This is a genomic window from Pseudomonas sp. GW821-FHT04C07, from assembly GCF_059420325.1.
Genome location: NZ_JBWKTM010000014.1, coordinates 1 through 55151 on the forward strand (window position 1 = coordinate 1; position 55151 = coordinate 55151).

55 protein-coding genes, 6 tRNA genes and 1 pseudogene (1 of these 62 running past the window's edge) are annotated in these 55151 nt (G+C 58.0%); 48 read left to right on the plus strand and 14 right to left on the minus strand.

Features of this window, described 5'->3' with window-relative positions:
• The first annotated feature begins 1 nt into the window (after position 1).
• From AC07UI_RS23015 to AC07UI_RS23040, 6 genes are all read left to right on the plus strand, one after another.
• Positions 2–77, plus strand: a tRNA-Glu gene (locus AC07UI_RS23015).
• Positions 78–279: 202 nt separating this feature from the next.
• A complete protein-coding gene (locus AC07UI_RS23020) occupies positions 280–819 on the plus strand; it encodes a TetR/AcrR family transcriptional regulator (RefSeq protein ID WP_494994676.1) in 540 nt (179 codons plus the stop codon).
• 29 nt (positions 820–848) lie between these two features.
• Positions 849–1682, plus strand: a complete 834-nt coding sequence (locus AC07UI_RS23025; protein WP_494994677.1) for an alpha/beta fold hydrolase — start codon at positions 849–851, stop codon at positions 1680–1682.
• Positions 1683–1729: 47 nt separating this feature from the next.
• Complete coding sequence (locus tag AC07UI_RS23030) at positions 1730–2167, plus strand: acyl-CoA thioesterase (protein WP_494994678.1); 438 nt, start codon at positions 1730–1732, stop codon at positions 2165–2167.
• Positions 2168–2288: 121 nt separating this feature from the next.
• Positions 2289–3248 (plus strand): tRNA dihydrouridine synthase, encoded by a 960-nt coding sequence (locus tag AC07UI_RS23035; protein WP_494994679.1) that lies wholly within the window; start codon positions 2289–2291, stop codon positions 3246–3248.
• Positions 3249–3361: 113 nt separating this feature from the next.
• Complete coding sequence (locus AC07UI_RS23040; protein WP_494994680.1) at positions 3362–3808, plus strand: Hsp20 family protein; 447 nt, start codon at positions 3362–3364, stop codon at positions 3806–3808.
• A gap of 61 nt (positions 3809–3869) precedes the next feature.
• Here AC07UI_RS23040 and AC07UI_RS23045 read toward each other — a convergent pair whose 3' ends face one another.
• Positions 3870–7160 (minus strand): PAS domain S-box protein, encoded by a 3291-nt coding sequence (locus AC07UI_RS23045; RefSeq protein ID WP_494994681.1) that lies wholly within the window; start codon positions 7158–7160, stop codon positions 3870–3872.
• Between the two features lie 69 nt (positions 7161–7229).
• A complete protein-coding gene (locus tag AC07UI_RS23050) occupies positions 7230–8120 on the minus strand; it encodes a LysR family transcriptional regulator (protein WP_494994682.1) in 891 nt (296 codons plus the stop codon).
• A 147-nt stretch (positions 8121–8267) separates the two neighbouring features.
• Here AC07UI_RS23050 and leuC point away from each other — a divergent pair, with 147 nt between their 5' ends.
• From leuC to AC07UI_RS23085, 7 genes are all read left to right on the plus strand, one after another.
• Entirely contained in the window at positions 8268–9698 is a 1431-nt protein-coding gene (leuC, locus tag AC07UI_RS23055) for a 3-isopropylmalate dehydratase large subunit (protein ID WP_494994683.1), read from the plus strand.
• Between the two features lie 2 nt (positions 9699–9700).
• The gene (gene leuD, locus AC07UI_RS23060; protein ID WP_494994684.1) at positions 9701–10345 is read left to right on the plus strand and encodes a 3-isopropylmalate dehydratase small subunit; all 645 of its coding nucleotides are present in this window, start codon (positions 9701–9703) and stop codon (positions 10343–10345) included.
• Positions 10346–10489: 144 nt separating this feature from the next.
• Positions 10490–11254 (plus strand): class I SAM-dependent methyltransferase, encoded by a 765-nt coding sequence (locus AC07UI_RS23065; protein WP_494994685.1) that lies wholly within the window; start codon positions 10490–10492, stop codon positions 11252–11254.
• Between the two features lie 60 nt (positions 11255–11314).
• On the plus strand, positions 11315–12397 hold the full coding sequence (gene leuB, locus AC07UI_RS23070; RefSeq protein ID WP_494994686.1) for a 3-isopropylmalate dehydrogenase: 1083 nt from the start codon (positions 11315–11317) through the stop codon (positions 12395–12397).
• A gap of 69 nt (positions 12398–12466) precedes the next feature.
• Complete coding sequence (gene asd, locus AC07UI_RS23075; protein ID WP_494994687.1) at positions 12467–13579, plus strand: aspartate-semialdehyde dehydrogenase; 1113 nt, start codon at positions 12467–12469, stop codon at positions 13577–13579.
• A 247-nt stretch (positions 13580–13826) separates the two neighbouring features.
• Entirely contained in the window at positions 13827–14837 is a 1011-nt protein-coding gene (locus AC07UI_RS23080) for an aspartate-semialdehyde dehydrogenase (RefSeq protein ID WP_494994688.1), read from the plus strand.
• Positions 14838–15046: 209 nt separating this feature from the next.
• Positions 15047–17635 carry a FimV/HubP family polar landmark protein gene (locus tag AC07UI_RS23085; protein WP_494994689.1) on the plus strand — a complete coding sequence of 863 codons (2589 nt, stop codon included), beginning with the start codon at positions 15047–15049 and terminating at the stop codon, positions 17633–17635.
• 97 nt (positions 17636–17732) lie between these two features.
• Here AC07UI_RS23085 and AC07UI_RS23090 read toward each other — a convergent pair whose 3' ends face one another.
• Positions 17733–18392 carry a M24 family metallopeptidase gene (locus AC07UI_RS23090; RefSeq protein WP_494994690.1) on the minus strand — a complete coding sequence of 220 codons (660 nt, stop codon included), beginning with the start codon at positions 18390–18392 and terminating at the stop codon, positions 17733–17735.
• A gap of 230 nt (positions 18393–18622) precedes the next feature.
• Here AC07UI_RS23090 and truA point away from each other — a divergent pair, with 230 nt between their 5' ends.
• From truA to AC07UI_RS23150, 12 genes are all read left to right on the plus strand, one after another.
• The gene (truA, locus tag AC07UI_RS23095) at positions 18623–19447 is read left to right on the plus strand and encodes a tRNA pseudouridine(38-40) synthase TruA (RefSeq protein ID WP_494994839.1); all 825 of its coding nucleotides are present in this window, start codon (positions 18623–18625) and stop codon (positions 19445–19447) included.
• A 63-nt stretch (positions 19448–19510) separates the two neighbouring features.
• On the plus strand, positions 19511–20134 hold the full coding sequence (locus AC07UI_RS23100; RefSeq protein ID WP_494994691.1) for a phosphoribosylanthranilate isomerase: 624 nt from the start codon (positions 19511–19513) through the stop codon (positions 20132–20134).
• Positions 20135–20404: 270 nt separating this feature from the next.
• A complete protein-coding gene (gene accD, locus AC07UI_RS23105; protein WP_494994692.1) occupies positions 20405–21325 on the plus strand; it encodes an acetyl-CoA carboxylase, carboxyltransferase subunit beta in 921 nt (306 codons plus the stop codon).
• Positions 21322–22629: a bifunctional tetrahydrofolate synthase/dihydrofolate synthase gene (gene folC / locus AC07UI_RS23110; protein WP_494994693.1), complete on the plus strand. Its 1308-nt coding sequence runs from the start codon at positions 21322–21324 to the stop codon at positions 22627–22629. The genes accD and folC overlap by 4 nt, the downstream gene beginning before the upstream one ends.
• On the plus strand, positions 22613–23263 hold the full coding sequence (locus tag AC07UI_RS23115) for an SPOR domain-containing protein (RefSeq protein WP_494994694.1): 651 nt from the start codon (positions 22613–22615) through the stop codon (positions 23261–23263). The genes folC and AC07UI_RS23115 overlap by 17 nt, the downstream gene beginning before the upstream one ends.
• A gap of 254 nt (positions 23264–23517) precedes the next feature.
• Positions 23518–24078: a CvpA family protein gene (locus AC07UI_RS23120; protein WP_494994695.1), complete on the plus strand. Its 561-nt coding sequence runs from the start codon at positions 23518–23520 to the stop codon at positions 24076–24078.
• Positions 24079–24119: 41 nt separating this feature from the next.
• Complete coding sequence (purF, locus tag AC07UI_RS23125) at positions 24120–25625, plus strand: amidophosphoribosyltransferase (protein WP_494994696.1); 1506 nt, start codon at positions 24120–24122, stop codon at positions 25623–25625.
• Between the two features lie 30 nt (positions 25626–25655).
• Complete coding sequence (locus AC07UI_RS23130; RefSeq protein ID WP_494994697.1) at positions 25656–26867, plus strand: O-succinylhomoserine sulfhydrylase; 1212 nt, start codon at positions 25656–25658, stop codon at positions 26865–26867.
• Positions 26868–26878: 11 nt separating this feature from the next.
• Positions 26879–27637 carry an SDR family oxidoreductase gene (locus AC07UI_RS23135; protein WP_494994840.1) on the plus strand — a complete coding sequence of 253 codons (759 nt, stop codon included), beginning with the start codon at positions 26879–26881 and terminating at the stop codon, positions 27635–27637.
• Between the two features lie 160 nt (positions 27638–27797).
• A tRNA-Val gene (locus AC07UI_RS23140) sits at positions 27798–27873 on the plus strand.
• 56 nt (positions 27874–27929) lie between these two features.
• Positions 27930–28006 (plus strand) — tRNA-Asp (locus AC07UI_RS23145).
• A 100-nt stretch (positions 28007–28106) separates the two neighbouring features.
• Positions 28107–28183: transfer RNA gene (locus AC07UI_RS23150), tRNA-Asp, on the plus strand.
• A gap of 430 nt (positions 28184–28613) precedes the next feature.
• Here AC07UI_RS23150 and AC07UI_RS23155 read toward each other — a convergent pair.
• Entirely contained in the window at positions 28614–29897 is a 1284-nt protein-coding gene (locus AC07UI_RS23155; RefSeq protein ID WP_494994698.1) for an NAD(P)/FAD-dependent oxidoreductase, read from the minus strand.
• A 183-nt stretch (positions 29898–30080) separates the two neighbouring features.
• Between AC07UI_RS23155 and AC07UI_RS23160 the strand changes: the two genes are divergently transcribed.
• Together AC07UI_RS23160 and AC07UI_RS23165 are read left to right on the plus strand one after the other, a co-directional pair.
• Positions 30081–30157, plus strand: a tRNA-Val gene (locus AC07UI_RS23160).
• A gap of 256 nt (positions 30158–30413) precedes the next feature.
• Positions 30414–30629, plus strand: coding sequence for a hypothetical protein (locus AC07UI_RS23165; protein ID WP_494994699.1), 216 nt, complete (start codon positions 30414–30416; stop codon positions 30627–30629).
• Positions 30630–30720: 91 nt separating this feature from the next.
• Here the strand turns inward: AC07UI_RS23165 and AC07UI_RS23170 are convergent, their stop codons facing one another.
• Positions 30721–30843, minus strand: a complete 123-nt coding sequence (locus AC07UI_RS23170; protein ID WP_494994700.1) for a hypothetical protein — start codon at positions 30841–30843, stop codon at positions 30721–30723.
• Between the two features lie 484 nt (positions 30844–31327).
• Positions 31328–31906 carry a DUF4337 domain-containing protein gene (locus tag AC07UI_RS23175; RefSeq protein ID WP_494994701.1) on the minus strand — a complete coding sequence of 193 codons (579 nt, stop codon included), beginning with the start codon at positions 31904–31906 and terminating at the stop codon, positions 31328–31330.
• A gap of 296 nt (positions 31907–32202) precedes the next feature.
• On the opposite strand from AC07UI_RS23175, the gene AC07UI_RS23180 reads away from it, so the two are divergent.
• Positions 32203–32658 (plus strand): DUF2214 family protein, encoded by a 456-nt coding sequence (locus tag AC07UI_RS23180; protein WP_494994702.1) that lies wholly within the window; start codon positions 32203–32205, stop codon positions 32656–32658.
• 185 nt (positions 32659–32843) lie between these two features.
• A pseudogene (locus AC07UI_RS23185) lies at positions 32844–33538 on the plus strand (YoaK family protein).
• Between the two features lie 70 nt (positions 33539–33608).
• Here AC07UI_RS23185 and csrA read toward each other — a convergent pair.
• Complete coding sequence (gene csrA / locus AC07UI_RS23190; RefSeq protein WP_007920550.1) at positions 33609–33803, minus strand: carbon storage regulator CsrA; 195 nt, start codon at positions 33801–33803, stop codon at positions 33609–33611.
• 247 nt (positions 33804–34050) lie between these two features.
• Here csrA and AC07UI_RS23195 point away from each other — a divergent pair, with 247 nt between their 5' ends.
• Positions 34051–34422: an SPOR domain-containing protein gene (locus AC07UI_RS23195; RefSeq protein ID WP_494994703.1), complete on the plus strand. Its 372-nt coding sequence runs from the start codon at positions 34051–34053 to the stop codon at positions 34420–34422.
• A 132-nt stretch (positions 34423–34554) separates the two neighbouring features.
• Here the strand turns inward: AC07UI_RS23195 and AC07UI_RS23200 are convergent, their stop codons facing one another.
• Both AC07UI_RS23200 and AC07UI_RS23205 read right to left on the minus strand, forming a co-directional pair.
• Positions 34555–34833 (minus strand): DUF1654 domain-containing protein, encoded by a 279-nt coding sequence (locus tag AC07UI_RS23200; RefSeq protein ID WP_494994704.1) that lies wholly within the window; start codon positions 34831–34833, stop codon positions 34555–34557.
• A 215-nt stretch (positions 34834–35048) separates the two neighbouring features.
• Positions 35049–36137 (minus strand): asparaginase, encoded by a 1089-nt coding sequence (locus AC07UI_RS23205; protein ID WP_494994705.1) that lies wholly within the window; start codon positions 36135–36137, stop codon positions 35049–35051.
• 567 nt (positions 36138–36704) lie between these two features.
• Between AC07UI_RS23205 and AC07UI_RS23210 the strand changes: the two genes are divergently transcribed.
• The 7 genes from AC07UI_RS23210 to AC07UI_RS23240 are packed head-to-tail and all read left to right on the plus strand — an operon-like array spanning position 36705 to position 43683.
• Complete coding sequence (locus tag AC07UI_RS23210; protein WP_494994706.1) at positions 36705–37661, plus strand: sugar ABC transporter substrate-binding protein; 957 nt, start codon at positions 36705–36707, stop codon at positions 37659–37661.
• Between the two features lie 57 nt (positions 37662–37718).
• Positions 37719–39272 (plus strand): sugar ABC transporter ATP-binding protein, encoded by a 1554-nt coding sequence (locus AC07UI_RS23215; protein ID WP_494994707.1) that lies wholly within the window; start codon positions 37719–37721, stop codon positions 39270–39272.
• A complete protein-coding gene (locus AC07UI_RS23220) occupies positions 39269–40246 on the plus strand; it encodes an ABC transporter permease (protein ID WP_494994708.1) in 978 nt (325 codons plus the stop codon). The genes AC07UI_RS23215 and AC07UI_RS23220 overlap by 4 nt, the downstream gene beginning before the upstream one ends.
• A gap of 3 nt (positions 40247–40249) precedes the next feature.
• Positions 40250–41269, plus strand: coding sequence for a LacI family DNA-binding transcriptional regulator (locus AC07UI_RS23225; RefSeq protein WP_494994709.1), 1020 nt, complete (start codon positions 40250–40252; stop codon positions 41267–41269).
• Between the two features lie 23 nt (positions 41270–41292).
• On the plus strand, positions 41293–42210 hold the full coding sequence (gene rbsK / locus AC07UI_RS23230) for a ribokinase (protein WP_494994710.1): 918 nt from the start codon (positions 41293–41295) through the stop codon (positions 42208–42210).
• Positions 42207–42611 carry a D-ribose pyranase gene (gene rbsD, locus AC07UI_RS23235; RefSeq protein ID WP_494994711.1) on the plus strand — a complete coding sequence of 135 codons (405 nt, stop codon included), beginning with the start codon at positions 42207–42209 and terminating at the stop codon, positions 42609–42611. Before rbsK ends, rbsD begins: the two co-directional genes overlap by 4 nt.
• Before the next feature lie 43 nt (positions 42612–42654).
• Positions 42655–43683, plus strand: coding sequence for a nucleoside hydrolase (locus AC07UI_RS23240; protein ID WP_494994712.1), 1029 nt, complete (start codon positions 42655–42657; stop codon positions 43681–43683).
• A 34-nt stretch (positions 43684–43717) separates the two neighbouring features.
• Here the strand turns inward: AC07UI_RS23240 and AC07UI_RS23245 are convergent, their stop codons facing one another.
• Positions 43718–43930: a hypothetical protein gene (locus tag AC07UI_RS23245; protein WP_494994713.1), complete on the minus strand. Its 213-nt coding sequence runs from the start codon at positions 43928–43930 to the stop codon at positions 43718–43720.
• Between the two features lie 164 nt (positions 43931–44094).
• On the opposite strand from AC07UI_RS23245, the gene AC07UI_RS23250 reads away from it, so the two are divergent.
• Positions 44095–44400: a hypothetical protein gene (locus tag AC07UI_RS23250; protein WP_494994841.1), complete on the plus strand. Its 306-nt coding sequence runs from the start codon at positions 44095–44097 to the stop codon at positions 44398–44400.
• Between the two features lie 292 nt (positions 44401–44692).
• Positions 44693–45004 carry an I78 family peptidase inhibitor gene (locus AC07UI_RS23255; protein WP_494994714.1) on the plus strand — a complete coding sequence of 104 codons (312 nt, stop codon included), beginning with the start codon at positions 44693–44695 and terminating at the stop codon, positions 45002–45004.
• 72 nt (positions 45005–45076) lie between these two features.
• Here the strand turns inward: AC07UI_RS23255 and AC07UI_RS23260 are convergent, their stop codons facing one another.
• Together AC07UI_RS23260 and AC07UI_RS23265 are read right to left on the minus strand one after the other, a co-directional pair.
• Positions 45077–45289 carry a cold-shock protein gene (locus AC07UI_RS23260; RefSeq protein WP_003179963.1) on the minus strand — a complete coding sequence of 71 codons (213 nt, stop codon included), beginning with the start codon at positions 45287–45289 and terminating at the stop codon, positions 45077–45079.
• A gap of 292 nt (positions 45290–45581) precedes the next feature.
• Complete coding sequence (locus tag AC07UI_RS23265; protein ID WP_494994715.1) at positions 45582–45881, minus strand: hypothetical protein; 300 nt, start codon at positions 45879–45881, stop codon at positions 45582–45584.
• A 385-nt stretch (positions 45882–46266) separates the two neighbouring features.
• Between AC07UI_RS23265 and thrS the strand changes: the two genes are divergently transcribed.
• The 9 genes from thrS (at position 46267) to AC07UI_RS23310 (ending at position 53721) form a co-directional block, all read left to right on the plus strand.
• On the plus strand, positions 46267–48189 hold the full coding sequence (gene thrS, locus AC07UI_RS23270; protein ID WP_494994716.1) for a threonine--tRNA ligase: 1923 nt from the start codon (positions 46267–46269) through the stop codon (positions 48187–48189).
• Complete coding sequence (gene infC, locus AC07UI_RS23275; protein WP_170929410.1) at positions 48189–48740, plus strand: translation initiation factor IF-3; 552 nt, start codon at positions 48189–48191, stop codon at positions 48738–48740. The genes thrS and infC overlap by 1 nt, the downstream gene beginning before the upstream one ends.
• A 60-nt stretch (positions 48741–48800) precedes the next feature.
• Positions 48801–48995, plus strand: a complete 195-nt coding sequence (gene rpmI, locus AC07UI_RS23280; RefSeq protein WP_002553160.1) for a 50S ribosomal protein L35 — start codon at positions 48801–48803, stop codon at positions 48993–48995.
• A gap of 29 nt (positions 48996–49024) precedes the next feature.
• The gene (rplT, locus tag AC07UI_RS23285) at positions 49025–49381 is read left to right on the plus strand and encodes a 50S ribosomal protein L20 (protein WP_007905879.1); all 357 of its coding nucleotides are present in this window, start codon (positions 49025–49027) and stop codon (positions 49379–49381) included.
• 109 nt (positions 49382–49490) lie between these two features.
• Positions 49491–50507 (plus strand): phenylalanine--tRNA ligase subunit alpha, encoded by a 1017-nt coding sequence (pheS, locus tag AC07UI_RS23290; RefSeq protein ID WP_007905876.1) that lies wholly within the window; start codon positions 49491–49493, stop codon positions 50505–50507.
• A gap of 26 nt (positions 50508–50533) precedes the next feature.
• A complete protein-coding gene (gene pheT / locus AC07UI_RS23295) occupies positions 50534–52912 on the plus strand; it encodes a phenylalanine--tRNA ligase subunit beta (protein ID WP_494994717.1) in 2379 nt (792 codons plus the stop codon).
• A gap of 3 nt (positions 52913–52915) precedes the next feature.
• Positions 52916–53218, plus strand: a complete 303-nt coding sequence (gene ihfA, locus AC07UI_RS23300; RefSeq protein WP_002553164.1) for an integration host factor subunit alpha — start codon at positions 52916–52918, stop codon at positions 53216–53218.
• Positions 53199–53555 (plus strand): MerR family transcriptional regulator, encoded by a 357-nt coding sequence (locus AC07UI_RS23305; RefSeq protein ID WP_003179985.1) that lies wholly within the window; start codon positions 53199–53201, stop codon positions 53553–53555. Before ihfA ends, AC07UI_RS23305 begins: the two co-directional genes overlap by 20 nt.
• An 89-nt stretch (positions 53556–53644) precedes the next feature.
• A tRNA-Pro gene (locus AC07UI_RS23310) sits at positions 53645–53721 on the plus strand.
• 69 nt (positions 53722–53790) lie between these two features.
• On the opposite strand, the gene AC07UI_RS23315 is transcribed toward AC07UI_RS23310, so the two are convergent.
• The gene (locus AC07UI_RS23315) at positions 53791–54909 is read right to left on the minus strand and encodes a tyrosine-type recombinase/integrase (protein ID WP_494994842.1); all 1119 of its coding nucleotides are present in this window, start codon (positions 54907–54909) and stop codon (positions 53791–53793) included.
• Positions 54840–55151 carry the 3' portion of a hypothetical protein gene (locus tag AC07UI_RS23320; protein WP_494994718.1) on the minus strand. The gene runs 102 nt beyond the window's last position, so only the last 312 of its 414 coding nucleotides appear in the window; its start codon lies beyond the right edge, outside the window; its stop codon occupies positions 54840–54842. Before AC07UI_RS23320 ends, AC07UI_RS23315 begins: the two co-directional genes overlap by 70 nt.

Here is a 55151-nt window from a genome sequence, read left to right on the forward strand (position 1 = left end):
CGTCCCCTTCGTCTAGTGGCCTAGGACACCGCCCTTTCACGGCGGTAACAGGGGTTCGAGTCCCCTAGGGGACGCCACGATTACCCGCTCTGCGGGATTTATAGGGTCATTCAATTATTGAATGGCCCTTTTGTTTGTCTGGCATTCGCCAATTCTCTTATTTCTCTGTCTTCAGCTTTCTGTTCTCAAAGAATGGCTCTTCTGACCAACGGTCACATCAACGACTTGCGAAAATTTATTATGAGAATAATATTTTAATCGTAATATTCGGAGGCAACGATGAACGATAAAAAAGCTCAAACCCGCGAACGTATCTTGAAGGCCGCAAGCGCAGCGCTGATTCAGCGTGGTCCGGCCGAGCCGAGCGTGGGGGAGGTAATGGGTGCCGCCGGGCTTACGGTGGGTGGCTTCTATGCGCACTTTGAAAGCAAGGATGCGCTGATGCTGGAGGCGTTCAGGCAACTGCTCGCTCAGCGCCGTGGCTTGATCGCGCAAATGGATACCGAGTTGACCGGTGAAGAGCGTCGCGCCTTGGTCGCCGCGTTCTACCTGTCACGCAAGCACCGTGATTCTACCGAACAGGCTTGCCCGATCCCGGCTTCAGTCGGGGAGTTGGGGCGCCTGCCGGACGACTTTCGTCAGGCGCTGAATGAACACCTGGAGTTGATGGTGGCGCAATTGGCGGCCAGTCCGGAAGACACCGACAAGGCTTTGGCCGATATCGCCCTGATGGTTGGTGGTCTGGCTCTGGCTCGCGCTCTGGGTGCCGGAGAGTTATCTGATCGACTGCTACGTGCCGCCAAGTCGGCGGTGCTGTGACCTGAAGCGAAAGCCTGAGGAGATGAGCGATGAGCACTTTAAGCTGGGTTCGTGGCGTTAATGGCACCCTGGGCTGGTTTGCACCGCAGCTGATTGCCCGCAAGATGCGGCTGGCGTTCATGACGCCGCGTGAACTGCCGCCGCGCGATTGGGAGTTGCCGCTGCTGGCGAAGTCCGAGCGAATCACCTTGCGATTCGGGCTTTCGGCGTTGCGCTGGGGCCAGGGTCCAACGGTGTTGTTGATGCATGGTTGGGAAGGACGGCCGACGCAGTTCGCCAGCCTGATCACCGCGCTGGTCGACGCCGGTTACACGGTGGTCGCGCTGGACGGCCCGGCCCACGGTCGATCTCCTGGTCGTGAGGCGAATGTCGTGTTGTTCGCCCGCGCCATGCTTGAGGCTGCCGCTGAGTTGCCACCGCTACAAGCGGTCATCGGTCACTCCATGGGCGGTGCCAGCGCCATGCTGGCGGTCCAGTTGGGTTTGCGTACTGAAACCCTGGTCAGCATCGCCGCTCCAGCCCGCATACTGGGTGTGTTGCGCGGTTTTGCCCGGTATGTACGCCTGCCGCCCGCGGCGCGTTCGGCATTTATCCGGCAAGTTGAGCAGGAAGTCGGCATGCAGGCGTCTCTGCTCGATGTGGCCCACTATCAATTGGATATGCCAGGGCTGATCGTGCACGCCGAGGATGACTGCTTTGTTCCGGTCAAAGAATCGGAGCTGATTCACGAGGCCTGGTTTGACAGCCGTTTGTTGCGACTGCAAGAGGGCGGCCATCAGCGTGTACTGGCTGACCCGCGTTTGATCGACGGTGTGCTGGCCCTGCTCGCCGGTCGCAGTCTGCAATCGCGCCAAACCGCCTGAGCATCCGTTACACTGCCCCCGAATTCATCTGACCGGGGGAGTAGGGCATGGGCTGGGACCTGGCAACGCCATTTATCATTGATCTGCAAGTGGGGGCCGAAGACATTGACGGGCTCGGGCATGCCAATAACGCGATGTATGTCACCTGGCTCGAGCGCTGTGCCTGGCGTCATTCGCAGCGTTTAGGACTGGACCTGACCGAATACCGACGGCTGGATCGGGCGATGGCGGTGGTCCGTCACGAGATCGACTACCTGGCTGCTGCCTATGAATGTGATGAGCTGCAATTGGCGACCTGGATCGTCGATTGGGATCAGCGTCTGAAAATGACCCGGCGCTTTCAATTGGTCCGCCCAAGCGATAACACCACCTTGCTCCGGGCCCAGACCACTTTTGCCTGTATCGAGCTATCCAGTGGCAGGCCCAAGCGTATGCCCGCGGAGTTTATCGAGGGCTATGGCCCGGCGTTGCAAGTCGCAATCTAGCGCCGATCTGTGGCGAGGGGGTAGGCCCCCTCGCCACAAATGCTGGCGCAACTCTTTCGCCTGAAAACCCAGTAAACTGCCGCACGTTTTTTTTGCCCGCGTTTTTCGTTGAGTGTTATTCATGCAAATTGCTTTGGCGCCCATGGAGGGGTTGGTCGACAACATCCTGCGGGACGTTTTGACCCAGGTTGGCGGGATCGATTGGTGTGTGACCGAATTCATTCGCGTCAATGATCGTCTGCTGACCCCGGCTTACTTTCACAAGCTGGCTCCTGAGTTGCTCAGCGGCGCGAAGACCGCTGCCGGCGTGCCGTTGCGCGTGCAATTGCTCGGCTCTGACCCGGTGTGCCTGGCGGAAAACGCCGCACTGGCCTGCGAGTTGGGTTCGCAAGTCATTGACCTGAACTTCGGCTGTCCGGCCAAGACCGTCAACAAGTCTCGCGGCGGCGCGGTGCTGCTCAAAGAGCCGGAATTGCTGAACGCGATTGTCGCCCAAGTCCGTCGCGCGGTGCCGGCGCATATTCCGGTGACCGCCAAGATGCGCCTGGGCTTCGACAGCCCGGACGGCGCGCTGGTGTGTGCAACGGCTCTGGCCGAGGGCGGTGCTGAGCACATCGTCGTGCATGCCCGAACCAAGACCGACGGTTACAAGCCGCCTGCCCATTGGGAGTGGATTCCACGAGTTCAGGAAGTGGTCAAAGTACCGGTGTTCGCCAACGGCGATATCTGGAGCGTCGAAGACTGGCGCCGCTGCCGTGAGATCAGCGGTGTCGAAGACATCATGCTCGGTCGCGGACTGGTCTCGCGCCCGGATCTGGCGCGGCAGATAGCCGCCGCGCGGGCCGGTGAGGAGGTTGTCGAGATGTCCTGGGTCGACCTGCAGCCGATGCTTCATGAGTTCTGGGCGCAGGCCGTCGCGCAACTGACGCCACGCTCTGCGCCGGGGCGTTTGAAGCAGTGGCTGGCGATGTTGACACGCAATTACCCTGAAGCGGTTGAGCTGTTCACCGCGATGCGTCGGGAAACCGATCTGGATCAGGTCGCTCGTTTGCTGGGCATTCAGCGCACCGAAGCGGCCTGATTTTTTTCAAAAAAAGCCTCTTGAAATGTGTGGGTCAATCCTTATCTCTTTTATACGCGATGCCGAATTCGGGTCGCGGAGATAACCACTTGCTGAATTTCAGGAGATAGATCATGAGTACTACATTTTCTTTGGCTCCACTGTTCCGTTCTTCGGTTGGCTTCGATCGTTTCAACGATCTGTTCGAGTCGGCGCTACGCAATGAGCCAGGTAGCACCTACCCACCCTACAACGTGGAAAAACACGCGGAAGATCAATACCGTATCGTGATTGCCGCGGCCGGTTTCCAGGAAGAAGACCTGGAGCTGCAAGTCGAAAAAGGCGTATTGACCATCAGTGGCGGCAAGCGCGATACCGGCGAAGACGTTACCTATCTGTACCAAGGTATCGCCCAGCGGGCCTTCAAACTGTCCTTCCGCCTGGCTGACCATATCGAAGTCAAGGCTGCGGGCCTGAGCAATGGTCTGTTGAGCATCGACCTGTTGCGTATCGTGCCGGAAGAGGCGAAAGCCCGGCTCATTCCAATCAATGGAACGCAAAAACCGGCTCTGAAGCACTGATTTTTGCCATATCAGCCAACTGCAATAGAAAGGGCGCCATCGGCGCCCTTTTTTGCGCCCCTCATTTGAGCAGCTTCTTGAACTCGTTCAGCGGTAACGGCCGGCTATGCAGGTAGCCCTGATACAAATGGCAGCCCAGGCCCTGCAAAAATTCAAGCTGCTCATGGGTTTCCACGCCTTCGGCAATCACCGTCAGCTCGAGGCTGAGGGCCATGGCGACGATGGCGCGGATGATTTCCGCGTCGTTCGGGTCGCTGGTTGCGTCGCGGACGAAGGACTGGTCGATTTTCAGCGCATCCACTGGCAGGCGTTTGAGGTAAGTCAGCGAAGAATAGCCGGTGCCAAAATCATCCATGGCAAAGCTCACCCCGAGCTTTTTCAGGCGGCGCATCTTGTTGACGGTGTCATCGAGGTTCTGGATCACGATCCCTTCGGTGATCTCCAGTTTCAGCAGCGAGCAGGGCAGTTGATGGTTGTTCATACTGCGTTCGATGTGTTCGACGAAGTCGTTCTGACGAAATTGCCGTGGACTGATATTCACGCAAAGGCTGAAATTGAGCGGGTCGATCCGGCCCTCATCTATCAGTTGGCGGAAGGCCAGGCAGGCCTCATTGAGAATCCAGGTACCGACTTCCAGAATCAGCCCGCTCTCTTCCAGGACTTTGATGAAGTCTGCGGGGGGTTGCGCGCCCAGTTTTGGGTGCTGCCAGCGAACCAGTGCTTCGGCGCCCACTATGCGGTTGCCCCGTGCGTCGACTTGTGGCTGGAAGTGCAGGCTGAACTCGCCTCGTGAGAAGGCCAGGCGCAGGTCGGTCTCCATGCGCAATCGCTCACTGGCGGCTTTTTGCATGGTGCTGTGGAACATTTGCGTGGTATTTCGTCCGGAATCTTTAGCCCGGTAGAGCGCGATGTCCGCGCGCTTGAGCAAATCGCTCGGGGTCGAGCCGTGGTCGGGGATCAGGGCGATGCCGATGCTCGGTGTGACTTGCAACCGTTGACCGTCGAGAAACATGGGTTCGGACAGCAGATCGCGCAAGGTGTCGGCCAGCTCCCGTACTTGATCGCTGACTTCGCCGCGTGAGCCTTCCAGGCCGCTGAGCAATACCACAAACTCGTCGCCGCCAAGGCGCGCGACGGTGTCCTCCATGCGTACGCTGGCTTCAAGCCGGGCGGTAATGATTTTCAGCACCGTATCGCCGACCGGGTGACCGAGGGAGTCGTTGATGTGCTTGAAGTGATCGAGGTCGAGGAACAGCAGGGCGCCACGCAGGCTATGCCGTTTGAGCAGCGCTATCTGCTGGCTCAGGCGGTCCATCAGCAGTGCACGGTTGGGCAGGTTGGTCAGAGGGTCGTGGTAAGCCAGATGGCGGATCTGCGCCTCGGCATTCTTCAAAAGGCTGACGTCCCGCGCCGTCAGTAGCAGGCAAGGCGTTTCATTCAGGGTAATGGGCTCGACCGATACCTCCACCGTGAGAATATCCCCGCGCTTGTTACGGCCGAGCATTTCCAGATGATGAACCCGGCCTTTCACCTGCAATTCGGCCAGCAAGGTCGAGCGCTGTTTCTCTTCGGCCCAGATACCGACCTGATACACCGTGCGCCCGATCACTTCATCGGCGCGGTAGCCTGTCAGCCGACAGAAACCGTCATTGACCTCCAGGTAGCACCCGGTGTCGCGTTCGGTGATGGTGATGGCATCGGGGCTTGAGTGGAATGCCTTGGCGAACTTCTCTTCGCTGGCCTTGAGCGCAGCCTCGGAGCGTTGCTGTTGGGTAATGTCGCGCAGAGTGGTCACGATGCAGGGTTGGTCGCCGACGCTGATCTGGCGACTTGAGATCACGCAGGTCAGGGCTTGGCCATTCTTGTGATGAACAATGACTGCGACATTGTTCAGCGCCTGCTCGCGGATGACTTGCTCGATGCGTTGCCGGCGTTGCGCTGAATCGTCCCAGAGCCCGATCTGATCGGCGCTGCGGTCCATGACGTCGGCGGCGGTCCAGCCAAATGTCTGGGTAAAACTGGAGTTGATATCGATGAACTGGCCGGTGTCCTGGCGTGTCACGCAGATCGGGTCCGGGCTGACCTGGAACAGACTGGCGAATTTCTCTTCGGAGGTGATCAGGCGTTGCTCGCGCTCAACCTGCTCGGTGATGTCCAGCAAGGTGCCGGCCATACGCAATGGATTGCCATCTTCGTCGCGGTAGAGTCGGGCACGGCTTTCCAGGAAGCGCGAGCTGCCGTCTGCCAGCTGCACGCGATAGGTCAGTTGATAGTTGCCGGCCGGCCCTTCGCGCAAGCTGCGGTAGGCATCGCGCATGCTGTCGCGCTCTTCACCGGGGACGCCTTCAAAGAACGCATCGAAGGGTTCGTGAAAAGGCTTGGGGTCCAGGCCATGAAGCTGTGCCGCGCGTGCCGAGCCATAGAGCATGCCGCTGGGAATGTGCCAGTCCCAGGTACCGAGCTGGGCAGAGTCCAGTGCCAGGTCGAGGCGCTCCTGGCTGTCTTTGAGGGCGTGCTCGGCGTTTTTGCGTTCGGTGGTGTCAAGGAAGGTGCTGAGCAGATAGGGCTGCCCCTCCAGCTCAACCTTTTGTGCACTGAGAATGCCATCGTGGATTTGCCCGCTGCTGGCACGAAACTGCACCTCCATGTTGGTCAGTTCACCTTTGGCCTTGGTGGCCTTGACCAACTGCGCGCGTTGCTCCGGATCGACCCAAAGACCCAGCTCCAGTGTGGTGCGGCCGATTGCATCTTGCACTGGCCAGCCGAACAGGCTTTCGAAATATTGATTGGCCTCGCTGATCAGGCCGTCTTCCTGGCGGGTCAGCAGCACCATGTTTGGACACAGATGAAACAGCGTGGCAAAGCGTTTTTCCGAGCTGCTCAAGGCTTGTTCGCGCTGGCGTTGATGGGTGATTTCGCGGATCACGCCGATCATTCGCGGTTTGCCGTTCTTGTCCGGCACCAGGCTGCCGCTGATCTCCAGCCAATGCAGGCTGCCGTCCGGCCAGCGGATTCGGTGGTGCATTGCCTGCTCCAGTGGCGCGCCGGCGACCACCGCATTGAAGGCGCGCATGGCTTTGGCCCGATCCTCGATGGGCACCAGGTCCAGATATTCCAGGTCGGCTGGCAGCGGTTGCCGCGGGTCGAAGCCAAACAAGGCTTGAGTGCCGCGGGACCAGCTGATTTGCCCGCGTTCTATGTCCCAATACCAGGCGCCCAGATGGGCACCGTTCAGCGCGGCGAGCAATTGCGGGGCGCTCTCCCAGCTCTGTTCCGACGTTTTCGGGTCCAGCGCCTTTATGCGCGGCATAGAGGGCGTGGAGTGGCGAGTGCGGTCAGAGGATTTGTGCATTGGCTGCGGGCCTTGAGCTCAATAGGGCATTTAGCGCGAGGGTTCCAGACTATATCGGGTAAGCACAACTTATGCCGGGGTCCCTGGCAAATCGATTTGTGCATCCAATAAGGCCATGAAAGCCCGCGCAGCATTCGACAGCGTCCGTTCGGTGTGCAGGATATAGCCTAGCTGGCGAGTGAGCTGTATGCCCGGTAAAGGAATACGCGCCACCTGATCATCGAGCATGGTACGCGGTAAAACACTCCAGGCCAGGCCGATGGAGACCATCATTTTGATGGTTTCCAGATAATTGGTACTCATGGCGATGTTCGGCGTCAGCCCCTGGGCTTCGAACAGGCGCTGGACAATATGGTGGGTAAAGGTGTTGCCGCCGGGGAATACCGCTGGATGCAGGGCGATATCGGCCAGGCTGACCACTCCATTGCGGACAAGTGGGTGTTCCGGCGCGGCGACGAAGTCCAGCGGGTCATCCCAGACCGGTGTTGCCCGTACCAGTGTGTGCGGCTCCGGTGCAAGGGTGATCACCGCCAGTTCGGCGCGGCCATGGAGGATTTCTTCGTAAGCCACTTCCGAATCGAGGAACTGAATGTCCAGCGCTACGTCCGGATAGCGCCGGGTAAAGGCCCGCAACAACGGAGGCAAGCGGTGCAAGCCGATATGGTGACTGGTCGCCAGAGTCAGACGGCCGGTGACCTCGCCGGTCAGGTTGGTCAGCGCGCGGCGAGTGTCATCCAGCACATTGAGTATCTGATAGGCCCGGGGCAGCAGGGCACGCCCGGCTTCAGTCAGGCCGACTTCACGGCCGAGCCGGTCGAACAATCGCACCTTGAGTTGCTGCTCCAGCCCGGCAATGCGTTTGCTGATGGCCGGCTGCGTCAGGTGCAGGCGTTCGCCGGCACCGGAGAAGCTTCCGGTCTCGGCAATCGCGATAAAGGCATTAAGGTTGGCCAGATCCATGGTTGTATTCCAGATTGTTATCCAAAGCATAAAAAATATGAATTTGAGTTATTTAATGTAACGCCATAGGATCGACCTCACAAGCCAAGGGGTTATTGAAATGCATCAAAACCCGGGGCATAGAAATACGCTGATGAGGACCGTCTGATGGCCGGCAAAACGCTCTACGACAAGCTTTGGGATTCGCATTTGGTCAAGCAGCGCGACGATGGTTCGGCGCTGATTTATATCGATCGTCACATCATTCATGAAGTGACTTCGCCGCAGGCCTTCGAAGGCCTGCGTCTGGCCGGGCGCAAGCCTTGGCGCATCGATGCCAACATCGCGACCCCGGACCACAACGTACCGACCACCCCGGAGCGTAAAGGCGGTATTGAAGCCATCGTCGACCAGGTCTCGCGTTTGCAGGTTCAGACCCTCGATGACAACTGTGATGAATACGGCATCGTCGAATTCAAGATGAACGACATCCGCCAGGGCATCGTCCACGTCATCGGTCCGGAGCAGGGCGCGACCTTGCCGGGCATGACCGTGGTCTGCGGCGACTCCCACACCTCGACTCACGGCGCATTTGGTGCCTTGGCTCACGGGATCGGCACTTCCGAGGTCGAGCATGTGCTCGCCACTCAGTGTCTGGTTGCGAAAAAAATGAAAAACATGTTGGTTTCCGTTGAAGGCCAATTGCCTTTCGGCGTGACGGCCAAGGACATCGTCCTCGCGGTGATCGGCAAGATCGGCACCGCCGGCGGCAACGGCCACGCCATCGAGTTTGCCGGTAGCGCGATTCGCGACTTGTCGGTGGAAGGCCGCATGACCATCTGCAACATGTCCATCGAAGCCGGTGCACGGGTTGGTCTGGTCGCCGCGGACGAAAAAACTGTCGCCTACGTCAAGGGCCGTCCGTTTGCTCCGAAGGGCGCGGAATGGGACCTGGCGGTCGAAGCCTGGAAAGATCTGGTGTCCGACGCTGATGCGAAGTTCGACACCATCGTTGAACTCGACGCTACTCAGATCAAGCCGCAAGTCAGCTGGGGCACGTCTCCGGAAATGGTGCTCGCAGTCGATCAGAACGTGCCGGACCCGGCGAAAGAGATGGATCTGGTAAAACGCGGTTCCATCGAGCGTGCCTTGAAGTACATGGGTTTGAGCGCCAATCAGGCGATCACCGATATCCAGTTGGACCGTGTGTTCATCGGTTCTTGCACCAACTCGCGGATCGAAGATTTGCGCGCTGCGGCGGTGATCGCCAAGGGCCGTAAAGTGGCCTCGACCATCAAGCAGGCGATCGTGGTGCCGGGCTCGGGTCTGGTGAAGGCGCAGGCTGAGTCGGAAGGTCTGGACAAGATTTTCATCGAGGCCGGTTTCGAATGGCGTGAACCAGGCTGCTCGATGTGTCTGGCAATGAACCCGGACCGTTTGGAGTCGGGCGAGCACTGCGCATCGACCTCCAACCGCAACTTCGAAGGCCGTCAGGGTGCCGGTGGTCGTACGCACCTGGTCAGCCCGGCGATGGCTGCAGCGGCGGCCGTCAACGGTCGTTTCATCGATGTCCGTGAATTGATCCAGGGAGCGCAGTAATCATGAGAGCTTTTACCCAGCACACTGGTCTTGTCGCGCCTTTGGATCGTGCCAACGTCGACACCGATCAGATCATTCCCAAGCAGTTTCTCAAGTCGATCAAGCGCACCGGCTTTGGCCCGAACCTGTTCGATGAGTGGCGTTACCTGGATGTGGGGCAACCATATCAGGACAACTCCAAGCGTCCGTTGAACAAGGAGTTCGTGCTCAACGCCGAACGTTATCAAGGCGCCAGCGTGTTGCTCGCCCGGGAGAACTTCGGTTGCGGCTCGAGCCGCGAGCATGCGCCATGGGCACTGGAAGAATATGGCTTTCGCAGCATCATCGCGCCGAGCTACGCTGACATCTTCTTCAACAACAGCTTCAAGAACGGCTTGTTGCCGATCATCTTGAGCGATGCCGAAGTCGATGAGCTGTTCCAGCAGGTCGAGGCCAACCCGGGCTACCAGCTGCAGATCGACTTGCAAGCCCAGACGGTGACCCGTCCGGACGGCAAGGTATTGAGTTTCGAGATTGACGCGTTCCGCAAACACTGCCTGATCAACGGTCTGGACGATATCGGCTTGACCCTGCAGGACCATGAAGCGATTGCCGCCTTCGAAGCCAAACATCGTGCGAGCCAGCCGTGGTTGTTTCGCGACGCGTGATTGATTCGAAATTGTTGTAGGCAGTTGCGGCCTCATCGCGGGCAAGCCTCGCTCCTACAGACTGTATTGCCCCTGTAGGAGCGAGGCTTGCTCGCGAAGACGGCCGCACAGACAACACAAAGCTCGCCCCCAAAGGAAATCAGCATGACCAGTAATGCCCATAGCCAAGTGGTACAAAAGCAATTCGGTGAACAGGCCGCGGCCTATCTGAGCAGCGCCGTGCACGCTCAAGGCACCGAGTTCGCGTTGCTACAGGCCGAGCTGGCCGGGCGCTCAGATGCAAAAGTTCTGGATCTGGGTTGCGGCGCCGGTCATGTCAGTTTTCATGTCGCGGCGTTGGTGAACGAGGTCGTGGCTTACGACCTGTCTCAGCAGATGCTCGACGTGGTGGCTGGCGCGGCGGTCGATCGGGGGCTGAGCAATGTCACTACAGTGCTGGGCGCTGCCGAGCGTCTGCCGTTCGCCGATGGCGAGTTCGATTTCGTTTTCAGCCGGTATTCGGCGCACCACTGGAGCGATCTCGGTCTGGCCCTGCGCGAAGTGCGGCGGGTGCTCAAGCCGGGCGGGGTAGCTGCGTTTATCGATGTGATGTCGCCGGGTAGCCCGTTGTTCGACACTTACCTGCAAAGCGTCGAAGTGCTGCGCGACACCAGTCACGTGCGCGATTATTCTGCCGGTGAGTGGTTGCGTCAGGTCAGCGAAGCGGGTTTGCATACCCGCAGCACGACTCGCCAGCGTCTGCGTCTGGAGTACACCTCCTGGGTCGAGCGTATGCGTACGCCTCAGGCGCTGCGGGTGGCGATCCGTGAGTTGCAGCAGGCCATGGGCGCTGAGGTGCGCGAGTATTTTGAGATTGAGGCCGACGGTTCGTTCAGTACGGATGTACTGGTGCTGTGGGCCGAACGATAGAATTTTTCCCCGGTGAACCCGCGAGCCTGCGGGCACGCCGACAGATGAAATGAGGAAAGCATGAGCAAGCAGATTCTGATTCTCCCGGGTGACGGTATTGGTCCGGAAATCATGGCCGAAGCGGTCAAGGTGCTGGAACTGGCCAACGACAAGTATCAGTTGGGTTTTGAGCTGAGCCATGACGTGATCGGCGGCGCAGCCATCGACAAGCACGGCGTGCCGTTGGCTGATGAAACCCTGGAGCGCGCTCGTGCTGCCGATGCGGTGCTGCTCGGCGCCGTGGGCGGCCCGAAGTGGGACAAGATCGAGCGTGACATCCGTCCTGAGCGTGGATTGCTGAAGATTCGTGCGCAACTGGGGCTGTTCGGCAATTTGCGCCCGGCGATCCTTTACCCGCAATTGGCCGATGCATCGAGCCTCAAGCCGGAAATCGTCTCTGGCCTGGATATCCTGATCGTCCGCGAACTGACCGGCGGTATCTATTTCGGCGCGCCCCGTGGCACCCGCGAGCTGGAAAATGGTGAGCGTCAGGCCTACGACACGCTGCCCTACAGCGAAAGCGAGATCCGTCGTATCGCCCGTGTCGGTTTCGACATGGCGCGAGTACGCGGCAAAAAGCTCTGCTCGGTGGATAAAGCCAACGTACTGGCATCCAGTCAGCTGTGGCGTGAAGTCGTTGAGCAAGTGGCCAAGGACTACCCGGACGTCGAGCTGAGCCACATGTACGTCGACAATGCCGCGATGCAGCTGGTGCGTGCACCCAAGCAATTCGACGTGATTGTCACCGACAACCTGTTTGGCGATATCCTGTCTGACGAAGCGTCGATGCTCACCGGTTCCATCGGCATGCTGCCGTCGGCGTCGCTGGATGCCAACAACAAGGGCATGTACGAGCCGTGCCACGGTTCGGCGCCGGACATCGCGGGGCAGGGCATTGCCAACCCGCTGGCGACCATTTTGTCGGTATCGATGATGCTGCGTTACAGCTTCAATCTGCTGGACGCCGCCGATGCCATCGAGAAGGCCGTGAGCCTGGTACTGGATCAAGGTTTGCGCACCGGCGACATCTGGTCGAACGGTTGCACTAAAGTCGGTACGCAGGAAATGGGTGACGCAGTAGTCGCCGCGCTGCGGAATCTGTAATCTCTCGGGCCCGCTGCCACTTTCACCCATGAAAGCAGCGGCCCACTTTTTCAAGAAGGTGTAGTTGCGATGAAACGTGTAGGTCTGATCGGTTGGCGCGGTATGGTCGGTTCCGTGCTCATGCAGCGGATGCTGGAAGAGCAGGATTTCGATCTTATCGAGCCGGTGTTTTTCACCACTTCCAATGTCGGTGGCCAAGGCCCGTCCGTGGGCAAGGACATTGCTCCGCTGAAGGATGCTTACAGCATTGAAGAGCTGAAAACCCTCGACGTGATTCTGACCTGCCAGGGTGGCGACTACACCAGCGAAGTCTTCCCGAAACTGCGCGAAGCCGGCTGGCAGGGTTACTGGATCGACGCCGCTTCCAGCCTGCGCATGCAGGATGACGCGGTGATCGTGCTGGATCCGGTGAACCGCAAGGTCATCGATCAGCAGCTCGACGCGGGCACCAGGAACTACATCGGCGGCAACTGCACCGTCAGCCTGATGCTGATGGGCCTGGGCGGTCTGTTCGAAGCCGGTCTGGTGGAGTGGATGAGCGCCATGACGTATCAGGCGGCCTCCGGTGCCGGCGCGCAGAACATGCGTGAACTGATCAAGCAGATGGGCGCTACCCACGCCGCTGTCGCCGATGAACTGGCCAACCCGGCCAGCGCCATCCTCGACATCGACCGTAAAGTGGCCGAAGCCATGCGCAGCGACGCTTACCCGACCGAAAATTTCGGTGTGCCGTTGGCCGGCAGCCTGATCCCGTGGATCGACAAAGAGCTGCCGAACGGTCAGAGCCGTGAAGAGTGGAAGGCCCAGGCCGAGACCAACAAGATCCTCGGTCGCTTCAAGAGCCCGATCCCGGTGGACGGCATTTGCGTGCGCATTGGCGCCATGCGCTGCCACAGCCAGGCGTTGACCATCAAACTGAACAAAGACGTGCCGATTGCCGATATCGAAGGGCTGATCAGCCAGCACAACCCTTGGGTCAAACTGGTGCCGAACCAGCGCGAGATCAGCATGCAGGAGCTGAGCCCAACCAAGGTCACCGGCACCCTGAACGTACCGGTGGGCCGTCTGCGCAAGCTGAACATGGGGTCGCAGTTCGTCGGTGCTTTCACCGTCGGCGACCAACTGCTGTGGGGCGCGGCCGAGCCGCTGCGTCGCATGTTGCGGATTCTGCTTGAGCGTTGATCGTTTGAAGCATTGAAAAAACCCGTGTCTCGAAAGAGATGCGGGTTTTTTTATGATGCAGTGATCGTTCCCACGCTCTGCGTGGGAATGCATCCCGTGACGCTCCGCGTCACATCTACGGCGGACGCAGAGCGTCCATGGCGGCATTTCCACGCAGGAGCGTGGAAACGATCAGTATTGTGACGAATTGCCTAGGCATCTCTCGACCGGTAAAGTGCCGCTCCCCCGTTTCGCCTGAGGTAGCAACATGAGCCAGTCCTTTGATATTGCCGTGATCGGCGCCACCGGTACTGTCGGCGAAACACTCGTCCAGATTCTCGAAGAGCGTGATTTCCCTGTCGCCAACTTGTACCTGCTGGCCAGCAGCGAGTCGGCCGGGCACTCGGTGCCGTTCCGCGGCAAGAACATGCGGGTGCGTGAAGTCGACGAATTCGACTTCAGCAAGGTTCAGTTGGTGTTCTTCGCTGCGGGTCCCGCGGTTACGCTGAGTTTCGCGCCGCGTGCTACAGCTGCCGGTTGTGCGGTGATCGATTTGTCCGGTGCCTTGCCCGCCGCGCAAGCGCCGCAGGTCGTTCCGGAAGCCAACGGCCAGGTGTTGGCCGGGCTGAAAAAACCAGTACAACTGAGCAGCCCAAGTGCATCGGCCACCGCGTTGGCGGTAGTGTTGGCGCCGTTGCGTGGTTTGCTCGATATTCAACGCATCAACCTGACGGCCTGCCTGGCCGTTTCCGCGCAAGGTCGCGAAGCCGTTCAAGAGCTGGCCCGGCAAACCGCCGAACTGCTTAATGTCCGCCCGTTGGAGCCGCGATTCTTTGATCGGCAGATGGCGTTCAACCTGCTGGCTCAAGTTGGCACCCCTGATGCTCAAGGCCACACGTTGTTGGAAAAGCGCCTTGTCAGGGAGCTGCGTGAGGTCCTGGCGCAGCCTTTGTTAAAGATTTCTGTTACCTGTGTTCAAGCCCCGGTGTTTTTTGGCGATAGCTTTAGCGTGACCTTGCAGTCTGCGACCGATATCGACCTGGTGCAGGTCAACGCGGCGTTGGACGCGGCTGCGGGCATCGAACTGGTTGAAGCGGGTGATTACCCGACGGCGGTCGGCGATGCGGTGGGGCAGGATGTAGTGTATGTCGGACGGGTTCGGACCAGTGTCGATGACCCGGCGGAACTTAATCTGTGGCTGACGTCAGATAACGTACGCAAAGGTGCCGCGCTGAACGCTGTGCAGTTGGCTGAGTTGTTGATAAAAGACCTTCTGTAAAAGATACTTGGCAACAATTTGCATAATGATTCTGGCCGGGCAGTATGCTCGGCTGGTTGTTGCTGGAGGTGAGCCGCTTTACGGGGCTTCCAGGGGCATGAATGAAATAATCGCGTGCAGGTCACGTTCATCACTGCACGCAATGCCTTACGGCAGCGGCTACTACACCTTCTCGCTAGCCGAGGAGTGTTCAAACAAAGGATGAGGCAATGGTTCAAGTTCGCAAACTGGTGTTAGCAATTGCGGCCGCCTCGGCGCTGTCCTCCGGTATGGCGCAGGCCCTTGGACTCGGCGAGTTGACCCTGAAGTCGACTCCGAACCAGCCGCTGGTGGCAGAAATCGAACTGCTTGATGTCAAGGACCTCACCGCTGCCGAAGTAGTGCCGAGCCTGGCGTCATCGGAAGAGTTCGCCAAGGCTGGTGTCGACCGTCAGGCATTCCTCAATGACCTGACCTTCACCACGGTACTCAATGCCAGTGGCAAAAGCGTTTTGCGCGTGACTTCGAGCAAGCCGCTGTCCGAGCCGATGGTCAAGTTTCTGGTGCAGGTGATGTGGCCTAGCGGCCGTCTGCTGCGTGATTACAGCGTGTTGCTGGATCCTTCGAAGTTCTCCCCGCAAACTGCTGAAGCCGCTGCTCAGTCCGCGCCAGCTCCAGCTGCTGCGGTCACCGCTCCGCTCACCGGGGCAGGCAAGCCTGCGCAATACACCACTACGCGGCGCGACACCCTTTGGGAGATTGCCGCGAAGGCTCGTAACGGCGGTTCGGTCCAGCAGACCATGCTGGCGATTCAGGCATTGAACCCGGATGCCTTTATCGACGGCAATATCAATCGGTTGAAAGCCGGTCAGGTATTGCGTTTGCCGGCCCCTGAGCAAATTACCAGCCTGCCGCAGCCTAAGGCTGTTGCCGAAGTCGCCGCGCAGAATACTGCCTGGCGCCAGGGCCGCCGCCTGGCCTCGCGCCCGCAGCAGCTGGACGCCACCAAGCGTGTGCGTGGCGATACCGCGCCGTCGCAAACAGCAGCCAAAGATAATTTGAGTCTGGTTTCTGCGGATTCCGGCAAAGCGCGTGGCAAAGGCGCGGCTGGCGACAGCAAAGCGCTGAGCAACAAGCTCGCCGTCACTCAGGAAAGCCTCGATTCGACCCGGCGCGACAATGCCGAATTGAAAAGTCGCATGACGGATCTGCAAAGCCAGCTGGACAAACTCCAGCGCTTGATCGAGCTGAAGAACAATCAGTTGGCCAAGATGCAAGCCGAAGGCGCGGACGCTGCCAAGCCTTCGGTGGCGATGCCGGCCGAGTTGGTCGCACATTCTCAGGCTGCGGTGACGCCACCGGCAGACGCGGCGCCAGTACCGGCGCCTGACGCTGCCAAACCTGCAGCGGTACCTGCCGAGACGCCGATTCAAGCGGCGACCCCGGCCGCGCAAGAGTCGAAATACAATGATCTGCTGACCAATCCAGTCTTGTTGGGGCTGATTGGTGGCGGTGCGGTGGTGGTTCTGCTGTTGCTGCTGCTGTTGGCGCGTCGTCGCAAAGCTCAGCAAGAGGCCGAAAAGCATATGCGCATGGCCCGTGCCTTGTCAGAGGAAGCTGAGTTTTCCAGCGATCTGGACCTGCCGGAAAGCAGCTTCGAAGGTCTTGAAGTTCCACCGCCGAGCGTCAAGCTCGCTCCAGCTCCGATCGCGCCCGTTGTAGTTGTAGCGCCCATTGCCGCACCGTTGGTAGCGCCAGCGGCTGAGCGTTCGGACGACGTTCTGGCGCAAGCGCAATCGCACATCGATCGCGGTGCCTTGAATCAGGCTGCCGAGATTCTGGAAGTGGCCATCAAGCAGGAACCGCAGCGCAGTGACTTGCGCTTGAAACTGATGGAAGTCTATGGCGCACAGGGCGATCGTGACGCGTTTGTCGCTCAAGAGCGTCAGTTGGTCGCCAATGGCAAGAATCATGCTGAAGTCGAACAGCTGAAAAGCCGTTTCCCGTCGATGGTTGCAGTGGCGGCCGTCGCAGGTATCGGCGCGGCGGCGGTGGCTGCTGCGCTGGACGCACAATACGTCAAGGATCTGCTGCTTGATGAGCCTGAGGCGCCAGCCCCGGCCGCAATGGATGATGAGTTTGATACCGCCTTTGATCTGAGTCTGGATGATCTGGAAGCGGCTTCTCCTGCGGTGGTCGTGCCTGAGCCTGAGCTTGAAGCCTTTCCGCTGGATGATGATTTGAGCTTCGAATCGGTGTTGCAGCAGCAGGCCGAAGCGAAGGAGAGCCTGGACGATCTGTCGGATTTCGATCTTGATCTGGGCGGTGACATGTCAGCCGACGCGCTGGCCGATGACGAGTTCCTGTTGAGCCTTGACGATGACCTGAAAGACCTGCCGGTAACTGAAGTGCCGACGGTTACCACGGCGCCGATCGATGATCTGGAGCTGCCGGCTGATTTCGATCTGTCTCTGTCCGATGAGCTCGATGCGCACACCGAGCCGGATGCGTTCGCTGTGGAGCTTGATCACGTCAACGCCGAGCTGGATCGTCTATCGCAAAGTCTGAAGCAGCCGCCTATCGCAGAGTCGTTCGCCGGGCCAAGCTTCACGGTCGAGGACGCAGCGATCGACACTGACGAGCCTGAGTTCGATTTCCTCTCGGGTACCGATGAGGTCGCTACCAAGCTGGACCTGGCTCAGGCTTACATCGACATGGGCGACAGCGATGGTGCACGGGATATCCTCAGTGAAGTGATCACTGAGGGTGATGACGGCCAGAAAAGCGAAGCCAAGGAAATGCTGGCACGTTTGGCCTGATACATCGCACCCGCTTTAACGACAACGGCAGCCATTGAGGCTGCCGTTGTTGTTTCTGTGGTCGCTAGACCTCTAATACCCCATGCCAGTGTGCGAGTCAGGCCAGCAAATCCTCATAAAATGCCCCAAACGGACGAGTAGGGTGGGCGATCTGGATTTCCAGAATCCACAGGCCAACATCGGGGCAGGCTTCGAAATTTCCCAGATCCCCGGCGCGATAGATGGCGTGGGGGAAATCACTGACGCGATGGCCTTTGATGTCCAGGTTCAGTACCCATCCCATGGCCGTTGCCTGCGCCTCGGCGTAGCGATACAACTCAGGCCCGGCTACCTGATGGGTTCGCCAATAGTCGTGAACCTGATCAAACAGGGTTTTGGCAGCCGTGGCGCAAGCGTGCATCTCTGGATCGTTGCCGGTGGTGAAGGTTGCGCCGCAGTCCCCCTCATGCTGATCCCAGACCACGCCCAGGTCGATAAAGAAAATATCGTTGTCACCCAGTGCCGGATCGCCTTCGGAGCGCTGTTTGAATGTTTTTAAAGTGTTTTCGCCGAAACGGATCAGCAGTGGATGCCAGATGCGGTCCATGCCCAGTTCTTGCAAAACCTCCAGGCCCAGCGCTTTGGCTTCGGATTCAAGCATGCCGGGCTTGATGCGTCTGGCCATCTCTTCGATGGCTTCCCAGGTCTTGCGTTTGGCGTGGCGCATGCCTTCCAGGCTATAGGCCAGGCCAACGGCTTCTTTGTTTATGGCGGTCATCGATCAGGTCTCGGTAAGGGGGGTTTTTGATCTTCGTTGTATATAAATATATATAGCGATGTCGTTGGGCAGGATGCAATCGTTGCGTGAGGTGGCGATCAAAAAGTTGAAGTCTGAAACTAAAAACGGCGTGAACATGGCGTCTCGGTCTCGCGGCCTTATAATGGACACCTTTGCGTAAATCAGCAGGCTGTAAGTCCTTGGCAAATATAGATAACGCGGCCGCCGAAATGGCGGCCGCAGGCTTTTCCAGAATCGCTTTGGGTGTTGAATACAAAGGTTCGCGTTATTGCGGCTGGCAGCGTCAGGCTTCCGGCGTTTTGACGGTGCAGGAAACCCTTGAAAATGCCTTGTCCAAAGTCGCCGACTCTCCGGTATCGCTGATGTGTGCCGGCCGTACCGACGCCGGCGTGCATGCCTGCGGGCAAGTAGTGCATTTCGATACCCAGGCCGAACGCTCGATGAAGGCCTGGGTCATGGGGGCCAACATCAATCTGCCCCACGATATCAGCGTGAGCTGGGCCAAGGTCATGCCTGCCGATTTCCATGCACGCTTCAAGGCGATTGCCCGGCGCTACCGTTATGTGATTTACAACGATCAGATTCGCCCGGCGCATTTGAATCAGGAAATTACCTGGAACCATCGCCCGCTGGATGTACAGCGTATGGCCGAAGCCGCCGAGCATCTGGTCGGGACTCACGATTTCAGTGCGTTTCGCGCCGGTCAGTGCCAGGCCAAGTCACCGATCAAGAAGCTCCATCATCTGCGTGTGACCCAGCACGGCAAGATGATCGTGCTGGATATCCGTGCCGGTTCATTTCTGCATCATATGGTGCGTAATATCGCTGGGGTGCTGATGACCATCGGCGCCGGTGAGCGGCCGGTGGAGTGGGCCAGGGAAGTGCTCGAAAGCCGTATTCGTCGAACCGGTGGCGTGACCGCCCATCCGTACGGGCTGTATCTGGTACAGGTTGAGTACCACGACGAGTTCCAATTGCCCGAGCGTTTCATTGGCCCGCATTTCCTGACCGGCTTCTCGGAACTTGACGGCTGACGCCCGGAAAAGCATTTGTTACCATCCGGGACTTTCTCGGATCAGCCCTGAGGTTCAAACGACATGTCAGCCGTTCGCAGCAAGATTTGCGGGATTACCCGCATAGAAGACGCCTTGGCAGCCGTCGACGCCGGGGCGGATGCGATTGGTTTTGTGTTTTACGCCAAAAGCCCTCGGGCGGTGAGTGTGCAGCAGGCGCGGGCGATCATTGCGGCGTTGCCGCCATTCGTGACCACTGTCGGTTTGTTCGTCAATGCCAGTCGTTGCGAGCTGGGCGAGATTCTCGATGCCGTGCCGCTGGACCTGCTGCAGTTTCATGGCGACGAAACGCCGTCCGATTGCGAGGGTTATCACCGGCCCTACATCAAGGCGCTGCGGGTCAAGGCCGGCGATGACATCGCTGCCAGGTGCGAGGCTTATGCGGGTGCCAGCGGGATATTGCTGGATACCTATGTCGAAGGCGTTCCTGGAGGTACCGGAGAAGCGTTCGACTGGTCGTTGGTGCCGCAGGGCCTGAGCAAGCCGATCATCCTCGCCGGAGGTCTGTCGGCGACGAATGTGGCTGAGGCCATTGCCCGGGTCCATCCGTATGCGGTGGACGTCAGTGGCGGGGTGGAGCAGAGCAAAGGCATCAAGGATCACGCAAAGATTCGTGCGTTTATTCAGGCCGTACGTAGCAGCAGCTAGCCGATGTGACGGCTGGCAGTCTGCCGCCGTCCATAACACCACTGTACACAACAGGCTTGGCACCGTCCCTGGACGGGCCGAAATTAAAGTGGCAGCCGCTCTGGAGCGGCTGCCGGGATGGCTGAGGATTTGTTCGGTTACACGCAGGTCAAGCCTCGCGCTGACCGCGGTAACCAACGGATCATCGCCGCACACATGAATTTAGCTCAAGGGCATGCGCGGGGCTGCGAACGTCAAATGTTCGGGTCGCCGGTACTGGAGAAAGAAAGCATGAGCAACTGGTTAGTAGACAAACTGATCCCTTCGATCATGCGTTCCGAGGTGAAGAAAAGTTCGGTGCCTGAAGGTTTGTGGCACAAATGCCCGTCCTGCGACGCCGTGCTGTATCGTCCGGAGCTGGAAAAGACCCTGGATGTTTGCCCCAAGTGCAACCACCACATGCGTATTGACGCTCGCGCTCGTATCAATATCTTCCTCGATGCTGAAGGTCGTGCCGAACTGGGTGCTGACCTGGAGCCAGTGGATCGTCTGAAATTTCGCGACGGCAAAAAGTACAAGGATCGTCTGACCGCGGCCCAGAAGCAGACCGGCGAGAAAGACGCGCTGATCTCCATGAGCGGTACTCTGCTGGGTATGCCTGTGGTGGTCTCGGCGTTCGAGTTCTCCTTCATGGGTGGCTCGATGGGCGCCATCGTTGGTGAGCGTTTTGTTCGTGCCGCCAACTACGCGCTGGAAAACCGCTGCCCGATGATCTGCTTTGCTGCTTCCGGCGGTGCGCGGATGCAGGAAGCGCTGATTTCTCTGATGCAAATGGCCAAGACCTCGGCGGTTCTGGCGCGTCTGCGTGAAGAAGGTCTTCCGTTCATCTCCGTTCTTACCGACCCGGTCTATGGTGGGGTTTCCGCCAGTCTGGCGATGCTCGGTGACGTCATCGTCGCTGAGCCCAAGGCCCTGATCGGCTTCGCCGGTCCGCGTGTGATCGAGCAGACCGTGCGTGAAAAACTGCCGGAAGGCTTCCAGCGCAGTGAGTTCCTGCTGGAGCACGGCGCCATCGACATGATCATTGCTCGTCAGGAACTGCGCCCGCGTCTGGGTAACTTGCTGGCGCAAATGATGGGCCTGCCGACGCCGGTATTCATTGCCGCCCCGGTCGAGTCGATCGCGATCCCTCCGGTGCCTGCAAACCTATGATCGAACGTACCCTTGGCGACTGGCTCGCCTACCTTGAGCAATTACATCCGTCGGCCATCGACATGGGGCTGGAGCGCTCGCAAGAGGTAGCGTCCCGGATGGGGCTGGGCAAGCCGGCGCCTCGGGTGATCACGGTAACGGGTACCAACGGCAAAGGTTCTACCTGTGCGTTCGTGGCTTCCTTGCTGCGAGCGCAGGGACTCAAGGTCGGCGTCTACAATTCGCCGCATCTGCTGCGCTACAACGAGCGGGTGCAGGTCAATGGCGTCGAAGCCACTGACGCTGAACTGTGCGAGGCCTTCGTGGCGGTCGAGTCCGGTCGCCGCGAAATCTCCCTGACTTATTTCGAGATGGGCACCCTGGCAGCGTTCTGGCTGTTCCAGCGTGCCGGTCTCGATGCCGTGGTGCTGGAAGTCGGTCTGGGTGGTCGTCTGGATGCGGTCAATCTGATCGATGCCGACCTGGCACTGGTCACCAGCATCGGCGTCGATCACGCTGACTGGTTGGGTAATACCCGTGAGTCGGTGGCTTTCGAAAAGGCCGGCATATTCCGCCAAGGCGCGCCTGCGCTCTGCGGCGATCTCAATCCTCCTCAACCCTTGCTGGACAAAGCGCGCGAGCTGAGTTGCCCGTTTTTCCTGCGTGGTCGCGATTTCGATCTGGGTATCACCGAGCATAACTGGCAGTGGCGTGGCCTGGATGCGCAAGGTGGTGTTGTCGAGTTGCATGATTTGCCTCTGCTCGATCTGCCGATGGAAAACGCGGCGCTGGCGTTGCAGGCTTACCTGTTGCTCGGTTTGCCCTGGCAGGCGGAGCAAATTGTCGAGGCGCTGAAAGCCACTCAGGTGGTCGGGCGCCTCGATCGGCGTCAGTTTGATTGGCACGGCAAGCGTCTGAATGTGCTGCTGGATGTGGGACACAACCCGCATGCAGCGGAGTATCTGGCCCATCGCCTGGCTCGCCGCCCTCTGGCAGGCAGGCGTCTGGCGGTGTTTGGTTTGCTGGCTGACAAGGACCTCGATGGAGTTCTTGCGCAGTTGAGTGGTAGTGTCCAGCAGTGGGCTGTTGCCCCGCTGGATTCTGCGCGCAGTCGCCCGGTCGAAGATCTGCAGGCGGCCTTGCAGAACCTTGGTGCGTCGGTGACGTCCTACGAAAGTGTCGCTGCCGCGCTGGAAGGGCAGTGTGCCCAAGCGGCGGCCGAGGATGAAATTCTGTTGTTTGGATCATTTTATTGTGTTGCCGAGGCGCTCCAATGGTTAGCCCGGCGCTCCACGGAGGAGGCTGCAAATGGCTTTGCTGGATAACGTTTACAAGCAGCGCATGGTCGGAGCACTGGTCCTGGTGGCGTTGGCGGTAATCTTCTTGCCGATGCTGTTTTCCCGTCAGGATGAGCAGCGTCAGATAACCGTTGACGCCCCGGCCAAGCCTCAAGCGCCTGCGGTGCAGCAAGTGCAGGTTGAGCCAGTGGTCGTGCCTGAACCGCAAAGCCTGCCGCAAGAGCCGGTTCCCAGTGATGACGAGATCGCTGATCAGGCGGTGCCGGCCAAGCCGGTCGCGCCGATGACTCCAGTCCCGGCGCCGGTCGTAGCCAGCAAGCCTGTAGCTCCCGCGCCGGCACCAAAACCTGCAGCAGCCCAGCCTGTTGCACCGGCGCCGAGCAAGCCCGATGTGAGCCAAAGTCGCGTCGATGCCAATGGTCTGTCAGTCAGCTGGTCGGTTCAATTGGCCAGCCTGTCCAGTCGGGAAAGTGCCGAGAGCTTGCAGAAGTCCCTGCGCAGCCAGGGTTACAACGCCTATATCCGTTCTGCAGATGGCAAGAACCGGGTGTTCGTCGGGCCGCTGATCGAGCGCGCTGAAGCCGATCGTCTGCGCGACTTGCTGGGTCGTCAGCAGAACCTCAAGGGGTTTGTGGTGCGTTTCCAGCCTGAGCGCGGCTGAAGCCACGTTGCTCGTAGCAGCTGGCGCAGCCTGCGTCCGGCTGCGCAGCAGTCATAAGTCCGGCTTGCCTGAATGACCGAGATGCCTGGTATTGCGACTGCTGAGCAGCTGGACGCAACCTTCGCCAGCGGCTACGCAGGTCGTGTTATCGGCTGACGCTATCTCATTGATTTGAAATGCACTGACAATCGCAGCTTACCGACAGGCATGCGCTCTGCTAAAATGCGCCGCCTTATCCGTCTGTAGGCTGCACTGTGCTATTTACCTGGGTTGACTGGGCGATCGTTGCAATCATCGCCATCTCCGCTTTGATCAGTTTGAGTCGCGGCTTCGTCAAAGAAGCACTATCGCTGCTCACCTGGATCATCGCAGGAATCGTAGCCTGGATGTTCGGTGGCTCATTGTCCCAGTACCTCGCCGGATACATCGAAACACCTTCGGCTCGCGTGATCGCGGGTTGTGCCATCATGTTTGTCGCCACCTTACTGGTAGGCGCCATGATCAATTATCTTATCAGCGAGCTGGTTCGTGTCACCGGCCTGTCCGGGACCGACCGGTTTCTCGGCACGGCCTTCGGTGCCGCGCGTGGCGCGTTGCTGGTGGTCGTGGCGGTCGGGCTGTTGAGCCTGGGCCCGGTACAGCAGGATTCGTGGTGGCAGGAGTCACGACTCGTGCCAAAATTTCTATTGGTCGCAGACTGGTCCAAAAACCTGATCCTGGGGTGGAGCAGTCAGTGGCTTGCCAGCGGTATCAGCGTACCCGCTGAAGTACCGTTCAAGGAATACCTCTTGCCGACGGCCAAAACGCCTCAGTGAGATGTGTTCAGTTCAGATTCATTAAGTAGGGGTTGCGTCGCATGTGTGGCATCGTCGGTATCGTCGGTAAGTCGAACGTCAATCAGGCGCTGTATGACGCGCTAACCGTCCTCCAGCACCGCGGCCAGGACGCTGCCGGTATCGTGACCAGTCATGACGGCCGGTTATTCCTGCGCAAGGACAATGGCCTGGTCCGTGATGTGTTCCATCAACGGCATATGCAGCGCCTGGTCGGTCACATGGGCATTGGCCATGTGCGTTACCCGACCGCGGGCAGCTCGACCTCGGCCGAAGCTCAACCGTTTTACGTCAACTCGCCTTACGGCATTACCCTGGCGCACAACGGTAACCTGACCAACGTTGAACAACTGGCCAAGGAGATTTACGAATCTGACCTGCGCCATGTCAACACCAACTCCGATTCGGAAGTCCTGCTCAACGTGTTCGCTCACGAGCTGGCCCAGCGCGGCAAGTTGCAGCCAACCGAAGAAGACGTTTTCGCCGCCGTAACCGACGTGCACAATCGCTGCGTGGGTGGTTATGCCGTGGTTGCGATGATCACCGGTTATGGCATCGTCGGTTTCCGTGACCCGCACGGCATTCGTCCGATCGTCTTCGGTCAGCGTCATACCGATGAAGGCGTCGAGTACATGATCGCCTCGGAAAGCGTTTCCCTGGACGTGCTTGGTTTCACCCTGATTCGCGACCTGGCACCGGGCGAAGCGGTCTACATCACTGAAGACGGCAAGCTGCACACCCGTCAGTGCGCGACCAATCCGAAGCTCACACCTTGCATCTTCGAACATGTCTACCTGGCGCGTCCGGACTCGATCATCGACGGCGTTTCGGTCTACAAGGCTCGCCTGCGCATGGGTGAGAAGCTTGCGGACAAGATCCTGCGTGAGCGTCCACAGCACGATATCGACGTGGTTATCCCGATTCCGGACACCAGCCGTACGGCTGCACTGGAGCTGGCTAACCACCTGGGCGTGAAGTTCCGCGAAGGTTTCGTGAAGAACCGCTACATCGGCCGGACCTTCATCATGCCGGGCCAGGCTGCACGGAAAAAATCCGTACGCCAGAAGCTCAACGCCATCGAACTGGAATTCCGCGGCAAGAACGTGATGCTGGTGGACGACTCCATCGTTCGCGGCACCACCTGCAAGCAGATCATTCAGATGGCCCGTGAAGCGGGTGCGAAGAATGTCTACTTCTGCTCGGCGGCACCGGCTGTTCGCTACCCGAACGTCTACGGTATCGACATGCCGAGCGCCCACGAGCTGATCGCACACAATCGTACCACCCAGGACGTTGCCGATCTGATCGGCGCCGATTGGCTGGTCTATCAGGACCTGCCGGACCTGATCGAAGCGGTTGGCGGTGGCAAGGTCAAGATCGAGAGCTTTGACTGCGCGGTGTTCGACGGCAAGTACGTCACTGGCGATATCGACGAGACCTACCTGAACAAGATCGAGCAGGCGCGTAACGATGCCTCCAAAGTCAAGACTCAGGCCGTCAGCGCGATCATCGACCTGTACAACAACTGATTTGGAATACAAGACTAAGGAGTAGGCAGCATGAGTCAGGATTGGGATGCCGGTCGGCTGGACAGCGACCTCGATGGCGTAGCTTTCGATACCCTGGCCGTGCGCGCCGGTCAGCACCGTACGCCGGAAGGTGAGCACGGTGATCCGATGTTCTTCACCTCCAGTTACGTGTTCCGCACGGCCGCCGATGCGGCTGCGCGGTTCGCCGGTGAAGTGCCGGGCAACGTCTACTCGCGTTACACCAACCCTACGGTGCGGTCGTTCGAAGAGCGTATCGCAGCGTTGGAGGGTGCCGAGCAAGCGGTTGCCACGGCAACCGGCATGGCGGCGATCCTGGCGGTGGTCATGAGCCTGTGCAGCGCCGGTGATCATGTGCTGGTGTCGCGCAGTGTGTTCGGCTCGACCATCAGTCTGTTCGAAAAGTATTTCAAGCGCTTTGGTATCGAAGTCGATTACGTGCCCCTGGCGGACTTGTCCGGTTGGGATGCGGCAATCAAGGCCAATACCAAATTGCTCTTTGTTGAATCACCGTCCAACCCGCTGGCCGAATTGGTGGATATCGCGGCATTGTCCGGGATTGCCCATGCCAAGGGTGCGATGCTGGTCGTCGACAACTGCTTCTGTACGCCGGCGCTGCAACAGCCGTTGAAGCTGGGTGCGGACGTGGTGGTGCATTCGGCCACCAAGTTCATTGATGGCCAGGGCCGTTGCATGGGGGGCGTAGTTGCCGGTCGCAGCGAGCAGATGAAAGAAGTGGTTGGTTTCCTGCGTACTGCCGGGCCGACCCTGAGTCCATTCAATGCCTGGATTTTCCTCAAGGGCCTGGAAACGTTGAACCTGCGTATGCGCGCTCACTGTGCCAGCGCTCAGGTTCTGGCCGAGTGGCTGGAGCAGCAGGACGGGATCGAGAAGGTACATTACGCCGGCCTCAAGAGCCATCCGCAGCATGAGTTGGCCCGGCGTCAGCAGCGTGGCTTCGGTGCGGTGGTGAGTTTCGAGGTCAAGGGTGGCAAAGAGGGGGCCTGGCGTTTCATCGATGCAACCCGACTGATTTCGATCACCGCGAACCTGGGCGACAGCAAAACCACCATCACTCATCCGAGCACCACCTCTCACGGCCGTTTGGCGCCGCAAGAGCGTGAGGCTGCCGGGATTCGAGACAGCCTGATCCGCGTTGCGGTCGGTCTGGAAGATGTCGCTGACTTGCAAGTGGATCTGGCGCGCGGGTTGGCTGCCTTGTGATCGATTTGTCCATGGGGGCGAGTAGCACCAATGGTCGTGTCGCGCTGGTTACCGGCGCGGCGCGTGGCATCGGTCTGGGGATTGCGGCCTGGCTGATCAGCGAAGGCTGGCAGGTGGTGCTGACTGATCTTGACCGCGTGCGTGGCTCCAGGGTCGCCAAGGTTCTCGGTGAAAGCGCCTGGTTTATCACCATGGATGTGGCGGATGAGCAGCAAGTCGCCTTGGGCGTTGCCGAGGTGCTTGGTCAGTTCGGGCGCCTTGATGCGCTGGTTTGCAATGCGGCGGTGGCCGAACCGCGCAATATCACGCTGGAAAGTCTTGATTTGGCTTACTGGAATCGTGTTCTGGCGGTGAACCTCAGTGGGCCGATGCTGCTGGCCAAGCACTGCGCGCCTTATCTGCGCGCTCACGCGGGTGCCATCGTCAATCTGGCCTCGACTCGCGCCGGGCAATCGGAGCCGGATACCGAGGCCTATGCGGCGAGCAAGGGCGGGCTGCTGGCGCTGACGCATGCGCTGGCGATCAGTCTGGGTCCGGAGATTCGGGTCAATGCGGTCAGTCCTGGCTGGATCGATGCCCGAGACCCGGCTGTGCGCCGGGCCGAGCCGCTGACGGACGCTGATCATGCTCAGCACCCGGCGGGCAGGGTAGGGACGGTTGAGGACGTGGCGGCGATGGTGGCCTGGCTGCTGTCGAAGAATGCGGGTTTTGTCACGGGCCAGGAGTTTGTGGTCGATGGTGGCATGACCAAGAAAATGATTTATCGGTAGGAGCGCAGCTTGCTCGCGATGCGGCTTGCGCGATCGAGCTGTTCGAATGGAAGGCTGTCCGGGAAAGATAAACTTATTTTGTCTTTTTCAGAAAAACTTCAAGCGGGGTATTGACTTAGCTTCGGTATCTGCGTAAATTTCGCGGCCTCAACGAAGCAAAGGGTGATTAGCTCAGCTGGGAGAGCATCTGCCTTACAAGCAGAGGGTCGGCGGTTCGATCCCGTCATCACCCACCACTTCTTGAGAGTCTTTCGAAAGAAAGATGGAAGCTTTTAAAAGCCTCCACCGACGCGCAGCGGTAGTTCAGTCGGTTAGAATACCGGCCTGTCACGCCGGGGGTCGCGGGTTCGAGTCCCGTCCGCTGCGCCATATTTTCCAGATCGGGTTTTCCCGGTTTGAGATTGAAAAGCCTAGAGCTTTCCAGTCAGATGATTTCAAAGGTTCAAATGGACGCAAGTCCAAGCGATACGCAGCGGTAGTTCAGTCGGTTAGAATACCGGCCTGTCACGCCGGGGGTCGCGGGTTCGAGTCCCGTCCGCTGCGCCATATCTGCCTCAAGGCCCACTGAACGCCTTGAAGCTACGAAGAAAGCCGATGGCTGCTTCTGGTTGATAGCAAAGACCCTGGTCGAAAGACCGGGGTTTTTTGTATCCGGGATTTGGCTTTCTTTTGCTTCTGGTTCCAGAAGTTTTCTCGAATTGAATAAAACAACACCCCGCTGACTGGCGCAATGCTGTTCAGTTAAGGAATTTCTGGCTCCGCACATTCCCCGTAGCAGCTGCCGAAGGCTGCGTTCGGCTGCGCAGCGGTCGTAAAATCAGGCACTGTGGTGTTACAGGTTGACCGTGGTTGCATGGTTTGCGACTGCTGCGCAGCCGAACGCAGGCTTCGCCAGCTGCTACGGATCGCGTCGTCGCCTTAACTGAACGGCATTACGCTGACTGGTGGGGTTTTGTTTTTTTTGTGTTCGTGTAAATCACAAGTCGTATTTATCCCGCAGGCCGTAGTACCAGGCGCCTAATGCGGCGAATGGGGTGCGCAGCATTTGCCCGCCAGGGAAAGGGTAGTGCGGCAGGTCGGCAAAGGCGTCAAAGCGCTCTGCCTGGCCTCGCAGAGCCTCAGCCAGGACTTTGCCCGCCAGATGGGTGTAGGTCACGCCATGGCCGCTACAGCCCTGCGAGTAATAGATGTTGTCACCCAGGCGTCCGACTTGCGGAAGTCGCGACAAAGTCAGCAGGAAGTTGCCGGTCCACGCGTAATCAATCTTCACGTCCTTGAGCTGCGGGAAGGCCTTGAGCATCTTCGGTCGAATGATCGCTTCGATATTCGCTGGATCTCTCGCGCCATAGACCACACCGCCGCCGAAGATCAGGCGCTTGTCACCCGAAAGACGGTAGTAGTCGAGCAGGTAGTTGCAGTCTTCGACACAGTAGTCCTGCGGCAGCAGGCTTTTCGCCAATTCATCGCTCAAGGGTTCAGTGGTGATGACCTGGGTGCCGCAGGGCATCGACTTGGCTGCCAGTTCCGGAACCAGATTGCCCAGATAGGCGTTACCGGCGACGATAATGAACCTGGCCCTGACTTTGCCTTGCGGCGAGTGCACGACCGGATTGGCGCCGCGCTCGATGCGTATGGCGGGCGATTGCTCATAAATGGTTCCGCCCAGCGACTCCACTGCAGCGGCTTCGCCAAGGGCGAGGTTGAGCGGGTGCATATGTCCGCCGCTCATGTCGAGCATGCCGCCCACGTATTGATCGCAGGCCACCACCTCGCGGATGCGGCGCTGATCCAGCAGCTCCAGTTGAGTGTGGCCGAAACGCTCCCAAAGGCGCTTCTGCGACTCCAGGTGGCCCATCTGTTTGCTGGTGATTGCGGCAAATACGCCGCCGTCCTTCAGATCGCACTGGATCTGGTACCTGGCCACGCGCTCGCGGATGATCTTGCCGCCCTCGAACGCCATCTGGCCGAGCAACTGTGCCTGCTTGGGGCCGACGCTGCGCTCGATGACGTCGATGTCGCGGCTGTAGCTGTTGACGATTTGGCCGCCATTGCGGCCCGAGGCGCCGAAGCCGACCTTGGCCGCTTCCAGGACGGTCACCCGAAAACCGTTCTCCAGCAGAAACAGCGCGCTGGAGAGGCCCGTGTAGCCTGCACCGATCACGCAGACATCAGTCTCTACCTCATCCTGTAGCGATGGGCGCGGCGCAACCGCGTTAGCCGATGCGGCGTAATAGGACTTCGGATAGGGGGTGTTCACCATCCTGCAACCTCTGTTTTATATTTTTTACGAGTGCATCGATCCTACCTGAGTTAAAAATAGGCTACCAGCCGACGAAAAATCTTCTTTGTGGCCCTGAAAATAAAAAATTCGCATATTCATAGGCTTAGCTGCAAAAAAGGTGTTGACACCCCTCCGGAATTCCGTAGAATGCCGCCTCACAGCAGGCACGTAGCTCAGTTGGTTAGAGCACCACCTTGACATGGTGGGGGTCGTTGGTTCGAGTCCAATCGCGCCTACCAAACAAAATCCGCTCTGCTGGGCGGTCTAGAAGGGTCAACCGAGAGGTTGGCCCTTTTTTGCGTCTGGCGTTTGCAAAACTTTTTCACCCCCCCACTCAGGACGCCAGTCAGGCGTGGGGCGCGTCGCGTGCCTTGCTGAACTCCCTGGCCAGGTAGTTTGGGGGCTGACAAAAAAATCGATGCACGATGATTCCTTGCCGATTGGTGCTCAAGTGTTTACGGGTCAATACTTCTCACCTGTCTTGGGAGAATCTCTATGAACCGGCGAGAAGAATTTTTGACGAAAGTATTAGAGGTTCATCATGAATATGAGCAGGCTACGATCGTCATCCACAAAATAATGAGTGAGAACAAAGCCACAGGCCCCGAGTGGGATGCTGCCGTAGCGCGGCAGATTGCAGCCCTTGATGCCTGGATGGAATTGCCAGGGGAATACAGCAATTTCAAGCAAGATGATGGACCAAGCCGCTAATGTAAGCGCGATGCATGCTGCCTCCTGAGCTTCGGTCGGTTTCCGAATGAGCCCAAGCCGCACACTATCCCGAACGATCAGAATGTCGTCGTCATAGCCCCAAGGGGGCCGGCGACCGTCTTGTTGCGAAAAAACTGGCGATCACCTGGATGAACTCGTTGGCGATGATGCGCTTAATGCGCTGCTGGTCGATGGTTTTGTTTTCTGTGGGCATGGGGATACCTCGCCGGGGATCGGCTACAGTTGACTGCTCATCGAAATGGAGATCGAAAATGAGGTGCTTGATCTGCAAGGGCGTAGCCAAAGAGGTTCTGTCAGTCGGTGAGTTCGAGGAAAGAGACTGCCCTGGCTGCGGGCGCTACTGCATTTCTCGAGCACTGGTCACTGACATGGTGAAGCGAAATCAAAATCTTGATGTGGTGCGCACAAGAATTTTTTTGGCGTCACGTAGAGTTATCGGTGTTGTTCCGGCGATAACGCCATTCGATGTTGCTTATAACCAACTGATTGTCACCTGAACAGGCGGCTGCTGAGGCGTTCAGCGCAATAGGCGAGGGTGGGTCAGGCGGGTTCATTCGAGCGAATGCCCGCCCATTCATTATTTCGGATCGAAGGTGCCCAGGGTCAGTTGGGCCTGGCTCTCACATTGGCCTGTTGAAATTCATATTTGAACCAGGCGTATCGGGGGCTCATCCGGTTTATATATGTAACCAGGCCAGAGTACCCAGCACTACACTGGCTCCCGCCGCACTATAGGCGACCCTTTTCAGCCATTCCTTGCGCGTCAGCAAGGTAATCGCCGCCAGCGAAATGGCAATCTGAATTGCCGTCATCGCCTGGGCCCAGCGGTGGTGCTGATGCAATGCCAATTCTGACTTTTCATCCCACTCGCGAGCCTCTGCCTCGAGTGCTTCTGCTTTCTGGCGCACCACTTCTTTTTCATCTTTATAGCGTTGCGCTTCGGCGGTGTAGTGTGCGGCATCGACGCCAGGGATATGGATCGCCAATTCAGACAGGTTTTGCCGGCTGGATTTGGCCTGGTAATAATTCCACTGGTTGGAGGCTTCGGTTTTCTTGATGGCGGCGTTGTTCTTGTCCATTGCCGCTTCGCTCTCCGTGGAGCCCGCCTGATAGCTGAGCAAGGCACCTATGGTCGCCATGATCGCCGTCATCACCGCTATCTTGCTGGCGAAATTATCGCCGTGGGCATGGGCGTTTTTGGTGACGTGTTCCAGATGTTCTTCATGGGGGCTGGGGACTTCGAACTCTTCAGACATGGACTTTGATCTTTGGGGTTGGACAGGTATTGAAGTGTAAATGGACTGATCGCCAAAGGCTCTATATCAATGGAAAACTGTCGAGTCGAGGTGACGAATTGTTGGCTTTTCGGATCGTGCTCGTTCGCCACGACGCAGGGGAGGGTAAAGCAAGGTGCTTTTATCGACGGTTTGCCGCTTCAAAAATGGGAATTAGACATGGCTAAGGCGTTGCAGCTGGTTTAAGCAGCGCTGTGTTTTATGGGCTACTACTGTCAGGCCGATATTCTTTTCTTCATGGATAGGAGGTCAAGTCGATGCTTGCGCACTGGTTCCTTGCGGCAATTCATCTTCTGGCATTTGCAACGGGGTTCGCGGCGGTGCTCGCTCGCGGAGCGGCTTTGCGTCGTGTCGCTGTGAGCGCCACTGAGGTCCGGAATGTATTGTTTGCGGATAACTGCTGGGGAATCTCGGCGGCGATTCTTTTGGTTACCGGTGCGGTTCGCGCCTTTGGCGGGTACGAAAAAGGCACGGACTACTACCTGCACCAGCCGCTGTTTCATCTCAAGATGACGTTGTTCATCGTTATTTTGCTGCTTGAGACTGCTCCGATGGTCGCCCTGATCAAATGGCGGATCGCCTTGAGTCGAGGGCGTACGATTGACGTTCGGCGTGCGACGCTATTCGCCAGGATCAGCCACATTGAGGCATTGCTGGTTGTTCTCATGGTGGTAGCGGCGACCGGCATGGCTCGTGGGCTGGTGTCCGGCTAGCAGTTTGCAGGGCTGTCGAAGAGTGCTGCGACAGAAATCGCAACCTTCTTCGCGGGCAGCCGGGTTTTCCGGTGCTTGAACCCCATGGATATGTGCTGCGATTCAATCAGGATCCTGGTCTCACGTCTGTTGATGGCCAACAGGCTTGGCACATTTGATTGAAAGCTGCGCTACAAGGAAAAGCCATGTCGTTCATTCGCCGCTTTCTCGCGCCGGCACTGAGTTTTAACGGCGGCTTCGTTGATACGCTGGGGTTTCTGGCGTTGCAGGGATTGTTTACCGCGCACGTGACCGGGAACTTTGTCACGCTGGGGGTCAGTATCGTGCACGGTACTTCCGGGGCGCTGGCCAAGTTGTTGGCATTGCCGGTTTTTGCCCTGGTGGGGGGTTGTCCCATTTGGCGGCGGTGGCCATTCACGCCCGAGGCTGGGCGCCGTTACGCATTCTGCTCATTGCGCATACGCTGTTGCTGGCCGCGTTTGGAGGGCTTGCCCTATGGCTGGGACCTTTCCCCGATGGGGACAGCGCCGCGGCATTGTTGACGGGCATGACTGGCGTCGCGGCCATGGCGATTCAAAATGCTGTTTCCCGTCAGCACATGAAAGGAGCGCCGCCCACCACGCTCATGACAGGGAACGTGACTCAGTTCGCCATCGACCTCTTTGCTTTGATAGCTCAGCGCAATGCCGCTGAAAGAGCGGCGATCATTCAGCGCTTGAAGCCGATCGGAATGAATCTGTTGGGGTTTGCCGTGGGTTGCATCAGTGCAGCGCTGCTGTACCTGGCGTGCGGGTTCTGGTCTGTGTTGGTTGCAGTGGCTGTGGCAGCCTGGACATGCGCCGCTGCCAAGGAGGAGGGATGGAGGGTCGAGGCAAAATGATCAGGCAAGAGCATGCTCGGGTTTTTCGCCAGCCATCGCTGTGAGAGGAGAGGCTGGCTACTGATGAGGCTCAGGGAGTCTCGCGTTTGTCCGGCGCAGTCAGTCCTGCCTGGATACGCTGATAAATCTCTTCGCGATGTACGGCTACGTCTTTCGGAGCGTTGATACCAATCCTGACCTGTTGGCCACTAACGCCCAGAATGGTGATCGTAATATCGTCACCAATGTTTATGCTTTCACCGACTTTGCGGGTGAGTATCAGCATGATCTTCTCCTTGATTGCTTTGTAGGGCACCTGATTCAGATAATGCAGATGTCGGTAGTATGTATAGATTACTGCGAAGTGCCACTGTAGGTGCCTCTTTCAGACGCGTAGCCACTGTATTAATTTCCAAGCTGTAACTATACAGGGCCTATACACATCATTCTCGTTGTTTTCGGGCAGGTTTGTCGCGGCCATGGGGTGGTCGTGGGTGGTAAAATCGTCGACTTGAATTTTCGAGGGGAAGGCTGTGTGTAAACTGGCGATGGTAATGGCGGTGTTGGTGCTGGCAGGATGCGGTGAAGGAACCGGCGTCGAGCACAAGGCCCCGTCTTCGGCGGCTTCAGCTGCACAATCTCCGGCGGCTGCGGCAGCGCCCCAGTGGGATGTCGAGGTTAGAGGGGACACCTTGCAGGCCGTGAGCGATTTGACCGGCTGGTTGATCGAACACGGCTTCATTTGCTATGTGACCACCGTCGGCGGCAAACAGCGGATTCTGGTCGGCCCTTTCAGTTCGAAAGCCGAAGCCGAAGCCAGGCAGGTTCAACTGACAGCCAGTCTGGAGCGAGCCAAAAAGCGCAACGTCGAGTCAGTGGTGGTTGAGCATAGCGCGGCTCAGTGATCGGTCATCCCGGCAAGTCTGAAAACAAAAAAGGCCTCGAGACAGTTTGTCCGGGGCCTTTGCGTTTGAGCAGTGGTTCAGCCGCAGGCTTTCATGTCCACTGCTGGTGCCAGCAAACGGACAATCATTGACTCAGTCTTCCTTCGGCACGACCCAGAAAATGTGCACGCCGCCATCGTCGCGATAGGCGAGGGTGACGTTATCGTTCTCGGCAATCTCTTCGAGCAGGCGCTCCCATTCATCCACGGGTTCGTCCGGGAGACGGAAGATCAATGCGGCTTTGGCTGTTTGTGCGGTGGGGGAGTTAATGATTTTCTGAACGCGCAAACCGAGTCGTTCGTATGCGCCTGGAGATGTAGTTGTTGCTGAGGTATTGGCCACGGAACAATCCTTATTTAGCTGTATGTGCATACAGTATTTAACTGTAGGATTTTTCGCAACTGCTTAAGATTCCAGAAAACCCTCTGACAGCGATTTATTCCGTTTGGTGTAAGTCGATTGATTTTTTCGAGAAAGGGGGGGGCGCAGCGGTGCTGGGCGGGATCAGCAAGTGGGGGTAGAACCACTCACCGTTAAAGGTGAGTGGTGCGACAGATGCCCGACCTGATCAGGTCGGGCGATGTGAATCAATATTCCCAGAACATCCGCTGCAGATCTTTGCTGTCCTGAGTCTTGGTCAGGGCGACCATCGTCAGGATGCGGGCTTTTTGCGGGTTCAGGTCATGGGCGACGACCCAGTCGTATTTGTCATCAGGCTGCTCTGCGTTGCGCAGTACAAACCCCCCGGCATTTACGTGGGAAGAGCGAATGATCTGTACGCCATCCTTGCGCAGTGCCTGCAAGGTTGGAACAACGCTCGAAGAGACCGAGCCATTACCGGTGCCGGCATGAATGATGGCTTTAGCGCCCGATTGAGCCAGGGCCTTGTAGGCGGTGCCGCTGACATTGCCGTAGGAGTAGGCGATTTCGACGTCAGGCAGGCTCTTGATGGTTTTGATGTCGAATTCAGAATCCATGGTGTGACGCTTGGCTGGCAGGCGGAACCAATAGGATTTGCCTTCGACCACCATACCCAGCGGACCCCAGGCGCTTTTGAAGGCCTCGGTCTTGAGGTTGATCATCTTGCTGACATCACGGCCCGACTGGATTTCATCGTTCATGGTAACCAGCACGCCCTTGCCGCGCGCATCTTTGCTGCTGGCAACCGCGACGGCGTTGTACAGGTTCAGCATGCCGTCAGCAGACATGGCGGTGCCTGGGCGCATCGAGCCAACGACGATGATTGGCTTGTCGGTTTTCTCGACCAGGTTAAGGAAGTATGCAGTCTCCTCCAGCGTGTCGGTACCGTGAGTAATGACGATGCCATCGACGTCTTTGCTGTCGGCCAGTTCAGCGACACGGCGACCCAGTTGCAGCAGGTTTTCGTTGGTGATGCTTTCCGACGCGATTTGCATGACTTGTTCGCCACGCACATTGGCCAATTGGCTCAGCTCGGGAACACCGGCAATCAACTTATCGACACCCACTTTGGCCGCTTGATAAGTGGCGCTGTTGGCGGTACTGGCACCAGCCCCGGCGATTGTCCCGCCGGTCGCGAGAATTACGACGTTAGCCAGTTTTTGTTTGGCTTCGACTTCTTTTGCTTGCAGTGCGGTAGGGAGCAGCAACAGGAGGGCCAAAGCGCCCGGAACAAAGGTATTGAAAGCAGATTTCATTATTTTTTCTCTTGTTGTAATGAAGGTGCTGATGCGGGTTTATCAAGACACGCCCCGGGCAGATCTGAATGCCGTGGGGTCCTGGAGGAGAGCAGGATCTGTACCAGATGTACTTTGATTGGCTTGTTAATATAAGTAGTTGATATTTATCAATTTTTTATTTTGAATTTGATTTTTCGTACAGGCCTGCGTCCGGCTTTCCGACGATATGGACGCTTTACGTTCGGCTCTCCGAAAAAAAAGGCTACGGCAAATGTCGATGGGGCCTGGCACATGTCGGGCGGGGATGACGAAGAGAGTGGCAAGGCCAACGCGTCGGCCAGGATTTCTTCGGGGTGTTAGCGAACTCTGCGCACGCGCTCTTGAAACGGGAAGTTCTGGCCGTTGACAAATGACAGCCGGATTCGCATAGTTCGATCCAGGCAAACGTTTGCGCGTGTTTCCAGGTGATCTTTTATGATCAGCCTGGAAATCTTGTCTCGATCCAGTGCCGCTGCGTTTAACGGCTGTCGAAGCGTGATCCAGTGCAAGCGTTGCTCACAATAATCATAAGAACGGAGTGAACCCATGAAGCTGCCATTCGCTGGACGTCTTCTTGCTGTCGCTGTGCTCGCAGCCGCATCCGCCGCGCTGCCTCTTTCCCCGGCCTTCGCCGACACCCCTGAAAAACCTAAAGTCGCCCTGGTCATGAAATCCCTGGCCAACGAATTCTTCCTGACCATGGAAGACGGCGCCAAGAGCTACCAGAAAGAGCACTCCGCAGATTTCGATTTGATTTCCAACGGGATCAAAGACGAGACGGACACTGCCAACCAGATTCGCATCGTCGAGCAGATGATCGTTTCCAGGGTCAACGCACTGATCATCGCGCCAGCCGACTCGAAAGCGATGGTGCCGGTGATCAAGAAGGCGGTCGACGCCGGCATCACGGTCATCAACATCGATAACCAGCTGGATGTCGGTGTGCTCAAAAGCAAAAACATCAGCGTACCTTTCGTAGGGCCGGACAACCGCAAGGGTGCTCGCCTGGTCGGTGAGTACCTGGCCAGGCAGCTGAAGGCCGGTGACGAAGTCGGCATCATCGAAGGTGTTTCCACCACCACCAATGCTCAGCAGCGTACCGCAGGCTTCAAGGATGCGATGGAGGCTGCGCAGATCAAGGTGGTTTCTCTGCAATCCGGTGACTGGGAAATCAACGCCGGCAACCGCGTCGCCGCCGCCATGCTGAGCGAGTATCCGAACCTCAAGGCACTGTTGGCCGGCAATGACAGCATGGCAGTCGGCGCTGTGTCGGCGGTGCGCGCAGCAGGGAAGGCGGGCAAGGTTCAAGTGGTGGGTTACGACAACATCAATGCCATCAAACCAATGCTCAACGATGGTCGTGTGCTGGCTACCGCAGACCAGTTTGCCGCCAGGCAGGCCGTATTCGGTATCGAAACGGCGCTGAAAATCCTCAAGGGTGAGAAGGTCGACGGCGCGGCTAATGGCGTAATCGAAACTCCGGTTGAACTGGTCACCAAATAGTCATTCTGGCGGCACAACGGCGCTCGCTCATCCGGGCGGGCGCATGGAGAGTTTCTTATGTCAGTTTGCACCCCGAACGCTGTCCTTTCGGTCAGCGGTATCGGCAAGACCTATGCTCAGCCGGTGCTGACCAATATCGACCTGACGCTGATGCGCGGTGAAGTGCTGGCGTTGACCGGTGAAAACGGCGCTGGCAAAAGCACCCTGTCGAAAATCATCGGCGGCCTGGTCACACCGACCGCGGGTCAGATGCAGTTCAACGGTCAGGATTACCGGCCCGGCAGTCGCACGCAGGCCGAAGAGCTAGGGATCCGCATGGTCATGCAGGAGCTCAACCTGCTGCCGACCCTGTCCGTCGCCGAAAACCTGTTTCTGCACAATCTACCCAGCCTTGGCGGCTGGATCAGTCGCAAGCAACTGCGCAAGGCGGCTATAGAAGCGATGGCTCAGGTCGGGCTGGATTCGATCGATCCGGACACGCTGGTCGGCGAGTTGGGCATTGGTCACCAGCAAATGGTCGAAATCGCCCGCAACCTGATCGGCGATTGCCATGTGTTGATCCTCGATGAGCCGACCGCAATGCTGACGGCCCGTGAAGTCGAAATGCTCTTCGAACAAATCACCCGCCTGCAAGCGCGCGGAGTGGCGATCATCTACATCTCCCATCGACTGGAAGAACTGGCCCGTGTCGCACAACGCATTGCAGTGCTGCGTGACGGTTATCTGGTCTGCGTCGAGCCAATGGCCAATTACAACAGTGAGCAACTGGTCAACCTGATGGTTGGCCGCGAACTGGGCGAGCACATTGACCTGGGACCACGCCAGATTGGCGCTCCTGCCTTGACGGTCAAAGGGCTCACCCGTTCGGACAAGGTTCGCGATGTCTCCTTTGAAGTGCGCAGCGGCGAGATTTTCGGTATTTCCGGGTTGATTGGGGCCGGGCGCACCGAGCTATTGCGGTTGATCTTTGGTGCTGACATCGCAGACAGCGGCACAGTCGCGCTGGGATCACCTGCACAGGTCGTCAGCATTCGCTCACCGGTCGATGCGGTGGGACACGGGATTGCCCTGATCACTGAAGATCGCAAGGGCGAAGGCCTGCTGCTGAGCCAATCGATCAGCGCCAATATTGCCTTGGGCAACATGCCGGTCATCTCCAGTGCCGGCATCGTCAACGGCGATGACGAGTCGGCCCTGGCCCAGCGTCAGATCGACGCCATGCGGATTCGCAGTTCCAGCCCGTCACAGTTGGTGTCCGAACTGTCCGGCGGCAATCAACAGAAAGTCGTGATCGGCCGCTGGCTTGAGCGAGATTGCTCGGTACTGCTGTTCGACGAGCCGACCCGAGGGATCGACGTTGGCGCCAAGTTCGATATCTACGGCTTGCTGGGTGAATTGACCCGCCAGGGCAAGGCATTGGTGGTGGTCTCCAGTGATCTGCGCGAGTTGATGCTGATCTGCGACCGGATTGGTGTACTTTCCGCCGGGCGCTTGATCGAGACCTTCGAGCGCGACCGTTGGACTCAGGATGAACTACTTGCTGCCGCATTTGCCGGCTACCAAAAACGTGATGCGTTGCTCAATGAAGCGGCGCCTAGGGACATTTCATGACAACTGCTACTTCTGTCAGCATACGCAGGGGCAACTATTATGGTCTGGGCACTTATCTGGGCCTGGCCGGTGCCTTGCTGGCGATGATTGCCCTGTTCTCGACCTTGAGCAGTCACTTCCTCTCCTACGACACTTTCAGCACGCTGGCCAACCAGATTCCGGATTTGATGGTGTTGGCTGTCGGCATGACCTTTGTATTGATCATTGGCGGTATCGACCTTTCAGTCGGTTCGGTGCTCGCGTTGGCGGCATCGGCGGTCAGCGTGGCGGTCCTCGGCTGGGGCTGGAGTGTCTTGCCGGCAGCCTTGCTCGGCATGGCCGTCGCCGCTCTGGCTGGCACCATCACCGGTTCGATCACCGTGGCCTGGCGCATTCCTTCGTTCATCGTTTCGCTGGGTGTGCTGGAAATGGCTCGCGGTCTGGCTTACCAGATGACTGGCTCGCGCACTGCCTATATCGGTGATGCGTTCGCCTGGCTGTCCAACCCGATTGCCCTGGGCATTTCGCCGTCGTTCATCATTGCGTTGTTGATCATATTCATCGCTCAGGCAGTGTTGACGCGCACGGTGTTCGGTCGTTACCTGATCGGCATTGGTACCAACGAAGAAGCGGTGCGTCTGGCGGGTATCAATCCAAAGCCTTACAAGATTCTGGTATTCAGTCTGATGGGGCTGCTGGCCGGTGTGGCGGCGCTGTTTCAGATCTCCCGCCTGGAGGCCGCGGACCCGAATGCCGGTTCCGGGCTGGAGCTGCAAGTGATCGCGGCTGTAGTGATCGGCGGCACCAGCCTCATGGGCGGTCGCGGTTCGGTCATCAGTACCTTTTTTGGCGTCTTGATCATTTCCGTGCTGGCGGCAGGTCTCGCACAAATCGGTGCAACCGAGCCGACCAAACGCATCATCACTGGCGCGGTAATCGTGGTGGCGGTAGTGCTCGATACTTATCGCAGTCAACGCGCAAGTCGGCGGGCCTGAATCATGGCAACAATCAAAGATGTGGCTGCACTGGCGGGGATTTCCTACACCACGGTTTCTCATGTGGTGAACAAAACGCGGCCAGTCAGTGAAGAGGTCAGGGTCAAGGTCGAGGCGGCGATCAAGCGCCTGGACTACGTGCCCAGTGCCGTGGCCCGTTCGTTGAAGGCCAAGACCACCGCGACCATCGGTTTGCTGGTGCCCAACAGCCTCAACCCATATTTCGCCGAACTGGCCCGGGGCATCGAGGACTACTGCGAGCGTAATGGCTACTGCGTGATTCTGTGCAACTCCGATGACAACCCGGACAAGCAGCGCAGTTATCTGCGGGTGCTGCTGGAAAAGCGGATCGATGGCTTGATCGTCGCTTCGGCTGGCGGTGACGCCGGCCTGGCTGCAGGTCTGGCCGCCGTGCGCACGCCTATGGTGATTGTCGACCGGGGGCTGGAGGGGATTGATGCGGATCTGGTGCGCATCGATCACGAATACGGTGCCTATCTGGCGACGCGACACCTGCTCAAGCTGGGGCATCGGGACATCGCCTGCATCGGCGGTCCGGCGCATACCAGTGTGGCGCAGATGCGCCTGGCCGGTTACTGCCGGGCGCTGAAAGAGGCAGGCGTCGAGGTGCCACAACAGCGAATGCTGGAAAGCGACTTCACCAGTACCGGCGGTTATAGCGCTGCTGCACTGCTGTTGGAAAAGAATCCGCCCAGCGCCATATTTGCCGGTAACGACATGATCGGAATTGGTGTATTGCGTGCGGCGGCTGAGCGCAATATCCGTGTACCGAGCGAACTCTCGGTCATTGGTTTCGACGATATCCAGATGAGTCGGTATGTCTATCCGGCGTTAACGACGGTGGGCCAGTCGATCCTGCAGTTGGGCGAGATGGCGGCGGAGCGCCTGTTGCGACGGATCGCAAATCCGGAGCAGGCGACCGATCAGCGCATCGTGACACCCAGCATTGTCTTGCGAGAGTCGACTGCGCCGCTTGCCGGCGTTTTCGCTGAATGCCGCTGAAACGAATTGACGAGTACTGATGTATGCCAGCAAAAGTAGTGGTTGTAGGTAGCCTGAACATGGACCTGGTGACCCGGGCCGAGCGGCTGCCCCGGGCCGGTGAAACACTGATTGGCGAGTCGTTTGCCACCGTCTCGGGCGGCAAGGGGGCGAACCAGGCCGTTGCTTCGGCACGACTGGGAGCTGAAGTATCGATGGTTGGCTGTGTCGGTGCCGATGCGTATGGCGAGCAACTGCGAGCGGCGCTGGTGGCTGAACAAATCGATTGTCAGGCGGTGAGAACCGTCGAAGGCTCCAGTGGCGTGGCGCTGATCGTGGTCGATGACAGCAGCCAGAATGCGATCGTGATCGTCGCCGGCGCTAACGGGCTGCTCGCGCCTGAAGTGGTTGCAGGTTATGACGTGGTGTTGCAGTCGGCCGATGTGATCATTTGCCAGCTCGAAGTGCCCATGCAGACCGTTGGTTACACCCTCAAGCGCGGTCGTGAACTGGGCAAGACCGTGATCCTTAATCCAGCCCCGGCGAGCCGTCCACTTCCGGCTGACTGGTATTCGTCCATCGATTACCTGATCCCTAACGAAAGTGAGGCGTCGGCCCTGAGCGGCATGCCGGTGGATTCGCTGGAAACCGCTGAAGCCGCCGCGAGTCGATTGATTGCTGCCGGCGCTGGCAAAGTCATCATTACCCTCGGAGCCCAAGGGTCGTTGTTCGCCGATGGGCAGAGCTTCGAGCACTTCCCGGCGCCCAGGGTCAAGGCGCTCGACACGACAGCGGCGGGAGATACGTTCGTCGGCGGTTTTGCCGCGGCACTGGCGGCCGGCAAAAGCGAAGCCCAGGCCATTCGCTTCGGTCAGATCGCGGCCGCGCTGTCGGTCACTCGAGCGGGCGCGCAGCCTTCCATTCCCACCTTGTCCGACGTACAGGCCATTAGCCCCTCATGAAAAAGACACCTTTGCTCAACATCGCGTTGTCGCGATTGATTGCCTCCCTGGGTCATGGCGACAGGGTGGTGATCGGCGATGCCGGTTTGCCTGTGCCGCCGGGTGTCGAGTTGATCGATCTGGCGTTGACCAAGGGCATTCCGGACTTCGTCAGCACCTTGCAGATCGTGCTCAGCGAAATGCAGGTGCAAAGCCATGTGCTGGCTGAAGAAATCCTGCTCAAACAACCTCCCGCGCTTCAGGTGATTGACGAGCTGACGGCCAAGGCTGAATTGGGCCAGCGCACGTTACTGAGTCATGACGCATTCAAAATCCTTACCCGACAAGCACGTGCGATTATTCGTACGGGTGAATGTCAGCCGTACTGCAACATTGTGCTGGTCGCAGGTGTAACGTTTTAGCTCGCTGTATCTCAACCCGTTTTTCACGCGCAAGGAGTGCGCCATGTACCACTATGCTCAAATAGTGCAATACCTGATCCGGAGTCTGCTGCTTTTGTCATTGATCACCGCCACAAACGCCCGGGCGGCGGAAAAAATCGATTTGATCATAGACACCGATCCGGGTGCCGATGACGTCGTTGCCTTGTTGTTTGCCCTGGCTTCGCCCGAGGAACTGAACATTCGTGCGCTCACTACCGTTGCCGGCAATGTGCGACTGGACAAGACCTCACGTAATGCACGCCTGGCCCGTGAGTGGGCAGGGCGCGAAGAAGTGCCGGTTTATGCGGGTGCGACCAAACCATTGTTGCGTGCACCGATCTACGCCGAGGATATCCACGGCGAGGAGGGTATCTCGGGTGTAACGGTGCACGAACCGAGGGAAGGCCTGGCCAATGGCAGCGCGATCGACTACCTGGTCGACACCTTGCGCGCAGCCAAACCCCACAGCATCACCATTGCCATGCTGGGTCCGCAGACCAATCTGGCACTGGCGCTGAATCAGGCACCGGACATTACCCGGGGCATCAAGGAAGTGGTGGTCATGGGGGGCGCGCACTTCAACGGCGGTAACATTACCCCGGTCGCCGAATTCAATCTGTTCGCCGATCCGCAGGCTGCTGAAGTCGTCCTTAAAAGCGCTGTCAAACTGACCTACCTGCCACTGGACGTGACCCACAAGGTGCTGACCAGTGAGGCGCGTCTGCAACAGATCGCTGCACTGGGCAACAATGCCAGCAAGGTGGTGGGCGCAATCCTCAACGAGTACATCAAAGGCGACATGGAGCACTATGGCATCCCGGGTGGTCCGGTGCATGACGCCACGGTCGTCGCTTATCTGCTCAAGCCGGAGTTGTTCACCGGTCGTCAGGTAAACATGGTGGTCGACAGCCGTGAAGGGCCGACCTTTGGTCAGACCATTGTCGACTGGTACGACGGCCTGAAGCAGGAAAAGAACGTGTTCTGGGTTCAGGACGCTGATGCACAAGGCTTCTTCGACTTACTCACGGCACGTCTCGCTCGTCTTGCATAAGTTTCAGCCCCGCAAGTCTCCAGCCTGTGGGGTGTTACTCCTTTTCGGTGTGTGGCGTGTCCATAGTGTTGTTTGGGTGTTTTTCGAATATTTGAGCGATAAATGCCTGGGCCGCCTGCGTTCCCAATTCCTTGATCAACAGGTCGATACCGATGATCGCCAGCTCTTCAGGGCTGCCAGGACTGTAGGAGCAGTGGCCTTCAGGCCATTTGGCTTTGATGTCGGCGTCGATGGTTATGGTTGTCATGATGAACTCGCAAAGTCTGAATAGGCCGGGTAATGCCTGGAGGTCTATCCGGGTGGTTTTGGTTGTGTTGAGTTAAACATCTTGCGAGGCTTTTGGCACTCCGTCTTAGGCATGAGGAGAGGGCTATGCGACACTTGAGCTTTGATTATTTCAAGGAAAACACTTTGCAGATCGATTTGAGCACTCCTGACGGTTTGACGCTTGAGGCTGTGCGCCAACTGTTGGCTTCTGCCAGCGATGATGCGCATACCCAGTTGCGGGTCACCAAGGCCGGTATTGCCTATATTTCTTCAGGTGTCGTGGGCGGTACCGATATTGAAGGTCTATTGTTTCGTCTGGAAACCTGGGCGAAGGGATCTGGCTATGTCGGAGCGGTAGCTGCAAGTGATGCGGTCTGGGTCATGCAGATATTCAATGCACTCAAGCAGAACTGGCCAAATCCACCGCTCGACTACATCGACATCTACTGATCATTGCTCATATTCAGTCACGATTGCGCAGTGAACATTGCCTCGGGGTTGAGGCAGACTTGCCGCTGTGTGAAATCAAACCCTGTAGGAGCGAGCTTGCTCCGGGCGGCGTTCCGACGATGGACTCAAGGGCGATGCGTTTATTCAGAAAACACGCGTCATCGTTAACATACATCGCGAGCAATCGAGCGTCGACCGGCTGCTCCTACAACAGCACCTCAGTGCTCCGTTGAAACCAACAGCCAAAATGGCTGTCGCACGATCTCTGTCCATTTTTGAAAAAGGAGGCCTCATGTCTTGGAAGCTCGCGTCATTCGGAACTTTGTTAGCAGCAGTTATCCTGTCGGGGTGCAGCACTTCCGATTCGGTAAAGGATTCTGTGGCTACCGAGACCGGGCACAGTCGCTGTGAGGCTAAAGGCGCCGAATTCGCCATTGGCAAGAAGGCCTCGCCTGAGCTCCTGGAGCAAGCCCGTACGCATTCAGGTGCGCAGTACGCGCGAGTCCTCAGGCCGAGCGACATGGTGACTCTGGAGTACCGCTCGGATCGCCTGAATCTCAACACCGATGAAAACCTGGTGATCACTCGCGTCAACTGCGGCTGACCGCTTCCGGCTTTTCTCAGGCGCATAAAAAACCCCGTCACATGGACGGGGTTTTTTTAGCCAGCCGAGAAATTACTCAGGGCGAACTTGTGCAGCTTGCATACCCTTTTGGCCTTTCTCAGCCACGAAGGAAACAGTCTGGCCTTCTTTCAGGCTTTTGAAACCGTCGCTTTCGATAGCTTTGAAGTGTACGAACAGGTCGTCACCGCCACCTTGAGGAGTGATGAAGCCGAAGCCTTTTTCATCGTTGAACCATTTAACGGTGCCGGTTTGGCGATTAGACATGGTGTATCTCCAAGAAACAAATATTTTCAGTAGTGCTGTGCTGCTCAGGCCAACTGGGCACACGGGAGTATCATAGTCGAAATGTTCGGCTTGGGAGCCCCCCGGACGTGTTGTTTGCCCCCTGGTTGTGCTTTATTTGTGATCCTGATGGGCTGGAGGCCCCGGTTTCAGGGGGTTTCTCCTGAAAAAGCGCTCATTAAAAAAAGCCGTAAAAGCTGCGTAAATTGTGTAAAACAACCGTTTTTTGAGCGGTTTCCGGCTTCTGGAGCCTTAACATTTGCGCCGAAACGGCCTATTTCTGAACTTTGCAGACGGAGATTTCCTTCAGTGCGCGGTTGCCCAGATCGGCGCTCGGAGGGTTTTTCGCATCCATCAGCTGCTTGATCTCCTCAGTCGTGAACTTCTTCTCCAGGACGTCGGCGCCACAGGTGCAGTGTTGCTTGGCGAGCTCAGGGTTGACGCCTTGACTGGCCGCCGCAGTGCAATCCTTCATGTAGCTGGCTTTTACACCTGCGGGCCAGGCAGCCTGAGCGCTCAATGGCAGCAGCAGAGCGAGCGGAGTGGCGAGGGCGATAAGGTGGATAAAACGCATGGCTGGAACTCCGTGAGGTCGAAAATGTGTGGCAATTCTCGGCCTATTTGAGGTGGACCGTACATCCCAAGTTCACTTTATGGCGTAAAAGCCCTGAATTCGGTGCTCTTGGAACAAGGTCGCGGCGATGACCGTTCATCTGTGCTAGGATCCTCGGCTTGGGTATTTTCAAGCTCTGGATGACTTTTTCTCCGGCAGCGGTCAATACCCGAATAACCCTGATTTGATCTCCAGTCACTCTGGTTCGGTTTCCGGTTGGCCGCAAGGCTCCTGCCGCTGTAAGGCAGGCGTTCGTTATTGAATGGCCTGAACTGAGTCGCGTACTGGCTGCTCATCCCAACCCACGTGACCTTTGGTAGGGGTCACCACTAGGAGAGGAGGCGCCATGCCCACTATTACTCTTCCCGACGGCAGTCAACGTTCCTTCGATCATCCGGTTTCCATAGCCGAGGTCGCCGCATCCATTGGTGCCGGTCTGGCCAAGGCCACCGTGGCCGGCAAGGTCAACGGCAAACTGGTTGACGCCAGCGATGTCATCGACAGCGACGCGACCCTGCAAATCATCACGCCAAAGGATGAAGAGGGGCTGGAGGTCATTCGCCACTCTTGCGCCCACCTGATTGGCCACGCGGTCAAGCAGCTGTACCCGACGGCGAAAATGGTGATCGGTCCGGTCATCGATGAAGGCTTTTATTACGACATCGCCTACGAGCGTCCTTTCACTCCGGACGACCTGGCGGCGATCGAACAGCGCATGCACCTGCTGATCGAAAAAGATTACGACGTCATCAAGAAAGTCACTCCGCGCGCCGAAGTGATCGACGTGTTCACCAGCCGTGGCGAAGACTACAAGCTGCGCCTGGTCGAAGACATGCCGAACGAGCAGGCCATGGGCCTGTACTATCACGAAGAATACGTCGACATGTGCCGCGGTCCGCACGTGCCGAACACCCGCTTCCTGAAATCCTTCAAACTGACCAAGCTGTCCGGCGCCTACTGGCGTGGCGATGCCAAAAACGAGCAATTGCAGCGCGTTTACGGCACAGCCTGGGCTGACAAGAAGCAACTGGCAGCTTACATCCAGCGTATCGAAGAGGCTGAAAAGCGCGACCATCGCAAGATCGGCAAGCGTCTTGGTCTGTTCCATACCCAGGAAGAAGCGCCGGGCATGGTTTTCTGGCACCCGAACGGCTGGACCCTGTACCAGGTACTCGAGCAGTACATGCGTAAGGTTCAGCGTGAAAACGGCTACCTGGAGATCAAGACTCCGCAAGTGGTTGACCGTAGCCTGTGGGAGAAATCCGGGCACTGGGCCAACTACGCCGAAAACATGTTCACTACCGAGTCGGAAAGCCGCGACTACGCCATCAAGCCAATGAACTGCCCTTGCCACGTGCAGGTGTTCAATCAGGGCCTGAAAAGCTACCGCGAGCTGCCGATGCGTCTGGCCGAGTTCGGTGCTTGCCACCGTAACGAGCCGTCCGGTGCGCTGCACGGCATCATGCGCGTGCGTGCGTTTACCCAGGACGATGCACACATCTTCTGTACTGAAGAGCAGATGCAGGCCGAGTCCGCTGCGTTCATCAAGCTGACTCTGGATGTCTACGCCGATTTCGGCTTCAAAGACATCGAGCTGAAGCTGTCCACTCGTCCGGAAAAACGCGTCGGCTCCGATGAGTTGTGGGATCGCGCAGAATCCGCGCTGGCCGCAGCCCTTGATAGTGCGGGCCTGCCGTACGATCTGCAGCCGGGCGAGGGTGCTTTCTACGGTCCGAAAATCGAGTTCTCGCTAAAAGATTGCCTCGGTCGTGTCTGGCAATGTGGTACCTTGCAGCTCGATTTTAACCTGCCGATCCGTCTGGGAGCCGAATACGTCTCCGAAGACAACAGTCGCAAGCACCCGGTTATGTTGCACCGGGCGATCCTGGGTTCCTTCGAGCGTTTCGTCGGGATTCTGATCGAGCATTACGAGGGTGCATTTCCTGCGTGGCTGGCTCCGACTCAGGCAGTGATCATGAATATCACTGATAAACAGGCAGATTTTGCCGCTGAGGTTGAAAAAACTCTCAATCAAAGCGGATTTCGTGCCAAGTCCGACTTGAGAAATGAAAAGATCGGCTTTAAAATCCGCGAGCATACTTTGCTCAAGGTTCCCTATCTCTTGGTTATTGGAGATCGGGAAGTCGAGATGCAGACTGTCGCTGTGCGTACTCGTGAAGGTGCTGACCTGGGCTCGATGCCCGTCGCCCAATTCGCTGAATTCCTCGCTCAAGCGGTTTCCCGGCGTGGTCGCCATGATTCGGAGTAATTATTATTAAGCGTGAAATGAGACAAGATAAACGAGCTGCACCGAAGGCCCCGATCAACGAGAATATCTCGGCACGCGAGGTTCGGTTAATTGGCGCTGACGGCGAGCAGATTGGCATCGTCTCGATTGATGAAGCGCTTCGTATTGCTGAAGAAGCCAAACTGGATCTGGTGGAAATTTCCGCCGACGCAGTCCCACCGGTTTGCCGCGTGATGGATTACGGCAAATCGATCTTCGAAAAGAAGAAGCAGATTGCTGCAGCGAAAAAGAACCAGAAGCAGATTCAGGTTAAAGAAATCAAGTTTCGTCCAGGGACGGAGGAAGGGGATTACCAGGTAAAACTGCGCAACCTGGTACGTTTCCTGAGTGACGGGGACAGGGCCAAGGTATCGTTGAGATTCCGCGGTCGTGAGATGGCCCACCAGGAGCTGGGGATGGAACTCCTCAAGCGGGTTGAAGCTGACTTGCTCGAGTACGGTTCGGTCGAACAGCATCCTAAGATGGAAGGACGCCAGCTGATCATGGTCATCGCCCCGAAAAAGAAGAAGTAATCAACAGGGCACGGCAGGCCTTGCGATTATGTTTATCAACTGAATGCGGAGTATCCGAACATGCCAAAGATGAAAACTAAAAGTGGTGCTGCTAAGCGGTTTCTGAAAACTGCTAACGGTATCAAGCATAAGCACGCTTTCAAGAGCCACATCCTGACCAAAATGTCGACCAAGCGTAAGCGTCAACTGCGCGGTAGCAGCTTGCTGCATCCGTCCGACGTGGCAAAAGTCGAGCGCATGCTGCGCCTTCGTTAATTTTTGGTTAAGAATAGAGGAAGTAACTCATGGCTCGTGTAAAGCGTGGCGTCATTGCCCGTAAGCGTCACAAAAAAATTCTGAAACTTGCTAAAGGCTACTACGGCGCGCGTTCACGCGTATTCCGTGTTGCCAAGCAAGCGGTAATCAAGGCAGGCCAGTACGCCTACCGTGACCGTCGTCAGAAAAAACGTCAGTTCCGCGCTCTGTGGATCGCTCGTATCAACGCTGGTGCTCGTATCAACGGTCTGTCCTACAGCCGTTTCATCGCCGGCCTGAAAAAAGCGTCCATCGAGATCGACCGTAAGGTTCTGGCTGATCTGGCAGTGAACGAAAAAGCGGCGTTTGCTGCGATTGTCGAGAAAGCTAAAGCCACCTTGGCTTAAGTACCCCCGACAGTCACCCGGGCTCACCTCTGTGGGCTCAGGTGTTAAACGTCATAAATAGGGGAAGAGCCTTCAAGCTCTTCCCCTATTTTGTATCTGGAGTCTGTACATGGAAAACCTGGATGCGCTGGTCTCTCAAGCTCTAGAGGCTGTGCAAAGCGCTGAAGACATCAATGCCCTGGAGCAAATCCGGGTTCACTACCTTGGCAAAAAGGGTGAATTGACTCAGGTGATGAAGACCCTGGGGAATTTGCCGGCTGAAGAGCGTCCGCAAGTCGGTGCGCTGATCAACGTTGCCAAGGAGCGTGTGACAGAGGTTCTCAATGCGCGCAAGGCGTTGTTCGAGGAGGCGGATCTAGCTGCCAAATTGTCCGCCGAGTCCATTGATGTGACCCTGCCGGGCCGTGGTCAGACCTCTGGTGGTCTGCATCCGGTTACCCGCACTCTGGAACGTATCGAACAGTTCTTCACCCACATCGGCTACGGCATCGCCGAAGGCCCTGAGGTCGAAGACGACTATCACAACTTCGAGGCGCTCAACATCCCAGGCCATCACCCGGCCCGGTCGATGCATGACACCTTCTATTTCAATGCCAACATGCTGTTGCGCACCCATACCTCGCCGGTACAGGTCCGCACCATGGAATCGAAACAGCCGCCGATCCGCATCGTCTGCCCAGGCCGTGTGTACCGTAGCGACTCGGATATCACCCACTCCCCGATGTTCCACCAGGTCGAAGGCCTGCTGGTCGACCGCGATATCAATTTCGCCGACCTGAAAGGGACCATCGAGGAATTCCTGCGCGTGTTCTTCGAAAAAGAACTGGCAGTGCGTTTCCGTCCTTCGTACTTCCCCTTCACCGAGCCATCCGCCGAAGTCGACATGGAATGCGTGATGTGCAGCGGTAAAGGCTGCCGCGTCTGCAAGCAGACTGGCTGGCTGGAAGTCATGGGCTGCGGCATGGTTCACCCGAACGTGCTGCGTATGTCCGGGATCGACCCGGAAGAGTTCTCGGGCTTTGCCTTCGGCATGGGCGTTGAGCGTCTGGCCATGCTGCGTTACGGCGTGAACGACTTGCGTCTGTTCTTCGACAACGACTTGCGGTTCCTCGCGCAATTTCGCTAGTCGTAACGAATTCTTAGGAGAGCAGGATGAAATTCAGTGAACAATGGCTGCGCGGCTGGGTAAGCCCGCAGGTAAATCGCGACGAGCTGGTTGCTCGTCTGTCGATGGCCGGTCTTGAGGTCGATAGCGTTACGCCGGCCGCCGGTGAATTCAGCGGCGTGGTCGTGGGCGAGGTGCTGAGCACCGAGCCGCACCCGGACGCCGACAAGCTGCGCGTTTGCCAGGTCAGCAATGGCTCGGAGACCTTCCAGGTGGTATGCGGTGCGCCAAACGTGCGCCCTGGCCTGAAGATCCCGTTCGCCATGATCGGTGCCGAACTGCCAGGCGACTTCAAAATCAAGAAGGCCAAGCTGCGTGGCGTTGAATCCAACGGCATGCTGTGCTCCCAGGCCGAACTGCAAATCGGTGAAGGCAACGACGGCCTGATGGAATTGCCGGTCGATGCGCCGGTTGGCGAAGACTTCCGCGTCTACCTGGATCTGGAAGACGCCAGCATCGAGGTCGACCTGACCCCGAATCGCGGCGACTGCCTGTCCCTGGCGGGTCTGGCCCGTGAAGTCGGTGCGCTCTACGCTGCCGAAGTCACGCGCCCGGTCATTGCCGCTGTTCCAGCCGTGCACGACGAAGTGCGTTCGGTTGAGGTTCTGGCACCAGCCGCTTGCCCGCGTTACCTGGGTCGTGTGATCCGCAACGTTGACCTGTCCAGGCCTACGCCGCTGTGGATGGTCGAGCGTCTGCGTCGTGCCGACGTGCGCAGCATCGACGCCGCCGTCGACATCACCAACTACGTGATGCTGGAGCTGGGTCAACCGTTGCACGCTTTCGATCTCGCCGAAATCAATGGCGGCATCCGCGTTCGTATGGCTGAAGAAGGCGAGAAGCTGGTTCTGCTCGACGGTCAGGAAGTCAGCCTGCGTAGCGATACGCTGGTGATTGCCGACCACTCCCGCGCCCTGGCGATTGCCGGCGTGATGGGTGGCGAGCACAGTGGTGTTTCGGCGACCACTCGCGATGTATTCCTGGAAAGCGCGTTCTTCGATCAGATTGCCGTCGCTGGCAAGGCCCGTTCCTATGGCCTGCACACCGACGCCTCGCACCGCTACGAGCGTGGTGTGGACTGGCAACTGGCCCGTGAAGCCATGGAGCGCGCCACTGGCCTGCTGCTGGAAATCACCGGCGGCGAAGCTGGCCCGATCATCGAAGCCGTCAGCGAGCAGCACCTGCCGAAGATCGCACCGGTCACCCTGCGTGCTCAGCGGATCACCCAGATGCTGGGCATGGAAATGGATTCGGCCGAAGTCGAGCGTCTGCTCGGCGCTTTGGGCCTGACGATTTCCGCGGATGGGGCAGGGCAGTGGCGCGTAGACGTGCCAAGCCATCGCTTCGATATCAGCCTGGAAGTCGACCTGATCGAAGAACTGGCCCGTCTGTACGGCTACAACCGTCTGCCGGTTCGCTACCCGCAAGCCCGTCTGGCGCCGCAAGCCAGGGCTGAAGCTCGTAGCGATCTGCCTGAGCTGCGTCGTCTGCTGGTGGCTCGTGGTTATCAGGAAGCGATCACCTACAGCTTCATCGATCCGAAACAGTTCGAGCTGTTCAGCCCCGGCGTCGAGCCTTTGTTGCTGGCCAACCCGATTTCGAACGACATGGCTGCCATGCGCTCGTCCCTGTGGCCTGGTCTGGTCAAGGCGCTTCAACACAACCTGAACCGTCAACAGGATCGCGTCCGCCTGTTCGAAAGCGGCCTGCGCTTCGTCGGTCAGCTGGAAGGCCTCAAGCAAGAGCCGATGCTGGCCGGTGTGGTGTGCGGTAGCCGTCTGCCGGAAGGCTGGGCTCAAGGTCGCGATACCGTGGATTTCTTCGACGTCAAGGCCGACGTGGAAGCCGTGCTGGGTTTTGCCGGTGCACTGGACGCGTTCACGTTCGTGCCGGGCAGCCACCCTGCGTTGCACCCGGGTCAAACCGCGCGTATCGAGCGTGATGGTCGCGTAGTCGGTTACATCGGCGCTATCCACCCTGAATTGTCGAAAACCCTCGGTCTCGACCGTCCGGTCTTCGTTTTCGAGCTGGTTCTGGCCGAAGTGGCGTTGGGCAAAATGCCTGAATTCCACGAGTTATCGCGCTTTCCTGAAGTGCGTCGCGACCTTGCGCTGCTGGCAGACAAAGACGTTGCAGCCAGTGCCGTACTGGACGTAATCCGTGACAATGCAGGTGAATGGCTGACAGACCTCAGGCTATTTGACGTGTATCAGGGTAAAGGCATTGATCCGCATAGAAAAAGCCTTGCAGTTGGCTTGACCTGGCAGCATCCATCGCGCACTCTTAATGACGATGAGGTGAATACCACGACGCAAAACATCCTCACCTCGCTCGAACAAAGGTTGAACGCCACGCTAAGGAAGTGACGTATGGGGGCTCTGACGAAAGCTGAAATGGCGGAACGTCTGTATGAAGAGCTGGGCCTGAATAAACGGGAGGCCAAGGAATTGGTCGAACTGTTCTTTGAGGAAATCAGGCACGCTCTTGAAGACAACGAGCAGGTGAAGTTGTCCGGTTTCGGCAACTTCGACCTTCGGGACAAACGCCAGCGGCCTGGCCGCAACCCGAAAACGGGTGAAGAAATCCCGATCACGGCTCGCCGTGTGGTCACCTTTCGTCCAGGGCAGAAGTTGAAGGCCCGAGTTGAGGCTTATGCTGGAACCAAGTCATAACGACGAGCTTCCCGTCATCCCAGGCAAACGCTACTTCACCATCGGTGAAGTCAGCGAGCTCTGTGCGGTTAAACCACACGTGCTGCGCTATTGGGAACAGGAGTTTCCTCAACTCAACCCCGTCAAGCGCCGCGGAAACCGTCGGTATTATCAGCGCCAGGATGTGCTGATGATCCGCCAGATCCGCGCGTTGCTGTATGACCAGGGATTCACCATCGGCGGAGCGCGCCTGCGTCTTTCCGGTGATGAAGCCAAAGACGACACCACCCAATACAAGCAAATGATCCGCCAGATGATCGCCGAACTGGAAGATGTTCTGGTGGTACTCAAGAAATAAATTTCTGCTTTTAAATACTTCCAGTTTTCAAAAGCTTGCGATATATTCTTGAGCGTTCCTCGAGGTGAGGAACAGGTTTCACGCCTAGTCGGGGCGTAGCGCAGTCCGGTAGCGCACTAGCATGGGGTGCTAGGGGTCGAGTGTTCGAATCACTCCGTCCCGACCATATTATTCAATGACTTAGCCCAACTCTAACCAGTTGGGCTTTTTCATTGGTGGGGAGTTTTTCGGGACTTCATCCAGTTTTCCTCTTCAAGATCGTCAGCACCGGGCCCCGAGAGTCAGTTGCTGATACCATATTTGCAGCCTCAATCAGCTGCCCGAGCTCAGCGCCCGAGTAGTGACTGGTGATGTTGCCGTTCTTATGTCCCAGCAAGGCCTTTCGATCTTCTTGTGTGACACCTGCCGCCCGAAGGCGACGGCCAAACGTGTGTTTCAGGTCATGCACCCTGATGGATGCGTACCCTGGGTGAGCGGGGCGAAGGTTTTCCTCCTGCCAGAGTTTCGCCGCTCTCACCCGCGCTTTCTTCCAGGCTGAGTCATTCATACGGTGCATCGCGTTGCCGTTGTACGGAAAAACCCAGTCCTTGCTCTGACCGCGCTGCTGGTCAATGATCGATTTCGCCACGCTGTTGAGCACGACCAGTCGCTCATCGCCATTTTTCACACCTGACCGCTCATTTCGGCCGCCAAAGTCGGACGGAATCAGGAATACACTGGTGCCGAGTTCCGGCACCGAGATTTCCCAATCCCACCTCAATTTGCAGACCTCCTGCTCGCGGCACCCCGTGTTCACCTTGAACAGGGCCATCGTCTGCAGGTGGGCCGGCAACTCTCCGAAAAGGATCGATTGCTCTTCCCATGTCATGGGGTAGGGCTCGCGAACCTTTTTCTTCAGATCCAGCTTGGCCAACATCGGTACCGAATCAAGCCAGGGCCTGCGCTCTTCATCCCGCCACTTCCGTGCACAAAGCGAAAGAACCCGTATTACCCGCTCGATCGAGATGTTGATCGTGCGAGGCGCTACCGGCTTCAACTGCTTACCGCATGGCAACACCATTCCTTTCAATCGGTCCTTCATGAACGGCTCAAGTGCCTGGTCATCAATGTGCGTCAGTGGCAGGTCCTTGAGGTATGGATGGAGCTGCTTCAGGTGATGCGCCGTCAACTTGATCGAGGGCTGGTCCTTGCTCTCGATCAGAAACCTTGTCGCCGCTTCCTCCCAGGTTCGGGCTCGGCGCACGCCGTATACCTTCTGCTGTCGAAGTTGCTCCAGCCGGTGAATCAGGTACTGCTCGGCTTCTTGCCGGTCACCAGTTCCAGTGCTCTCTCGAAGTCGCTCGCCTCGGAACACCTTGTCGATTTGCCAGACACCACCTTTCTGGTAGAGACCGGAGATCGCTTTTCTCGCCATGGTTTACCTCCTTTGGCTTCACCCTGGCGCTCGCTGCGAGGGCGATTGTTGTCCTGATTGGCTGCCTTTTCAATCGACTTGCTCTCGATGTAGGCGTCTGCCCATTCGTCGAGCTCGATCCGGTCGAAGCCAGCGCCCTGTTTCCCGATCGGAAATTCGCGCACGTTCGGCCTGACCGTTTT

Bases quoted from the DNA above. Each gene is read 5' to 3' on its own strand.
- AC07UI_RS23040 (WP_494994680.1), top strand. From the start codon at position 3,362: ATGAGTACTACATTTTCTTTGGCTCCACTGTTCCGTTCTTCGGTTGGC.
- AC07UI_RS23115 (WP_494994694.1), top strand. From the start codon at position 22,613: ATGGCTTTGCTGGATAACGTTTACAAGCAGCGCATGGTCGGAGCACTG.
- asd (WP_494994687.1), top strand. From the start codon at position 12,467: ATGAAACGTGTAGGTCTGATCGGTTGGCGCGGTATGGTCGGTTCCGTG.
- csrA (WP_007920550.1), bottom strand. From the start codon at position 33,803: ATGCTGATACTCACCCGCAAAGTCGGTGAAAGCATAAACATTGGTGAC.
- AC07UI_RS23260 (WP_003179963.1), bottom strand. From the start codon at position 45,289: ATGTCTAATCGCCAAACCGGCACCGTTAAATGGTTCAACGATGAAAAA.
- AC07UI_RS23045 (WP_494994681.1), bottom strand. From the start codon at position 7,160: ATGCACAAATCCTCTGACCGCACTCGCCACTCCACGCCCTCTATGCCG.
- AC07UI_RS23265 (WP_494994715.1), bottom strand. From the start codon at position 45,881: ATGCGTTTTATCCACCTTATCGCCCTCGCCACTCCGCTCGCTCTGCTG.
- thrS (WP_494994716.1), top strand. From the start codon at position 46,267: ATGCCCACTATTACTCTTCCCGACGGCAGTCAACGTTCCTTCGATCAT.
- rplT (WP_007905879.1), top strand. From the start codon at position 49,025: ATGGCTCGTGTAAAGCGTGGCGTCATTGCCCGTAAGCGTCACAAAAAA.
- AC07UI_RS23205 (WP_494994705.1), bottom strand. From the start codon at position 36,137: ATGAAATCTGCTTTCAATACCTTTGTTCCGGGCGCTTTGGCCCTCCTG.
- AC07UI_RS23135 (WP_494994840.1), top strand. From the start codon at position 26,879: ATGGGGGCGAGTAGCACCAATGGTCGTGTCGCGCTGGTTACCGGCGCG.
- AC07UI_RS23035 (WP_494994679.1), top strand. From the start codon at position 2,289: ATGCAAATTGCTTTGGCGCCCATGGAGGGGTTGGTCGACAACATCCTG.
- AC07UI_RS23130 (WP_494994697.1), top strand. From the start codon at position 25,656: ATGAGTCAGGATTGGGATGCCGGTCGGCTGGACAGCGACCTCGATGGC.
- AC07UI_RS23240 (WP_494994712.1), top strand. From the start codon at position 42,655: ATGTACCACTATGCTCAAATAGTGCAATACCTGATCCGGAGTCTGCTG.
- purF (WP_494994696.1), top strand. From the start codon at position 24,120: ATGTGTGGCATCGTCGGTATCGTCGGTAAGTCGAACGTCAATCAGGCG.
- accD (WP_494994692.1), top strand. From the start codon at position 20,405: ATGAGCAACTGGTTAGTAGACAAACTGATCCCTTCGATCATGCGTTCC.
- AC07UI_RS23025 (WP_494994677.1), top strand. From the start codon at position 849: ATGAGCACTTTAAGCTGGGTTCGTGGCGTTAATGGCACCCTGGGCTGG.
- AC07UI_RS23175 (WP_494994701.1), bottom strand. From the start codon at position 31,906: ATGTCTGAAGAGTTCGAAGTCCCCAGCCCCCATGAAGAACATCTGGAA.
- leuD (WP_494994684.1), top strand. From the start codon at position 9,701: ATGAGAGCTTTTACCCAGCACACTGGTCTTGTCGCGCCTTTGGATCGT.
- AC07UI_RS23245 (WP_494994713.1), bottom strand. From the start codon at position 43,930: ATGACAACCATAACCATCGACGCCGACATCAAAGCCAAATGGCCTGAA.
- AC07UI_RS23065 (WP_494994685.1), top strand. From the start codon at position 10,490: ATGACCAGTAATGCCCATAGCCAAGTGGTACAAAAGCAATTCGGTGAA.
- AC07UI_RS23305 (WP_003179985.1), top strand. From the start codon at position 53,199: ATGCTGGAACCAAGTCATAACGACGAGCTTCCCGTCATCCCAGGCAAA.
- AC07UI_RS23225 (WP_494994709.1), top strand. From the start codon at position 40,250: ATGGCAACAATCAAAGATGTGGCTGCACTGGCGGGGATTTCCTACACC.
- AC07UI_RS23215 (WP_494994707.1), top strand. From the start codon at position 37,719: ATGTCAGTTTGCACCCCGAACGCTGTCCTTTCGGTCAGCGGTATCGGC.
- AC07UI_RS23180 (WP_494994702.1), top strand. From the start codon at position 32,203: ATGCTTGCGCACTGGTTCCTTGCGGCAATTCATCTTCTGGCATTTGCA.
- rbsD (WP_494994711.1), top strand. From the start codon at position 42,207: ATGAAAAAGACACCTTTGCTCAACATCGCGTTGTCGCGATTGATTGCC.
- truA (WP_494994839.1), top strand. From the start codon at position 18,623: ATGGCGGCCGCAGGCTTTTCCAGAATCGCTTTGGGTGTTGAATACAAA.
- AC07UI_RS23155 (WP_494994698.1), bottom strand. From the start codon at position 29,897: ATGGTGAACACCCCCTATCCGAAGTCCTATTACGCCGCATCGGCTAAC.
- AC07UI_RS23255 (WP_494994714.1), top strand. From the start codon at position 44,693: ATGTCTTGGAAGCTCGCGTCATTCGGAACTTTGTTAGCAGCAGTTATC.
- leuC (WP_494994683.1), top strand. From the start codon at position 8,268: ATGGCCGGCAAAACGCTCTACGACAAGCTTTGGGATTCGCATTTGGTC.
- leuB (WP_494994686.1), top strand. From the start codon at position 11,315: ATGAGCAAGCAGATTCTGATTCTCCCGGGTGACGGTATTGGTCCGGAA.
- rpmI (WP_002553160.1), top strand. From the start codon at position 48,801: ATGCCAAAGATGAAAACTAAAAGTGGTGCTGCTAAGCGGTTTCTGAAA.
- AC07UI_RS23165 (WP_494994699.1), top strand. From the start codon at position 30,414: ATGAACCGGCGAGAAGAATTTTTGACGAAAGTATTAGAGGTTCATCAT.
- AC07UI_RS23085 (WP_494994689.1), top strand. From the start codon at position 15,047: ATGGTTCAAGTTCGCAAACTGGTGTTAGCAATTGCGGCCGCCTCGGCG.
- AC07UI_RS23080 (WP_494994688.1), top strand. From the start codon at position 13,827: ATGAGCCAGTCCTTTGATATTGCCGTGATCGGCGCCACCGGTACTGTC.
- AC07UI_RS23170 (WP_494994700.1), bottom strand. From the start codon at position 30,843: ATGCCCACAGAAAACAAAACCATCGACCAGCAGCGCATTAAGCGCATC.
- AC07UI_RS23100 (WP_494994691.1), top strand. From the start codon at position 19,511: ATGTCAGCCGTTCGCAGCAAGATTTGCGGGATTACCCGCATAGAAGAC.
- pheS (WP_007905876.1), top strand. From the start codon at position 49,491: ATGGAAAACCTGGATGCGCTGGTCTCTCAAGCTCTAGAGGCTGTGCAA.
- AC07UI_RS23210 (WP_494994706.1), top strand. From the start codon at position 36,705: ATGAAGCTGCCATTCGCTGGACGTCTTCTTGCTGTCGCTGTGCTCGCA.
- AC07UI_RS23090 (WP_494994690.1), bottom strand. From the start codon at position 18,392: ATGACCGCCATAAACAAAGAAGCCGTTGGCCTGGCCTATAGCCTGGAA.
- rbsK (WP_494994710.1), top strand. From the start codon at position 41,293: ATGCCAGCAAAAGTAGTGGTTGTAGGTAGCCTGAACATGGACCTGGTG.
- AC07UI_RS23220 (WP_494994708.1), top strand. From the start codon at position 39,269: ATGACAACTGCTACTTCTGTCAGCATACGCAGGGGCAACTATTATGGT.
- folC (WP_494994693.1), top strand. From the start codon at position 21,322: ATGATCGAACGTACCCTTGGCGACTGGCTCGCCTACCTTGAGCAATTA.
- ihfA (WP_002553164.1), top strand. From the start codon at position 52,916: ATGGGGGCTCTGACGAAAGCTGAAATGGCGGAACGTCTGTATGAAGAG.
- AC07UI_RS23050 (WP_494994682.1), bottom strand. From the start codon at position 8,120: ATGGATCTGGCCAACCTTAATGCCTTTATCGCGATTGCCGAGACCGGA.
- AC07UI_RS23200 (WP_494994704.1), bottom strand. From the start codon at position 34,833: ATGCACATACAGCTAAATAAGGATTGTTCCGTGGCCAATACCTCAGCA.
- pheT (WP_494994717.1), top strand. From the start codon at position 50,534: ATGAAATTCAGTGAACAATGGCTGCGCGGCTGGGTAAGCCCGCAGGTA.
- AC07UI_RS23030 (WP_494994678.1), top strand. From the start codon at position 1,730: ATGGGCTGGGACCTGGCAACGCCATTTATCATTGATCTGCAAGTGGGG.
- AC07UI_RS23020 (WP_494994676.1), top strand. From the start codon at position 280: ATGAACGATAAAAAAGCTCAAACCCGCGAACGTATCTTGAAGGCCGCA.